A 57,671-nucleotide genomic window follows, 5' to 3' on the forward strand; every position below is an offset into this window, starting at 1 on the left:
TGACCATCTAGGAAAACCTTACACTAACTTCAAAACCTTTCATACTATTTAAACATTTCCATAATAGAACTAGTCAGATTATGAAAAACCATAGTCTGACTAGTTTTCTTCCTATAACATCTAATCTAATATATTAGCTTTGGATTCAACATCCTCCATACGAATCCAAGCATTTTTCCCAAAATCAGTCTTATTTTCAATTTCAATCCAAGTATTTCCAACTTCGTTTTTACGAATTGGATCACGTAGCTTCGCTTGCATTTTTGTTGAATAAGAATCTGCTAATTTGTAATTATAGTTTGAAATAAACTTTGCTTGTTTCGTTTCTGGAATAGCTGACCATAATTGAGTTCCATCTTTAATTGTTATCTTCTGTAAATCAGTTCTCTTTTCAGACACTTCATATTGTTCATCTCTTAGCACGTATTCAACCAACGTTTGTGTTGAATTGCCGTTCTCCCAAGAAGCAAATTTATCCAAGAATGCACTATAAGTTGATGTGTGGACGTATTTATCTGGGCTATTTAACATATCTTTTAACACTGGAATTAACTCTTCATTTGTTTTCACAATTGGGCCAGGAACCGTTTTTTGATAATCGATATAGAATCCACGAATGTCACCCGCATATTCGTCAAGATCATAAGCAAAAAACAAAATTGGTCGCTTAAGGTTGGCAAAGTCAAACATAACTGAGGAGTAATCGGTGATTAAGACATTCGAAATAAGATATAAGTCCGTAACATCCTCATAATCACTAACATTTAATACACGTTCTCCATAACTAGATAGGTCAAGTTGATTAGCAATTAAATAATGAGTCCGAATCAAAATAACTGTATTCTCAGGTAACTTCTCTAAAAGCTGATCTAAATCCAAATGTAATTTTGCACTATATTCATCTACGTGAACATACTCATTATCACGCCAGGTTGGGGCATATAAAACAACCTTTTTATCCTGACTAATTTCAAGGGCCTCTTTTATCTCACTTACCTGGCTATCTGTATAGTTATATAACATATCGTTTCTTGGATAACCGCTACTAATTAATTTAGTGAACGGTTTTCTAAACGCACGTTGCATAATATTATAAGAATATTCATTTGGAGCAACCAAATAATCCCAACGTGCAGAATCTCGAATAACTTGTTTATGGTAACTTCGTTGTGTCACTCCTGGCATTGTAACGTTCTGCACATCTGTTCCAATTGTCTTCAAAGGTGTCCCATGCCATGTTTGAATTAATTTAGCATCACGTGGCTTAGCCCAACGGAACGGACGCCGTGTGTTTGTAAACCAGTATTTGGCCTGCGCCTGTTTTAAAATGCCTTTATACCCAAAACGCACAACGTAAGGAATTCCATGAGTCTTGAAGTAATCGACATTTTTTCGATTAACATTCCAATAAAGTTTGTACTCTGGATGAGTTCGTTTTAGATATTCGTAAATTGCCTTTGGACTATCAGAAAACTGCGTTCCAAAAAAGCTCTCTAAAATAATGATATTTTTTTTCTTCAGTACTCGACTCAAAACATTCAAAAGGTCTGATTGAAAGTCATTTAGTTGCAACATTCGCAACACTTTATTTATAAACAAATGATGCACAATTGAATCCTGTGTTTCAGGTCGTAAACTCAGCATCTTTTCAGAAACAATTTTGCTTGCATCCCCATTACGCCCATACGTGCAGAACTTATCATAAAACCAGTCAATTTTAGATGCATAATTAGCCGTTAAATCATGGAAGTTTTGCAACCACTTTATAATTTCATCTGTAGTTTCCACGACTGGTCCTGGAACCGTTTGGTCATAATCAAGATAAACACCTCGATTATCGCCATTTAAGTACCAATCCTTATCATAAGAGAAGAAAATCATTGGCCGCTTAAGGTGTCCGTAATCAAACATTACCGAAGAATAGTCCGTGATCATTACGTCACTGATAAGATATAAATCAGCAATATCAGGATAATCGCTCACATCCCAAACAAACCCCTGGTGATCAACAAATGACATAGAATGAGCCACAAAATAATGCAACCGTACAAGAACAATGTACTCATCACCCAATTTTTCTTTGAGTTTATCTAAATCTAACTCAAAATCAAATCCACTATCATCGTTGTTCCTGAACGTTGGGGCATACAAAACTACCTTCTTATCCAACGGAATATGAAGATTCTTTTTTACATTTTCAATATAAGCCGAATTATTATGTTGATAAAGCGCATCATTTCGCGGAAAGCCACTTTCTACAATTTCGTGTTTAAAATCAAAAGCATGGGTAGCAGTATCAGCCATGTACTTTGAAGGTACCGTTAAAATATCCCATCGGTTATTCCGAATAGCAAAATTTCTTTGTACTCCAGCCGTCGCATTCTTAAAATGAGGTTCATCAAAGCCCATCGTTTTCATAAAGGTCCCATGCAATGTTTGAACTTCAATTTGTCCAGATCTCTTCGAATATTGATTTGGAAAATTCGTATTTTCAACAAAATACTTAGCCCTTGCCATGTAGTACCAATATTTAAATCCTAATCGTTTGACCCGTTTAGCCTTACCCTCAATTGGAATTTGATCATTAGTTAAAATCCATACAAATTTAAGCTCTGGATGATTTTTACGCAAATAGTCATAAATTGCCTTGGGACTACCATTAAAGTAATCACCCCAGTAGCTTTCAAATACAACCATTTTTTTATTGATTGGGAGCATCCGCATCATTGGATAAAGGATTGAATAATTGATTCCCCTCTGAAGTTTGGAGCGATCCATCCCAAAAGTGGTTTGTACTGTATGAAATTCCAAAAAACCATTGTTTGTGCACTGAAGATCAAACGTAAAGTGTTTATTCGTATAAGTATCAAGCTGATCACTAACTGCTTTTAAATCTATAACTCGAATGCGTTTCTGCGTCTCACCATATGCAACTACTAGGTAAACGCGATAATTACCAGATAAAACTTTTAAATTATTTGCCGCCACAAGTGGAATTTGAACATTAAAACAGCCATCCTCTACAAATTTCACTCTCCCAATTGACAGGTAGCGACTCTTCTTATTACTACTCAATAATTCAACGGATCCAGAATTTCCAAAATTTTCTTCATTCGAAGAAGCCGGAATATTCACTTTCATCTCAATAGCAAGATTGGTTCCCGTTTTAATCCAATTAGCACTTTTTAATTCTGCAAAAGGAACCTCTTGCATCAACCAAATTCCATCTGTACTGTTATAAGAAATAAAAACATCATAATCTTTGCCATGAATAATCTCTGTTTGGCGAGAATAATCCATTGCATAACTTTCTGGAACGTTTGTTTCTGCATCAATCAACACCAAATGTTGCATATTACCACGATATTTTTCTAATTCTTCACCGGATACAAGAAACTTTATCTGATGATCCGTATTCTTCTCAAGTTGACCAATATTTTCATCATTAATTTGTAAAGTTGGTTTTATGATGTTACTACAATCGGTAAAAGTAAGTAAAATTCCGTCATCACGACCAATTACATTCGTTAATGCAGTTATTTGGCTCTTACTTTGGTCCCGGGTTGAATTACTATTCAACATTTTTTGTACAACAAATGTCAAATCCCAATGACGATTATATCTTTGAATTAAATTAAGCCTTAATTTTGAATTAATAACTGAAGCTATTTTTTGGTTTCCATGAATAGGCTGTCCCGCAAAGGACTCAAACTTTTCTCCATGATACTGAAGAGTGATCTGAATTTTCCATGTCCCGTTTCCTAAAGTCGTCAGAGCGTCTTGAACATTAAAGGCAGCCTTATATGCGCTATATGGTGCATCCTCTTTTTTTAGATGGATATTACTAATGGATCGAACACGATTTATGCTAATCGCCATTTTTTTATTGGTATCAATATTAACTAAATTGGCAGTAATATGTTCGTTTAAGTTAGAAGGCGTTAACCAAATACGATGCAATTTTATAGACTTAGGATGAATATATCCTTCAATTTGAATTGTATCTTCAGTCGGCTGTGAGACTCTTTGAATCGTATTTTTAACATCAGCCCCTGAAGTAGCAGTGTGTGCCCGTTTCCCCCAGAAATGACGAACAAAACGCTTTGCAATGCTTCCTTTAAACCCTGAGTACGAATAACGTTTTAATTCATCAAAGTTTCCTTCTAAGAGAGCCCGATACTGTAACTGCATTTTAACGGAAAGTTGTTCATACAGATTACTCTTCAAAAGGCCCCAATTACGCAGAAAAATATAGGTTGCCCGTTGAAAATCAAAAACAAAATCATCATCCGCATCCGCAATATCATCCATAAACAGCGGAATATCAATCATCAATACTTTCACGTAAAAAGTATCGAGAATTCGCTGACTGACATGAGCTTTTAAAAAGTAATCACGAACCATATTGAGAATTTTGAGCCGATCACCGTATGGTTTCATTGCATTTTTAACTTGGGTAATAGACTTACTATCCCCATCTCGCCAACGCCAACGGTACACAACATTAGAAAGGATATCAATACTACTTTCATGACTGGCAATAACAAAAGCCCGCATAACAAACGGAATATCTTCATATAACATATTTGCTGGAAATGTCATGTTGTGCTCTCGTACCATAGGTAAACTATATAATTTATTCCAGCTTGTAGAGTCGTAAACTAATTCTGGATTTCTTTCAAGATCGGTTTGCTGAATCGTGTCCGAAATTGCTTTTTTATGTAAATAAGAAGGCTTATCCCTAAATTTATCAAAGCGTCTCACAAATCCAGTAGCAACTTGTGACCCGGTCATCGCTACCGAATTAATAAGATCTCGATAAGCGTTCTTTGGGACAATATCATCGCCATCAACAAATGCAATGTAGTCTCCCTTTGCAATTTTCACGCCTCGGTTACGGGTGTCGCTTAATCCTAAGTTTTGTGGGTTGTGATACGCATGAAAATTTTCATAACGTTCCCCATATTTATCCACAATATTTTTAGTTTTATCATTATCGGTCGAACAATCATCGATCATAATGATTTCGACTAACTTATATGTTTGATTTGCAAGTGAATCTAAGCATTCCTCCAAATAGTCTGCAACATTATAACAGGCCACAACAACGCTTAGCGCAATTGATTTAGACATTTTATTAACCTACCTATTCTTTCCCGTTCTATAAACATTAGTAATATTAGCATGCTGGCTAGTTCCATACAATGGAGAATACACTAAAACCATCGTCATATTATTTCGGTATCTTTTCTTCCATCTCACTCTCACTCATTACTTCAACCTCAAGTGTCTGCGCTTTCGTCAGCTTACTACCAGCATCGATCCCTGCAATTAATAAATCGGTTTTTTTAGATACCGAGCCGGTCACATTAGCACCTAAGTTTTCTAGCTTTTCTTTTAACTCTTCTCGAGTATAATTTTCGAGTTTACCAGTCAAAACAACCGTTTTATCATTAAAGTAATTATCTTCAACCTGAGCGGCAACCGGACCATTATACGTCATGTTTACACCCACGGACGCCAAATCCTCAATAGTCTTTTGGGCAGCCGTACTTTGGAAAAAGGTTACGATGTTGGCTGCTAAGATTCCACCAACCGCGTTAATTTCCGTAAGCTCTTCTTCTGAAGCCTGTTCCAATTTATCCATAGTTAAGAAATGTTCAGCCAAGATTCGGGCCATCTTCGTTCCAACCCCAGGAATTCCAATACCATTTACCAATCGCTCTAATGAGTTCTGGCGACTGTTGGCAATTGCTTCCAATAAACTATTAATTCGTTTTTCTTTAAAATTATCTAACTTAGCCAATTCATCAGGATCCAACGAATATAAATCAGCAAAGCTTCGTACTAATTTGTGATCAAAGAACACTTGGATCAAACGTGGTCCTAAACCATTAATATTCATCGCATTTCGTGATCCAAAATGCTCCAAACGGGCCACAATTTGAGCTGGGCAATCTGGATTAATGCAACGCAAGGCCACTTCGCCATCTAAATGAACCAAATCACGGCCACAGGAAGGACACTGAGTAGGAATCTCTAGCACCTGACTCTCAGCTGACCGTTTATCCAAAATCACTTCTGTAATTTCTGGAATTATATCGCCAGCTTTATGTAATTTCACTGTGTCACCAATTCGCACACCCTTGGCGGCAATCTGATCCACATTGTTCAGAGTTGCCCGCGCAACAGTTGATCCTGCCAATTGCACTGGATCCATAATTGCGGTGGGCGTTACCACGCCGGTTCGTCCAACGGTCCACTCAATCTGACGAATCACAGTTAAGGCTTCTTCTGGAGGAAATTTATAGGCGATTTCCCACCGCGGAACTTTAACGGTATGGCCAAGCTGATTTTGTAAATCCAACTCATTTACTTTAAGGACAATGCCATCAATCCCATAAGCTAACCGATCACGCTGGTCTTGATACTCATCAATAAATTGCCAAACTTCATCAAGATTTTGACAAACTCGCTGAGTTGGATTTGTATTAAATCCTAGTTCTGCTAAAACGTTGATGGCATCGTGTTGCGTGGTAACTTGTAAATCACCGAACGTGCTGATGGTATAAATGAATGTATCTAAATTACGAGCCTTAGTCACTTTTGTATCTAATTGTCTTAAACTCCCGGCGGCTGCATTTCGCGGATTGGCAAAGACAGCCTCTCCACGTTCTTCTTGTTGTTTATTTAAATCTGCGAAAGCCTGCTTTGGCATATAACACTCGCCACGAACCTCAATCGAGACTGGTTTGGTAAGCGTTTGGGGAATCGATGTAATGGTCTTTAAGTTCTTCGTGATATCCTCACCGATTGTACCATCGCCACGCGTTGAGCCTTGCACTAACTTACCATTCTCATAAACTAGCGAAATTGCCAACCCGTCAATTTTTAATTCCACATTATATGGAACCGGATAACCGACATTTTTTTGGATTCGATTATCAAATTCGACAAGCTCATCTTTCGAAAAAACATCCCCCATGGATAACATGGGAATGTCATGATGCACTTTTGTGAAGCCACTAAGCACCTCACCACCCACACGCTGGGTAATCGAATCTGGCGTCACGATCGATGGAAAGGCCGCTTCTAGATCCTGTAAATCACGATATTTTTCATCATAAACATGATCTTCCACTTCAGGATTATCTTTCGTGTAATAATCTGAACTCCATTGGTTTAAAGTTTCCCGCAACTGTTGTGCGGTGTCACTTGCCTCTTGCTCAGAATATTCAGTAATCAGTTTTGGTAAAGCCATCTTATTTCCTCCAACTATGGTAATGCAATGTCGAGTTCTACCGGACAGTGATCTGATCCAAAAATTTCATTATGGATTTTTGCACCTTGCAACTTTGTTTGTAAATCATTGGACGTAACAAAGTAATCAATTCGCCAACCCGCATTATTATCACGAGCATGGAATCGATAGCTCCACCACGAATAAATATCAGCCTTATCAGGATAGAAGTAACGAAATGTGTCGGTAAAACCACTATTTAGTAATTGCGTGAACTTTTCGCGTTCTTCATCCGTAAAGCCCGCATTGTGATGATTAGTTTTATCGTTTTTTATATCAATTGGTTCGTGGGCAACGTTTAAATCACCGCAGAAAATAACAGATTTCGTTTGCGCGAGCTTGTCAACATACTGCCGAAATGCATCATCCCACGTCATCCGGTAATCTAAACGTTTTAGTTTCGTTTGTGAATTTGGCGTGTAATTAGTGATCATGTAAAAATCTGGATACTCTAAGGTGATTAACCGTCCTTCGTGATCGTGGATATCAACATCCATGCCATATTTTACGCTGAGTGGCTTTGTTTTGGTGAAAATAGCCGTTCCTGAATAACCTTTGCGATCCGCATAATTCCAGTATTGATAATAACCGGGCAAATCCAGCTCAAGCTGACCTTCTTGCATTTTTGTTTCTTGAATACAAAAAATATCGGCATCAAGCGTTTTAAATGATGTCATAAAGTCGTGGGTCACGGCGGCCCGAATTCCATTGACGTTCCAAGAAATTAATTTCATGGTTTTAATTACCTCTTTAAATAGCTTTAACAACTCTATGCTTAGAATTATACCATTTTGCTTGGATTTTCTTAAAGTTATCCTTGTTCTTTTGTAAAACTTCAGGAATAAACAAAAAAAGTTCCGAAGAAAATATTTCAATTTTCTTCGGAACCAATTTTAAAAATTACATATCTTTCAAAATTTCAGACAAGGCTGGTTGACCAAAAATATTGTACGTTTTCTTAAATCGGTCAATCGTTGCCTGATCAAACTGATCTGGATCCAAAGGCATAAATGAGGTATCGACGGGATCCACATTTTTAATCTTGGCATCTACCACAATTGGACGCGTATTTCCAGACTTTTGTAATTCATCAATTTTATCAAAGGCTTCGCTCAGAGATTTCTGACCGGTGACCGTAAATCCAATGGCACCCATGTTTTCAGCAATGCCAGCCCAGTTAGCCCCCTGTAAATCAATCCCATAAGGAGCTTGCTTAGCTGCAATTTTTTCGTGCTGGATAAACCCAAAGACCTTATTTTCCAAAACTACATTAACAACTGGTAATTGATATTTCACTTCCGTTAACAGGTCCTGCATAACCATTGCATAGCCGCCATCACCCGAAATAGTAAAGACCTGGCGATCTGGAAAGCTCAATTTACCAGCCAATCCAGATGGCAAGCCATACCCCATCGTGGCAAACCATGAAGAAAGGGTAAATTTCTGGTTTTTATTTAAAGGTAACTGACGAACGGCCCACTCAGTATTATTGCCGACATCGGCCCCAAAGATGGCATCATCATTGGCATGTTGTTTGATAGTTTTCATAACCGCTTCAGCAGGTAAGCCCTCGGAATCGTCATCAGCTAATGTATCTAACCATTTGTCCCAATTCTGCTTGTCTAATCGGGCAGCCTTTAAGAAGTTGGTAGGAGCAATGGTTACATCCCGCTTAAGCAATTCTTCTAAGAATCCTTTGCCATCACCTAAAATGGCTAAATCAACATCGCGTTGTTTACCAATATCAGCAGCATTGTTGTTTACCTGAATGATCTTAACGCCTTCTGGCAAGAAACGTAGAAATGGGTAGTTTGTCCCCACAGAAACAACGAGATCTGCCATCTGGGAAACCTCAAAGCCAGGCTTAGTGCCTAATCGGCCACGAGATCCCATGAAGTTTGGATGATCAGTTGGCATCACTCCAGTCGCCGGTACCGTTGATAAGACTGGCAGGCTGTACTTTTCAGAAACTGCCACTAACTCTTTTGTTGCGCCCTTCAGGCCAACGCCAGCCCACAAAATTGGATGTTTCGCATTTTGAATAGCATTCACAACTTTATCAATCGTTGCTTCATTAAATTTAGTTTGCATTTGTTCTTTATAAATTGGCGCTGTTTTAAAATCAGTAAAGTCAATTTCTTGGCCAGACAAATCATCAGGAATTATCACAACTGCTGGTCCTTTATGCGCATAGGCTGCGCGAATGGCTTGATCAACCACGTACGGAATTTGTTGGGCACTAACAACTTGTTCATGGAAAACTGCTACGTCAACAAACATAGGATCTTGATTCATTTCTTGGAAAAATGAAGTGTTCATAACGCCTGTCGCGGATTGTCCCACAATGGCTAAAACAGGAACGTGATCCATTTTGGCATCATATAAGCCATTAAATAAGTGAGTTGCTCCAGGACCAGCTGATCCAAAACTGACCCCAATCTTACCGGTAAGTTTTGCATCTGCAGAAGCGGCTAAGGAACCAACTTCCTCGTGACGAACCTGAATATATTTGATTTTATCTTTTTCTTGGTACAAACCATCCACAGTATTGTTAATTGAATCGGCCGTAATTCCATAAATATGATCTACTTGCCAATCTTCCAGTACTTTTGCTAAGGCTTGTCCAGCTTTCATTTTTGTCATGTGTGTTCTCCTTATGAATATTAAATTTAGTTTTTTGCTTACTTTTCGTAAGTGAATAATTTCAGTTTACCTACTTTCTTATAAAGAAGCAAGTGTTTTTGCTCTAATTTTTAAAATTCATTTTTAATTTAGCGTAACTCCGTGATATGATTGACTCGCCAGCGTTTCTATGGTGTTTCTTAAACGATAATTTTGGAGATAATCAAAATGTCAGACTTACTAAACTATTTGGATAACTATAACCGACCTATTACACCTCATTTAAATGTGGCGGATCAAATGCTACTTTCGCGCTTGCCTTTTTTCCCATTTGAAAACATCGTCTCTGCAAATTCTGATAATCAAATTTACTTGCCAGAGGCTCTAAAACTGTTAACCAACAAATTAGCTGCTAATTCTGATCATCTGCTACTTCATAATGATCGAATCTTAATTGAAAAACTATCCAACTCTTTTCGATTCAAAAAAATAGCTCTTTCTGACTTTCAAGTACATCATTCTGATGATCTCCAAACCCAATATGCAGCCATTTCAATTACAATTGAACCCAGTCTTACAATTATTGCTTTTCGAGGAGCAGACGGGACCCAGTTAGGTTGGCAAGCAGACATGAGTCTTGTTTACACACCCGAAGATACAAGTTGGCAGACTTTCTCATTAAGTTATTTATCTCAAGTTGCTTCCACAATCTCTGGTCCCTTACAATTAATTGGCTTCTCTAAAGGTGGCAGCATGGCCACCGCCGCAGCGTTAAAAACAACGGCGAGCATTCAAGACCACCTTCAACAAGTCGTTAACTTCGATGGTCCGCAAGGTTCCAAATTGCCTAACTTATCTGCTCCTCTCCAATCGATATTTTATACATATTTACCACAATTGCCGTTTTTCGGACTTGGTTCAAATTATCCGCAATCCCCACAAATCATAAGCAGCCAGTCAACTGGCATTTGGCAACATGATCTGTACAGTTGGCAAATTCCAGACACTAGCCCCACCGTTTTAGGCATGGCTAGTTCAACAAATCCATTTTTAAACCAATCCCTTCGCAAATGGCTTTGCTCCTTGAAACAAAATGATGCACGCTTATTCATTAACACTTTCTGGGACATCTTGAACGACACCCAGGCCGTTACCGTTAACGACCTAATCAAGCACTGGCAACAGGTAACTAAGTTATTTCAAAACCAAAGTAAAGCTTGGGATCCAGTTGCACAAGAAATGGGTCAAAAAACCTTGCAAGCTGTGTTTCAAATTATCGTGACATTTACCCGCTTTTAACAAATGCCTGCAAACGTGGTACTCTTAGTGTATGAAAACTGAAAGAGATAAAATGACCGCTGGTGAATCTTACAAAGAGTTCGATTCAGAGCTGATTGCCCGTCGCAAGGTAATTCGGCAAGAACTTCAGGAAATTAACCAGATTACTGATAATGAAAACATAAACCAACGTTTTCAGAAACTTCTTGCAAACACAGGTGACCATTTCTTTGTAGAAAGTGATTTCAAGTTTGATTATGGATTTAATATCCATATTGGGGATCACTTCTATGGCAACTACGACATCACAATGCTGGACACTTGTCCCATTACGATTGGCAGTTATTGCTATTTTGGTCCGAACGTTGGTTTATACACGCCAGTTCATCCCTTAGATGCAAAGCGGCGCAATGCCGATGTTGAAATGGGAGCTCCGATCACAATTGGCGATAGCGTTTGGATGGGTGGTCGTGTGACTGTTCTACCCGGCGTCACCATTGGTAATCGGGTCGTTGTTGGTGCAGGTTCTGTCGTTACCAAATCTGTGCCAGATGATGTTGTGATTGTGGGCAATCCTGCTCATATCATTCATCATTTGGATCAGAATGGTGATGTGATGAAAAAATAGAGTGTCCCAAAAAGACGTTTAGCTTCTGAGCATACTGTCGTTGTCCATAGAACTAAAGTTGCTAAAGCAACAAGTTCTCATGGCAGCCTAGATAACCGAATGATTCGCACTTGGAATCGTTTGGTTATCGTAGCTAAGCGGAAGAAGCTGCCTTTTTTGGCACGTTTAATTCAATCAATGAAAAACGAGCGAATTCATTAATATTTGTAAAGCCCAAAACACTGTACAGATATCCTCAATGGATAATGTATGGTGTTTTTATTTGGTCCAAAATTTAGTTTCTTTCACACGTTTTATTTCGTTATTATTGTTAGCTCATTTTTTGGAAGCATGCCTGGCGAAATCAAACACGTCTAACGCAGGATATCCTTCCCGTTGCGCGATTATTTCACAGGATTCAATTGCTCCCCTACACTTACTTATATATTAGAAGGATTATTATTTTACACCACAGTAATATAGATAAAACTGTTTTTATTCCCACCGTTAGTCTCTTCGCCCTTGTTTCGCTTGGACTCATTCTTGGCGGTTCTCATCTTCGGATTGTCCTTAGCAACCTTATGAATGGCATCACTGCTCACATGAGTTGGGCTTACCTCGGCATTTACATCATTAACTTCATTTTCTTCATGTTTTTGGCCTTCAGCCACTTTGGCAAAATCAAACTTGGCCATGCAAACGACAAACCTGAATACAGTAGCTTCCAATGGGGCAGCATGGTTTTTGCCACTGCCATTGATGCCAGCATTCTCATGCTCAGTATGGTTGATCCATTACGTTATGTTCAACATCCTATTTTTGGTGATAAACCTTATTCTGCTGCCGCTTACGGCGATGCACACATGCTTGGTCAGTTTAACTGGGGTCCCATGGCTTGGATGATGTTTGCTTCGGCCACAGTCGCCATTGCTTACGTGATGTACGTACGTAATGCCCGGGTTATGCGAATCAGTTCTGCCATTTCATTTTTAAAGGGTCCTGAACGCTATAAGAAAGTCATTCGTCAAATTATCGATTTCTTAGTTGTCTTTGGTATTATGGGCGGGATTGGCTCTTCAGTCGGTATGGAAATTCCCGTACTTTCTAAAATCATCAATCAAATCACCGGAGTTCCCGACACCTTATTCTTAAAACTATTTATGTTTTTAATTTTATTTATTATCTTTGCCGTCACCGTTTTTCACGGTATCAAAGGCGGGATTGATAGATTGAGTGCTGCCCATATTTGGACAGCAATTGGTTTTCTCCTCATTGTCTTGTTTATTGGCCCAACGTTAACCATTTTTCGTGATGAAGGTAACAGTTTACGTTTAATGGTCACCAAGTTCATCACGATGAGTACTGGGACCACAACAACTGGTTCCCCAGATATCGTAAAAAATGAAACAATCTTTTATTGGGGCTGGTGGTTATCTTACATGCCTGTAATGGGATTATTCATTGCGCGCATTTCTCGTGGTCGCACAATTCGTCAGGTTGTCGTTGGCATGTTAGGTTATGGTGCCCTCGGTTGCATGAGTTTTTATGCCATTCTTGGTGGTTACTCGCTTTACCTGCAACAAACAGGGGTTATCAATTTAGTCCACATTTTAAACACGCAAGGACAAGCAGCTGCAATTGCGGCCGTTCTCAGTACGTTGCCGCTTAAAATGTTAATGTTAATTATTTATAGTATTTCTTGCTTTATCTTTTTGGCCACCACAATTTCATCGTCAGCATTTATTGTGTCGTCGTTTACAAGTCGTCACTTGGCGCCAGGAGAACAACCCAGTCAGTTTAATCGCTTGATTTGGGTAATTGTCTTCATCATCTTCTCCTTTGGAATTGTCTTTGTCGGTGGATTTAAGACCGTTCAGGCCATTAGCTCAATTGCGGGATTCCCGTTAATTGTGGTGTGTGGATTATTACTGATTTCTATCTGTCAGATGATTCATCAAGATCAAAAAGTCATCCAAGCCAAGAAAAAAACCGTTTTATTTATGCCACACGTTACGCCAGAAATTGTGCGTAAACAAAAGCGTGTCGAGATTGCTTTAGCGAGTTATCTACATGAACAACCTCGGAACCAAAGCGATCCAGAATTAAGCTAAATTAAAATTACAAAAGCTCATCAAGTTGACCACATATGATCAATTTGATGAGCTTTTACTTTTCGCCAAGAGATTACCAAAAATTGTTGTATAATCAAGGCATATTCACGGGGGAGATCTAATGATGGAAAATCAATTAATTAACTTTACACAGCGACTAACCAAAAAACATTTCTATCAAGCTATTATCAATGCGCTTCGAATTTTATTACCATTTGAATTCATTGGAATTTCCCTACATATTATTTATGAAACGACATTCCACAGAAATGGAATTTTCGAGGCTATTTTTGATCTTCATTCACATATCCCCGCGTTTAAACAAATCGGCATGACGCTAAAGGTATCAGAAAGCCTCATTTTCCTTTCGATTGCACTTTTGATAGCCTTTTTAGTGGCGGATCTGCTTGTTTCATCATCAACCAAGTATCAAAATAATCATTTAGCTGGTCTAATCAGCCTGATTCTTTACTTCACATTAATCTCTGAAACTTCACCTAGTCTTAATCTGCTTCAAATTTCTGAATCCTCTGGAAATATTCTGCTTCCAATTGTTATGGGCCTAATCATCGGCTTTAGTTTTCTTAAACTTCAGTCAAACTTCCACTCAACATTTGATACCAATCTTTCTATCCTGCTATTTTTCATTTTCATTCTGATTGTTGGTGCCATTGGCCTGACCGTTCATCAAACTCAGTACTACGCCACCTTATTTTATCAGCAGGTGACCAGTCTATTAAATATCGGCCAACATCCCTCTTTCTTTAAAATTTTACTAGCTGTTAGTTTACGAAACATTGCCCACTTTTTTGGTATGATTAGCGATTTCACAAACACAGTTGCAAATCACTTTCCTGATGAGAGCGCCAATCTGGCCTATGCCAGTGCTCATCATAATCTCTGGAAGATTCCCTATCCGATTACGTTTCACACCCTTTATAATTCATACGGGATGCTTGGTGGTAGTGGAATGCTACTAGCTTTAAACGGTACCCTCCTGTTCAAAGTTAAGGACAAACAAATGCAATTTGCTGCCCGGCTTTCCATGGGACAAACCCTGTTTGATCAAGGTGGCACTTTATTATTCGGCATCCCTGTTTTATTTAATCCGCTATTATTAATTCCATTTTTACTGTCACCTTTAGTCAGTATGATACTTGCCTTTCTTTTCATTAGCTGGAAACTTGTGCCCCCAGCAACCTATATGATTCCTAACGCCACTCCTAGTCTCTTACGTGCCTTTCTGGGCACAAATGGCGACTGGCGAGCCCTCATACTTAGCCTAATCTGTGTGGCCGTCTCTGGGATCATTTACTATCCTTTTGTAAAAATGTTAAATCGGGCAACCCTTGAGCAAGGAGATGAGATGCATGACTAAATGGTTACGAGGTCTAATTTTGGCAGGTTTAATTCTAATAATCGCTATTTTTGGACTAAAGTGGACGCGCCAGAATATGCGGAACGCGATGCCGGCCAACAATTCACGTATATCTCCCATCATTCTTGTTCCTGGGAGCAGTGCGACTCAGGAACGCTTCGATGCAATGGTTAATGAATTAAATCAAAACACACATACGACCAGCAGCTTATTAAAGGTGACCGTCCATCCTGATGATCATTTATCTTACAGCGGTCAATTTCGGCCTGGAATCGTCCACCCCTACATTGTAATTGCGTTCGCTAATAATAAAGATGGTTATTCAAATATCAAAAAACAAACTCAATGGTTCCAACATGCCATGCTCATCTTGACCGCACGCTATCATTTTAATAATTTCTCCGCAATTGGGCATTCCAACGGCGGCCTTGTCTTGACCCGCTACCTTGAAAAATATTTTAATCGTCAAAAACTACGAATGAATACTTTGATGACAATTGCGTCTCCTTTCAACTTCTCAGAAACAAATATCGATAAACGAACCCAAATGCTGAGTGACCTAGTCCGGGATAAATCAAAAATTCCTTCCAATTTAGTAATGTATTCGGTTGCAGGAACTGAAAATTATAATAATGATGGCACGGTTCCATTTGCGAGTGTTGAAGCCGGCAAATATATTTACCAAGATCAGGCCAAAAGTTACACGCAAATCACCGTCACGGGGGAAGACACGACCCATCATGACTTACCTCAAAATCGGGAAATTGTCAGTTTGATTCAACAATACATCCTTGGTAACCCTAATAAGAACCCCCAACCCGAAGTTAATGTGGCACCACAATAACAATCCCATTTAATTATGTCCGCCTAATATCACACATAGATAATCTTATTCGCAAATACTATACCCTTTCTAGTAATTCGAGTTATACTGTTACGTTGTAAGGGCAAGTAACCCTTTAAATTGAAGAAAAAGAGGCCAATATTTTGGATAAAGTAAATCAAAATAGTACAACGCGGTATGCTTCTATGCAGCTCAACGATGTCTATAAATATTTTGATACTAAAGAAACCGGGTTAACTTCAGAAAAGGCAGCCGGTTTATTAAAGAAATTTGGACCTAATACAATCCAACGAAGTCAAAAGCAATCGCAACTCAAAGCATTCCTGAAAAACTTTACGAGTTTAATGGCGATCTTACTTTGGGTCAGTGGCTTCATTGCTATTTTTGCCAACATGACAGAACTTGGAATTGCTATTTGGGCGGTTAATATAATCAACGGTGTTTTCAGCTATTGGCAGGAACATCAGGCCCAAAAAGCCACCAATTCATTACTAAAAATGCTGCCCACCTACGCCCAGGTTATACGGGATGGAAAACCACAGCAAATCAACTCTGAAGATCTTGTTCCTGGCGATGTCTTCATGATCCAAGCTGGGAATAGTATCTCAGCAGACGCTCGAATTATCGATTCGAACTCACTTCAAGTTGATGAATCGGCCTTAACTGGTGAATCTGTTCTTGTAAACAAACAACCTGGTTATTCACATGGCGTTGGTCGTTTTGCAGAATCTAATTTAGTTTTTGCTGGAACGGTTGCCGGAAGCGGAACAGCGACTGCAGTAGCCGTTGCAACAGGGATGCATTCTGAATTTGGTAAAATTGCAAAACTTACTCAAAGTCAAAAACATCATTCTAGTCCCCTTGAAATTGAACTTAATCATTTAACCAGGCAGTTATCATTAATTGCCATTTCAATCGGGGTACTCTTCTTCATATTGGCAATCTTTTTTGTCCACTATCCAATTGCCAAATCATTCATTTTTGCTTTAGGAATGATTGTTGCGTTTATTCCAGAAGGCTTGCTACCAACCGTTACCTTGTCATTAGCACAAGGCGTGACCCGAATGGCTAAAAAGCACGCCCTTGTAAAGGATTTGAATAGTGTTGAAACCCTGGGTGAAACAACCGTAATTTGTTCCGATAAAACAGGAACCCTAACGCAAAATCAAATGACCGTGGATCATCTTTGGTTAGCTAGCCATCAATATACGGTTAGTGGAGAAGGCTACGTCAATAACGGCCACATTCAATTAGATGATCAAGATGTTGATGTTTCTAAGGACCCTGGTTTACAAATATTATTACGGGTTTCCGCACTGAATAACGATACGAAAGTTAACCCACCAGAAAAATCTGGCGATAATCCTAAAATTATTGGAACCCCAACCGAAGCTGCATTAATTATTTTGGCTGAGAAGGCTGGCATTAACGTTGAAGAAGAAACTAAAAAAGTTCCTCGGATTGGAGCATTGCCATTTGATTCTGATCGAAAACGGATGTCCACTTTCCATAAAGTAGATGGTAAAAACACAATTTGTGTAAAAGGTTCATTAGATGGTATTTTACCAATTAGTGATACGATCTTGGATAACGGAAAAGCCCGTCCCATCACAGATGCAGATCGTAAACAAATCAACGAGGCCGATAAAAAATATGCAGCCGACGGTTTACGATCATTAGCAATTGCCTATCGGACTCCTACTGATGATTCCGACATGCCTGCTGATCCAAAAGACTGGACCATTAAAAATGCTGAACAACATCTTACTTTTGTGGGCTTAACAATTATGTCTGACCCACCACGTCCAGAAATTTTTGAAGCGGTTCGCAAATGCCGAGAAGCAAGTATTCGAATCATTATGGTTACCGGTGATAGTGCTTTAACAGCTAAAAGTATCGCTACTAAAATCGGAATTACCGGCGATAAAGCCCGGGTAATTACTGGTGATGAATTGGCTGCCATGCATAAAGGTGAACTCAAAGAGGCTTTAAAAGGTGAAGTTATCTTTGCTCGAGTTGCTCCTGAACAAAAGTATCGGATTGTTTCCACCTTGCAGAGCCTTGGCGAAATTGTAGCCTCAACTGGTGATGGTGTGAATGATGCACCTGCTCTTAAAAAGGCTGATATTGGGGTCGCAATGGGAGTTACCGGAACTGATGTCGCTAAAGATGCTGCAAATATGATTTTAACCGATGATAATTTTGCATCCATCGTTTCAGCTATCGAAGAAGGACGAACTGTTTATAGTAACTTGCAGAAATTCCTGTTATATATTCTTAACAGTAATATGCCAGAAGCTGCACCATCCATCATTTTCCTGTTTACACGAGGTTTAGTTCCTTTGCCTTTGACAGTTATGCAAATCTTAACGGTTGATTTAGGTACCGATATGTTGCCTGCCTTAGGTTTAGGTGCTGAAAAGAGTGAACCTGGTATCATGAAACAGCCACCACGCGCACGGACAGCTCATTTACTGAATCGTGGCATCATTATAAAGGCCTTTTGTTGGTACGGCATGATAGCGTCAGTCATTTCCACGTGTGCTTACTTCTTTGTAAACAAACTAAATGGTTGGCCAAATGTTGCCCTTGCTGCAAGTGGTCATGTCTATCAAGAAGCTACGACTATGACTTTAGCTGCAATTGTCTTCTGTCAAATTGCGGCTGCCATTAATTGCCGAACAAAACTTTCTTCAGTATTCAGTATCGGCCTCTTCAGTAACCATCGAATTTGGGGTGGCATTGTCTTTGAAGTGATTTTATTGGCTCTTCTCATTTATGTTCCGTTTTTACAAGGCTTGTTCAATACAGCTGCCATTGGCGGAAGAGAATGGTTATTATTAATTTGCATTCCAATTCCACTCGTTTTAATAGAAGAATTACGAAAGTACTTTTTCCGCAAGCGAGCGGCAAACTAAAGATTTTAAAAAGACTGGGAAAGTATTTTCCTAGTCTTTTTATTTTTATATTTCCGAACTTTATATCTAAAGGCTGAAAGTACAAAGTTTCACCTAATTACCTGACACAAAAAGATTAGTAACAATCAAATTAGTTTAGATTCCGTCTTCCAGCAATTCGGGCTGTAACGTAGTGCGAGTTCTTGTGGCAAAGATAGCCGCAAGAACTCGCACCCCGTTCCAGGCCAAGTGAGCCGAAGAACGGTAATTAACCTAATTTGGGTGAATTAAATCGTTTAATAACAGTAACTGAAGTCATTTTTTACTTTCAACCTTTAGATTTTATACCTAGAACATGGAAATAAGGCAATGGCTCGGAATCTAACCGCCCTATTTCCAACTCTCTTTTTAGGACAGCTTCACAAAGCAAACCACAAGATCTAAGTGCGCCTCTGGCGGGATTGCGATCCCACCGCCGTCACCCTTAGTTTTTGTAGTTTAACCGCTTTGTTCCACTCACTTGATCACTTTTAATTTCATTTTTTGTTATTCGTGGTATTGTTAAGCTAACTTAAAAATGAAATGGAGAGATGTTTGATGACTGCTTTAACTGATACATTTACGCTTCGCAACGGGGTTAGAATTCCTAAAGTTGGTTTTGGTACCTGGCAAGTTCCCGATGGCGACGTTGCCTATAATGCCGTCGCTAATGCTTTGAAAGCTGGCTATCGTCATATTGACACAGCTTGGCAATACCAAAATGAAAAGAGTGTGGGTAAGGCCATTCGTGATTCGGGCATCCCTCGTGATCAAATTTTTGTCACCACTAAATTACCTGCAAAAAGTAAAAGTTATGATGAAAGCCTAAAATTCTTTGAAGAAACCATGCAAAATCTTGGACTAGACTACGTAGATCTTTACTTGATTCACGCCCCATGGCCATGGGAAGAAATGGGTGCTGATTATTCCAAAGAAAACGTAGAAGTTTGGCGTGCAATGGAAAAAATTTATAAATCCGGGCGCGCAAAAGCCATCGGAATCTCCAATTTTAACGTACAGGACCAAAAAAACATTCTCGAAAATTGTGAAATTGAACCCATGGTTAATCAACTTCAATATTACATTGGCTACACAGAGCCTCAGAATGTGCAGTTTGCAAAAGAAAGCGGCATGCTGGTTGAGGCCTTTTCACCACTTGCCACTGGCTATTTATTGAAAAATGACACCGTCGCTGATATTGCTAAACAAAACAATGTTACCATTGCCCAATTAGCTATTAAATACTGTATCCAACATGACATTCTCCCATTACCTAAGGCTGTCAATCCAGCTCACATTAATGAAAACAAGGAATTAGATTTTGTGATTCCAGATGAAGACATGGAAACATTGGATAGTTTAGTAGATACAGCTCCTGGTGAAGACCATAACGAATAATTATTAATACCACAAAGGCTCACTTACATTTCAGTAAGCGGGCCTTTTAGATCCTCTTAAATAAAGTTTGGCGGTGATTAATTAGAATTCCTAATCCCGTCATAATTATTGACAGTAACATAACTAAAATAAGGATTGGTTCCCAACTATTTAACCGATTTTGCACAAACCCAAACAAGACCGGGCCAACCGCTCCGACAATATAGCCGAGTGATTGCGCCATTCCTGAAAGTGCGGTTGTTTCTTGGACAGTCGTTGCCTTTTTTTGAAAAAATACAATACAGACACTAAAGGCGGCTCCTGAAGCAGCTCCCATGATGATTGAAAAAAACGCATTTATCCAAAATCCATGCGTCACCACACTCAATCCAGCAGCACCACCGATAAACCCAATCCCCACAATGGCAACGATGATGCGCATGCCATGCTTCTTTTCAGCTAGTAACGGCACTGTAAGTGAAAGTGGCAACACACTTAACTGAAATAATGTCGCTAAGCTTCCAGCCTGAACTGTCGAAAATCCGCGTGATATCCAAATTGTCGGTAACCAGGTTAACAAAGAATAGTAAAGCAACGACTGGATGCCAAAAAATAAAGTAATTATCCACGCAAGCGAGGCCCGCCACACTGAACGTGAGGTTTGTGGGCGCTGATTGTATTTAATTCGCACCGGTTTCATCACCAAGAGACATAAAACCCACACGATCAATCCGGCAACCCCGACCAAGGAAAAAGTACCCATTGTTGTCTGGAGGTTGGTTTTGGTGGCCAGGAGTCCAGAAAAACCAGTCCCGATTGAGGCCACTAATCCCATAGATACAGTATATAAACTAGTTTTTATTGCAATTTGAGTTGGAAACCGTTCCTTGATAATTGCTGGTAACAAGACATTGCCGCCTGCAATCCCGGCACCAACCAAACAGGTCCCGATCATCAATGCCCAGATAGTAGGTATAATTCTTAAATAGCTTCCAATGGTTAGCAAAATTAATGCTGCTAACAAAGTCCGCTCACTCCCATATTTGTTTCCAGCTTTTGCAATGAGGGGTGAAATCAGCGCAAACATGACCAATGGAATGGTGGTCAGCAAACCTGCTAATGATGGAGCAAGGCCTACGCTCCGCTTCAGATCAGACAGTAACGGTGGTAACATGGTGATTGGGAGCCGGAGATTCGCTCCAACCAGAAAGATTCCAAACGTTAAAATTGCGGCCGAATCCTTTTTTCGTGACATAAAACAACTTCCTAAATTTATAATATTTTAAACACTCGCTTTTTAGCTTATCACAGTTTGTTTTGAATCGTTAAAAGGCAATCAAAAAATTAGACTGACAATCCTCTGTTTCTAAAACACATATCAAGGAGTCAAAAAATGTTTAAAAATGCTGATCTCTTATTTATCCAAAGTGTTCCCGATAACTTGTCAGACGCCATCTTGGAAAGCACCGCCACTTCAAAAACACCTAATTATGATCACGTCGCCTTACTTGAAGTAACCGCAAATAACGAATTTTTTGTTCTTCACACCCTTCCTTCAACCGGAAGTATTCGCGAAACTTTTAAAAAGTTCAAAACACGTCAGTGGGCAAAAATTGATTTATATCGCGCCACTCAAAAAATAGATGCTCCTTTAATTATTGAACAGGCCAAACAGCTTCTCGGACAAGTTTATAATGCCAGCTACGTTCCCAGTGCACCGGGCTATTACTGTGCTGACTTTATATATATAGCCTTTGAGCCCACACAAATATTCCATCTAATTCCGATGAACTTCATGGATCAAGAACATAAACAAATTTTACCTTTTTGGCGAAACCATTATGCAAAGTTAGGTTATTCTGTTCCAAACGGTGAGTTAGGTTTAAATCCAAATGACATGACTCAACAAGGCACAGTAACTAAAATTGAAAGCCTGACTCCATAAAAAAACACTGCCCAAAATTTCTGGACAATGCTTTTGATTTTTAATTTTGATCGTTAACTAATTTATGGTTCTTATTCCAAAATGGCGTTTTTACGACACCGTAAATTTTATTTTTAGGCACAAATCCATAGTACCGACTGTCATTAGAAACAATTCGGTTATCACCAAGCACGAAATAATAGCCCTTTGGAACCTGGGTTGCTCCGCGAAACTTCGGCCAATTTTCAAATTTACTTAAGCTAGCCAGTGTAAAACTCTTAACGCCAATAATATCTAGAGTTCCGGCCGTTTGCTGATTTTTACTAATATAACTCTGTGAAACTCTTTTTCCGTTCACAGTTAGTGTTCCATTAGCTCGATAGGTAATCCGGTCTCCCGAAACTGCAGTTACTCTTTTGACATATTCAAGCTTTTTATTTTTAACTCCGGGGTCAACTCCATAAGCGCCAAAAATCACGACTGAGTTTCGCTCAATCTTCGCCTGATGCACTAAAAGCCAACCCGTTCACTATTTTGTAAGTTAGGCTTCATTGAATCTCCCCTAACTACCGCTACTGAAAAAAAACTGGCCCGAATAATAATTGCTAAAACAAGTCCAATCGCAACAGGTAATAACCAACTTAACACTGATTTTAAATATTTCAATTTTCTCCTACCTTCTACAAATCAACGCCGCCATCAATTCGCATAATCTGCCCCGTCATAAATTCATTTTCCATACAGTATAAATAGGCCGACGCCACTTCTTCCACAGTTCCAACTCTTTTAAGCGGAACATTTTTGGCAAACGTTGCCGCCTGTTTCTCCAACTCAGTAGCTGGTATAGATCGCCACAATCCTGTTGGTGTCCACGTTGGTGAAACGGCGTTAACTCGATAATCTGGCGCCATTTCCACAGCCAAACCAGCCACCATTGTATTAATGGCTTGGTTTCCAACAATCGCGCCCGAAGCATCACTTGGATGACCACCTGATCCAGATGTGAAAATTAATGACCCGTGACGTTTCAAATGCTTGCTGGCAATTTTAGCAAGTTGCAAGTTCACGAAGAACTTTTCTTCAATGGTTTTACGAATTAACGCGAGTGAGCTATCCAAAAATCCACCACCCATCGCCCCACCGAGAGTCGAAATCACGTGATCAAATGGCTCCTGCGTTTCAAAAAAAGCCGTTAACGCTTGGGGGTCCCGTGCATCAATTGCCTGCCCCATTACGCCATTAGTTTGGTCCAGAAATTCACTCAACCGCTGTTCACTGTGGCCAATAACATGAATATCGGATTCTTTCTTTAGAGCTTGTCTAGCAACTTCTGCGCCAAATCCAGACGTTCCACCGATAATTAAAATTCGTTGATTTTTTAAATTCACAGTTTTCCTCCAACTGGTCTTTTAAAATATTTTGTACCATTGTAACGCCACACTAATGTTTGGATTGGCCGTATAAAATAAAGTATCTACCCCGCCTAGTTGTAAACCACGTTTTTGATAAAACTGACAGGCATTGAGGTTATCATCTTGAGCCTCTAGTTGAATTCCAACATAATCATTCTCTCGAGCCCATTTTTCTGCGGCTGCGAAGAGTTGTTGACCAATCCCCGCATGCCGATGGCCGGCTTTAATCGCAATGTTTTCAATATAACAAAACTTGTTCCAATTTCTAAACATCCGAATCTGGCCAACATTTTTTCCATCCAAATAAGCAAAATAAAGTTGCTTTTGAGGATCGGTTAAATAAGTTTCATCTGGTTTTTCGGAAGGAAATTTAGTTTTCTTAGCAACTGCAAAAGGTTCTTCAGTAACTGTCCATTTACCGCCCTTAAGCGTTGGAATGACACGTCCTGTTAATTCAAATGGCGTGTTTGACACATCCCAATCTGCCATATTTTCTTTGGTTAAGCCCACAATTTCAATCATTTTCAGTAACTTCCTTTTTTGCTAAGTATACCACTGACTAATTTACATTCTGGCCATAAATTGCCAAATACCCTCAATCTGTTTTACTATGAAAGTAACTTTTCCAGAGAGAAGGATTCCCATGTCTGAAGACCATACCAACGATGCTCGCTACAAACTATCTCCTTTTAAGCCGCTATCTGCTGATCAATTAAGCCTTAAAAACAAAATTCTAAAATTTATTAACCAGCATCTTAACCATTCGGACCACGCCATTTTCACAATTTACGGTGAAGCTGGGACCGGTAAAAGTGTTGTGCTAAGCCAAATTTTTAATGATATCCAAACTGCCGCTCGCAGTGATTCTACCAGCGATATCTATGCCACTAAAAACATTTTTTTAGTTAACCATCCTGAAATTTTGAAAGTTTATCAAGAAATTGCTGGTGACCAGCCTCACCTGTATAAAAAAGATTTTGATCGCCCAACCACGTTTATCAATCGTCGTCATAAAGATCATCTCATGTATGACATTGCCGTGATTGACGAGGCTCATCTCTTGTTATCACGCCCCGATCGCTATAATAATTTTGATCAACAAAATCAGCTGACAGAAATTATTCATAATAGCAGAATCGTCATTTTAGTTTTTGACGAAAATCAGGTACTCAAAACTAAAAGTTTTTGGAATCGAGAGCGTTTAGAAAAACTTGTCCAGCCTTATCCTCATGAAAGCTATGTCCTTCACAACCAATTCCGGATGCATGCAGATCCCAAATTGGTAGACTGGATTGATAGCTTTACACATGGCAAAATTGAACCCATCCCGCTTAAACGAAATGATCACTTTGATTTTCGTATCATGACTGACGCGGAAGAGATGTACCAATTAATAAAAAAACAAAATGACCGCGTCGGTTTATCGCGAATTGTGTCCACAACTGGTTATCCCTCAAAATTAGATGGTGGTAAACATTATATTGTGGAAGGAAACTTTAAACTTCCCTGGGATCAATACAACTATTCCAGCCAATCCTGGGCAGAAAAACCGACCACGATTAACGAAGTCGGCTCAATCTATACTGTTCAAGGATTTGACTTGAATTATGTGGGCGTTATCCTTGGCCCGCCAATTGAATATGTCCCTAAGACGGACGGCGTGACGGTTAACCTGGATAAAGTGACAGATAGTGAAATTTTTAAAAAAAGGGACGATTTAACCGATCCTAAGAAATTAAAAGCAATCAAAATTCGTTTGATTATGAACACCTTAAATGTCTTGTTAAAACGCGGTGTCCATGGACTATACATTTATGCAAGCCAACCTACGCTCAGAAAAAGACTCACCCAAAAGTAAAAATCATTCCTTAACAGTAATCTGTTAGGAGTGATTTTTTGCATTTATTCATTGGTAATATGAATGGCATCTTTAAATGGACCTTTCAAAAAGTCCCATAATGGTTCGGTAATGCCCAATTCATCCAAATCACTCGGCGATAGCTCATATCGAATAGATTTTTCATCATTGGCCATTACTTTTTGAACCCAATTTGGTTCACGAATTAATTCTTGACCCATTGCTGCAAATTCAAATCCGGCATCCATTACCTTTTCAACATCAGCTGGTTTGGTTAATTGCCCAACCACAATCATTGGAACTTGATGATCAACCACCTTTTGAATTTTTTCAATAATCGGTTGTGAATCCGTTGAATCGTTCAAAGAAGTTTGCCATGCCTTGTTTAAAGAAACATGAAGGTAATCAATCCCACTTTTAATCAAGCGGGGAATTAAGGTCAGTGTGTCATCAAGCCGAATTCCAGGTGTTTCAATTTCTTCTGGAGAAATGCGATATCCGACAATAAACGTCCGCGGTGCATACTGATCAGCTACTCGGCGAACTTCTTCAGCAACTGCCACTGGAAAGTTCATCCGCTGTTCCAACGAGCCACCCCACTGATCACGCCTCCGATTGGAATCTGGAGAGAAAAACTGTTGGATTAGATAGGTATTAGCACCGTGAATCTCGACACCATCAAAACCGGCTTGAATGGCCCGTTTGGTGGCTGCACCAAAATCTTTAATAATTTTTTCAACTTCATGCTCGCTTAATTTTCGTGGTGTTTCCGAATTTGCTCTTGTAGCTTTAACTGCACTCGCACTGACGGGTTGTTCACCACGTAAAATCGCAGTATTAGTCATGCGCCCAGCATCAAAAATTTGAAGAATCGCTTTTGCGCCTTGGCTCTTCATTGCAGCTGCCAATCGGGAAAGCTGTGGGATATCTCGATCTTCAGTGACTGAAAGCTCACCTTCAAATCCTTTGCCTAACTTAGAAACATTCGCACAACCAGTAATCTCCATCCCGACACCACCGGCCCGTTTACGATAGTACTCAATTTCGTCGTTCGACACAACGCCATTCTCAAAAGCACTTCGTTCAGTCATTGGTGGCATCACAATCCGGTTTTTAACGGTTGCCCCATTTGCAAAAGTATACGCATTTAAAAATTGATAATCTGACATACTTTCATCCCTTTTCGTGTATAATACTTATCCAGTATAGTTCACTACTTGGAAATCACCGCTCATTTTGACTTGATCGATTCACTAATTGCGAAGTTTTCGAACAGGGTACAAGGCAAAACTAGGCCGATATACGGTTCGTGAATCTACTAAACTATTCAGTTTCAAAATAAAAACAAGCTACCGTCTACTTCCGATAACTTGCTCACATGTTTTATTGTGCCCCTGCCAAGGAACTCAATTATACCACGCTACTTAATTTTGCCAGTAAATTTTATTTACCGAGATACCCGATGCCCATTCCGATTAGTAAAATAACCAGAACAAAGGTCGTGATCCAAACGTAAAGGTGATCTTTTTCCTTCGCAAATGCATAAATGGAAACAGCTACTCGTAAAACTGGTGTCAAAATCAGTAAGAAGAGTCCTAACATCATGATTGCAAAGGGTTTTAAGGCTAAAATTCCGGCCGTAATGGACTTCACCGTGATTGGATAAACATTTGGCGCGTAGCCTGTTTTTCCGGTAACTGCCAGTAATAAAATTCCAATCAGAATAACAGCGGCAGAAATAATAACTCCGATCCGTAAAACCTGGCCAATGATCAGTTCAATCTGATTCATTTCCTCCATTTTTTTCGTATCTTCTGCTAACTCTGTTTTTTTATTTTGTGCCATTAGATTGTCACCCCAAATCCTTTAAGGAACATTTGCAATCCAATATAAAACAAAATTGGAATGAAAATCATCCGTAAAACGCGGGCGCGCAAATGTTTCATAATCTTGGAACCGATTGCCGCGCCTACTAGGATTCCAATGGCCAAAGGTGCCGCAATTTCTGGTTGGATTGAGCCATTAAAGAAGTACACGGTTGCGCTGGCCGCCGCCGTAACCCCCATCATTAAATTACTAGTGGCACTTGATGGCTTCAAAGGCATTTTCATAATTGTGTCCATCGCAATCACTTTAAATGCACCACTACCGATCCCCAACAAACCACTAGCCAAGCCAGCGCCCAGCATCATTGTAAAACCGCCAGGCACATTTGCCACCTGGTAATCAATCCGTTTGTCGACCGCATTATCATAATAACTACCATTTAATTTTAGTTTAGTCGACAAAGAATCCGGTTGAATTTTATCAGTGGTTTCTTTGCCAGACCGCATTTTTCGATACATGTTCCATGCTGAAAATAAAAGTAACAATCCAAATAATATGTATAATACTGCGGATGGCAATAATCCCGTTAAGATCGCGCCAGCAATTGCACCAATGGTTGTCGCAATTTCCAGAAACATTGCTACTCGTAAATTCAACATATCATCTTTTAAGTAAGCAACGGTCGCTCCCGAACTAGTTGCAATAACCGAAATGATACTGGCACCAATTGCATATTTAATGTCCAGCCCCATCGCAAGTGTCAGGATTGGCGTCACAATCATCCCACCGCCAATGCCGAAAATCGCGCCAAAAATTCCAGCGGCCAATCCGACAACAATTAATAACATAATCGTATTTATCATGAGATCCTCCTCAGCTCCTATCGCCACTTTCCACTCGTAAAGCAGCTCACAACCTATGTTACTGGAAACCTCCCTAACAATCAATTAAACTCCAGCCTTTCAGCCAGAGTTTAATTGATTATTTATAATTTACGAAAATCGACTAAGCGCCCAAACTATGAATCCACCCAGGGCAAAAAGTAACCACCAGTAGCGGGCCAAAAAGTCCCATACTGACATTGGCTGCCCTGCCACAACTTCATTAAACTCTTGTTGACCTTTTCCGCGAACCAGTTGGTCCAAACTAATTTCAAATAAATTACTGAGATCGATCAAATTTTCTACACTTGGAGACTGACCACCTTGTTCCCACTGCTTAATATTCTCTTCTCCCACACCAACTCGTTTTGCCAATTCAGCTTGGGATAACTTCAAACGTTGTCGATTTTTGATAATTTCACTTTGCAGCTCCATTGTCATCACCTCTCTACTTTAATTATGATAACAATAAGCTTTTTAGTAAAGAAAGCTGCCTGTAAAAACAAAAAAAAGAATCTTGAATGCCCACAAACTAGCACACTCAAAATTCCAATTGGCTTTTAAAACTTTACAACACTAGGACTTGGTTGTTGAATCCCGCGTTCAAGGATTTCAATATCCAAGAGCGTTTCTTCATCACTGACCAACTTGGCCTTTCCATTAACGATACTGTCATACAAGGTGTCATAAATTCGGCCGTAATCTCCCTGAACAGTTGGAATTTGTTTTTCAATCCAATCACCATTTTTATTATGATACTTTACATGACCAAATTTATCAGGCGTGTCCTGACCAAAATCATCTGCATCAGGCATGATTCCCTGTTTTAAATCATTCTCTTGTTGATCAATATCATATTTCAAATAAGAACCCGTTGTTCCATGCAAAATAAATCTTGGATATGGATCAGCGACTAATGGATTAGTTTTCACCGTGACCTTCAGTTTTCCGTAGTGCAGGTCCATTTGATAATAATCATCCAACGTACTTTTTGAATTTTGAATTGCGCGAATATCATAGGCAACAGACTCTGGCTTGCCAAACAACGCCAGCATTTGATCCAACATATGAATTCCTAAACCATAAAAAGTCCCATTAATCTTGTCTCCGGTATGAACTTGGTCATCTGGACGATATTTATCCATATGAGATTCAATCTCAAGCGGTTCGCCAACATAGCCACGGTCCAGAACTTTTTTTAAGGTTAAATAATCACTATCAAAACGCCGATTCTGATAAGGCATCGCAATTAAATGCTTTTCCTTAGCCAAATCTAGTAACTGCTTGGTTTCTGCCACCGTTTTACAAAATGGTTTTTCAACAAGTACATTTTTACCACTTTCTAACACTTGTTTGGCAAAATCAAAATGCGTATCTGCTGGGGTACAAACAGTAATTAACTGAACTTCATCATCTTTTAAAACTTCATCCAAATCCGTCGTAAATTTGATTCCCATATTTTGATAAGCAGTCTCTCGTTCTGGATGACGGCGATGGTTATAGATATACTTAACCTCAATATTCTTCCGCTGTTTCAAATAAGGTAAATGATACCGATTTGCACTCTTACCAAAACCAATGATTGCCATTTTTAATGCCATGTTGTATGATCTCCTATTCATTATTAATGTATAATTTTGCTATCGCAAAATCTTATTTTCATTACGGATGTCCATCCTTCTAGGCCAAAAACCGGCCACGCGGACTGGCTCCTATTCAAATATTAATGTCTATTTTGCATCCGCAAAATCCTATTTTCATACGGATGTCCATCCTGCCATGCTTCTTGCGGTCTGAACTTCGGCCACAAGAATGGTCAACGTCCGCAACATCCAAGATCATTAGCGTACTTTGCTGATGATCCTCCTTACCGTGGAGTAGTTCGCTACACCGCTAAAGCGGCTAGTCGGACTGGCTCCTATTCATTATTAATGTATAATTTTGCTAGCGCAAAATCTTATCTTCACTACGGATGTCCATCCTTCTAGGCCGATAACCGGCCACGCGGACTGGCTCCTGTTCAAATATTTATCCGCTACACATCTAGCTGAATAAACAGATTAATCATCCTTTGCCCATTAACCTAATCATAAGCGAGGTAGAAACCGTTTTCAAGTGTTAAAAAAATGAATCACTTTTAAGCCTTTCTTCTATAAAAGTTGATTCAAAAAATTTGTCGTTTCATGAATCACACGACTGCTTTCTGTCCAATGCAAAAAATGAGAATCACCAAAACAACTAATTTTAGAAAATGGGTGATCATTTTTAAATTCAGAGGTTTGATACTCAGATTGTCGTTTTGTTCGTGAAAAAATCAAAACGGGAATTTTGTTTGGAATCGAAATTTTTTTTACGCTTTGAATACTGCTTTTTAAATTTTCAGCTTCATTAACTTGAGTTTCGTTATCTAGCAACTTTTGAAAAATTTCTAATTGTTTGTTCCAATCAACACTATTCAAATTTGGATTAATCAGACTTTTTAGTTCAGATTCAGGAATTTTACCTTGTGCCCGATCTCTGGCAACCTCCTGTGCTTCTTCCTTCGTTACTCTAACCATATCATCTACGTCCATTTCGGCAACTCCCGTAACTGGTTCCACCCCAATCACGGCTTGTACATAATCTGAAAATCGTTTTATATATCCTAAAGCGTACAGGCCACCAAGACTGTGCGCAAAAATAATCACTTTATGAATCTGCTCTTTATTCACAATTGATTGAGTTTCCGCAAGAATATTGTCAATGGTTCTTTCACTACGTGTCAGATCGCTCTCCCCATATCCCAATTGGTCAATCGCTAAAATACCATATTTATCAGGTAATGCCGTAATAATATTTTTAAAACCCAGGTAACAATTTGCACCACTTGAACCTTGAAAAAATAAAACTGTCGGATAAGTTTTGGCTGCAATTTTAAAATAATAATGAATATATCCATGCCCTGTATCAATAGTTTTCATAAAGTCATCCCCTATTACTTCGATAAAGTATAGTTTACATCCTAATCAAAAATTAATAAATGCTATTTTTGCTTTCAAATGGCTACCATAAATTAAATTTAGATTAGTTTATAATTGTGTTCATATGCTTTCCGTTGTAAAATAAATTATATACGTTTGTGAGGAGACTCTAAAATGCTACATAAAATAATGGTTTTGGCACATTTTTATTTAAAAATGAATTTAAGAGAAAAAACTGTCTTTATTTATACACTAGGTTTCCCAACGGCCTACTTTATGATAAGTCAGTCTAAACTTATTTTTGCTCAGACCCACCAGTCATCAACCGATATCATAAACCTTCTTTTTGAATTCTGGGCATACATATTAATTTGTTCTATTTTAAACGGTGTCACTGACGCCATGGTATCTGGTCGTGAAAACAACCTTTTAAAAACCTTTACCTATCTCACTGGTAATAAAAAGATTTTCTTTTTTGCGCATCTTATCACCCAACTAGTCTTAACTTTAGGTGAAATTCTTTTATTCACCCTAGCAGCTATGCTCTTAATGCACAGTTTTAACTTTATGATCTTGTTAATCAGTATTTTCTATACCTCAATTGGCGTTTTCACTTTAGGAATCTTTGCAAATCTTCTTTTGTTGTTCCACATCAAGGTTCAAACTTATAACGTTTTGGCGAATGGTACGATTTTTGCAGCTTTGTTGTTAAGTGCAGTTCATCCCGGTGCACATTTCTTACATTTTTTAATTGATTTTTTCCCTTTAAATTACGCAACTGACATTTTGAATGTTATTTTGATGAGCTTTCATCAGGAAAATGTCGATCCTTTTGTTCTTTTAACAGTCCTAATTGTTACCATCAGTTATTTAAGTATCGGTTTTTTATCATTAAATCACGCTTCTATTGCCACAAACACTTCTAAATATTAATAACCGCAGTATTCACTTGGAGAAGATATATGAAAATCAATCATTTGAATTTTAGTTACGTAAAAACAGTCGCTCCTATTTTTAAAGATCTCAGTTTAAAATTTAAAACAAATCAGCTAAATGTTATTCTCGGTCCTAATGGTACTGGAAAATCTACACTACTAGATTTAATCGCTAATGTAGATAATCAACGTAATTCTTGTTTTCAACAATTCCCAGAAATCTCTCAAATTGCGTATTTAACACAACACATGTCCTTCCCTGAAGAAGCAACTGGCCAAGAAATTATTGATCTTATTTGCTCCCTAGACCAAGTCCAAATCAATTTTCAAAATGAAGAAACAAAGTCCTACTTACAAAAAATAACTCCACTTCGCCTAGGAAATATGTCAGGCGGCGAGCGTCGCTTTATAATGGACTTTTGCGTAAGTTGTTTGAACCGAAATTTATTCTTATTTGATGAACCAGATAACGCTCTTGACCCTTACGCAACAAAGTTAATTATGTTTATTTTTGAGCATTTAATTCAGCAAGGAAAACAAGTTATTTTAACGACCCATCATATTGAAAATGTTCCAAATTATAATGCTTGGATTGTTCAAATTAATCATGGTACTTGCAAATTTCAAGGTGACTTAAAAACTTTTAAACTAAAAATAAACTCTTAAAATATTTATCCTAACAAAAAACAGTAGCTAATTTGATCACTCTCATGATTAAATCGGCTACTGCTTAATTATTTTTGCTGGTCCTGAATAGTTTTATTTATCCGTCCGAATCTTTCCAAATCCATAATAAGATAAAGCTCCAAATGGTGGCACTACAAATACCAGCACACTCCAGATCAACTTATTACCATGTTTAAATTCATGACTCTTCAAGATATCTACAAAGGCAAACAGTTGAATTAATCCTCCTAAAACAACGATTGGCCAATACTGTTGTTTAAACTCATGCTTCTTTCCCATAATAATCACGCTCCCTTAATTAAATATTCACTAATTTAAATTAAGTATGCGCCACGTTGAAAACGTTTGCAATTCAAATACATTATTTTGAATATTTTTGTTGAAATGCTGCAATTTTGGCGTACTCTGGTTCAACCAACTGACTAGTTTCCAGCCAAATCTTCATGAACTCATGGTATCTTTGTGCCCGTTTTTTATTTGGTTGCCACTGTTTAGAATCAGAAACCAGTCGATGAATTTCTGTCAGATCCGAAACTAATCCTAAACTGTGCATTCCCATCACAGCCGCACCCAATGCTGACCCCTCATGATTATCTGGAACCGTTACTGGCTGATCAAAACAGTCAGTTAGAATTTGAATCCATAAATCTGCTTCAGAAAAACCACCTGTTGCTTGAATACTCTTGATCGGTCCAGCAACTTGATCAATTCGTTGAGCCACTTCACAAAGATTCAATACAATTCCTTCAAGAACCGCCCGAACCATATCTGCCTGAGTATGTTGGCGTGTCAATCCGAAAAATATTCCCCGCGCATTAGCATCCCAAATTGGTGCACGTTCACCACCTAAGTACGGTAAGAAAACCAATCCATGCGCACCAGAAACTGATTTCGCCGCCATTTGCATTAATTCTGGATAGGTTGGTTTCTTATCTCCCGAAAACCATTGATCACGAACCCAACGTAAAATAATGCCGCCATTATTAACAGGACCGCCAACTAGCCAACGCCCTTTTCCTAACACATAGCAGAATAGTTTGCCTTGCGGATCAAAGACCGGATGATCAACTACCATACGCACGGCACCACTCGTTCCAATGCTGACGGCTAGTTTTCCAGGTGTAATTGCGTCGACCCCTAGATTAGCTAAAGCCCCATCGCTACTACCAATAATAAATGGCACATCTGATTTCAGACCCAATAATTTAGCATTTGATTCGCTCAACCCAGTTAGCTGCGTTTCAGTATCTACCAGCTCTGGTAGTTGCGCTTTGGTAATTCCTGCAATCTTTAACGCTTGCTGATCCCAATCTAATGTCTGTAAATTAAGTAGACCCGTCGCTGAGGCCAATCCATAATCCATGACATAACGCCCAAACAGTCGATATAAAACATAATCCTTAATTCCAATAAATTTCGTTGCTTGGGCAAACAAATCAGGCCGTTCCTGACGAAACCACATAATTTTGGTTAAGGGTGTCATCGGATGATTTGGTGTTCCTGTCTGTCTATACAGTTCTTGGGCCATTCCGTTTTGCTGTAGTGCAGCACTGACTTTTTCTGATCGATTATCCGCCCAAGTCACAACTCTCGTTAAAGGCTGATTATTCTGATCCATTAAAATCAAACTGTGCATCGCCGCTGATAACGAAACACCAACCAATTCAAAAAAGTTTCCTGTTTATTTTTTAAAACATTACGAATTCCTTGGGTCACTGCTGAAAAAATCTGTTCCGGATCTTCTTCAGCCATCCCTAATTGATTTTGATATAACGGATACCCAATATTTTGACTGGCTAAACTTTTACCGTTTAAATCAAATAAAATTGTTTTGGTACTTGTGGTCCCAATATCAACGCCAATAATTGCTTTCATGAACTTTCTCCAATATATTTCAATATAAACCCGATCAAAGCTTATAAAACTATTTACTAACATTCGGGTATGATTTGTTTTATAATTTTAATTATAGATGTTAAATAAACGTTTTACCAAAAATATTGAAAGGTCGTTTAAATATGAAAATTGGAATTATTGGTGCTACTGGAAATACTGGTTCAAGTCTTGTTAAAGAAGCTCTGGGACGCAATCATCAGGTTACTGCTCTCGTACGTAACGCCGACAAAGCTAAATCACTATTTGCAGATACAGTCACGATCATTGCAAAAGATGCTTTCGCTTTTAACAAACAAGATTTTGCGGGATTAGACGTCTTAATCGATGCTATTAGTTTTCCAACCCAAAAGCATCTTGCATACGATCAGTTAGATCTAGCAGCTCAACTCATTCATATGTTTCGGGAAACTGACTCACCTCGGTTAGTGTTCATTTTAGGTGCCGGCAGTCTTCGAACCGACGGTGGTTTGGAAATTGACCAATTAAGAAAAACCCCCGGTGCGGCAGCTTGGATTGATACCCCTGAAGCTCAGCATCAAGAACTCAACTTTTTACGTACCGTTTCCAACGTAAATTGGCTAGGTGTGTCACCTTTTGCAAATTACACAGTCGGCCCTAAAACAGCCTACGTCCGTGGTTCTGATGACTTATTATTTGATGATAATCATAAATCTGAAGTTTCTACTGGCACCTTTGCTGCAGCTATTTTAGATGAACTTGAGCAACCAAGCATCCATCAGGCCCGCTTTACCGTTCGCAACAAATAAGAAACCTAAAGGAGAATTCCATGCAACCCAAATCCGTTTACCTTGCTGGTCCATTTTTCAGTGAAGGTCAAAATCACCGTGTCACCACAATTAAAGGCTTACTTGAAAAGAACCAAACCGTTAATTCAGAAGCCATTTTTCTTCCTGGCAAAGATGAATACACTGCTGCAGAGGCAGGCTCCTTCGAATGGCAAATTGCTACGTTCAACGCTGACATTCGTCAAATCGACCAGGCCGACGTGGTGGTTGCCATCCTAGACTATGAATTAGAAAACGACAAACATGTTCCCGATTCTGGCACTATTTGGGAATGTGGATACGCCTATGGGCAACATAAATCAGTTATCCTCGTTCGTTTCGATAAAAACGAAAAACAGGCCATTAATTTAATGTTAGCTGGGAGTTATACTGCTATTTTCAATGGTGAAACTGATATTAAAAAATTAGCGGATTACGATTTCTACAATTTGCAAAGCAAGTACGTACCGTTAGATGTTGTTTAAAATTCTCCACGAAAAAAGATCGAGATAAGTAAATTATACTTATCTCGATCTTTTTTGTTTTCAAAACTTTTTAATCAGCATACAAAGCTTCAACTTGTTTTTGAATATCTTTATGATCCATAAACTCGTCATAACTGGTTTCTGAACGATCAACAACACCTTTATCAGAAATCTCGATAATGTGATCCGCAATCGTTTGAATAACCTGACGATCATGAGAAGTTAAAATAATCGAGCCCGTGAAGTTAATGAGCCCATCATTTAACGACGTAATTGATTCCAAATCCAAATGGTTCGTTGGGTCATCCATCAACAACACGTTAGCCTTACTCAACATCATCTTGGACAACATACAACGAACTTTTTCGCCACCAGATAGTTTCGTAATTGACTTGTTAACATCCTCACCAGAGAACAACATTTTGCCCAAGAATCCTCGTAAGAATGTATTGTCACTCTCTTCTTTAGAAGCATACTGACGTAACCACTCTAAGATATCTAAACTATCATCTTCAAAATAGGCATTGATATCTCTTGGCAAATAACTCTTTGTGGCCGTTTGTCCCCAGGTCACAGTTCCAGAATCAGGTTCCATTTCACCAGCAATAATCTGCAGCAAAGTCGTTGTTGCGACATCATTACGGCTCAACAAAGCAGCTTTTTCACCGGGCTTTACAGTGAACGTAATGTTATCTAAAATCTTCACACCATCGATTGACTTGGAAAGCTTGTCCACTCGTAGCAAATCATTTCCTAATTCACGTTCTGGTGTAAAACTAATAAATGGATATTTACGCGTAGATGGCCGAATATCATCTAACGTAATCTTCTCTAATTGCTTCTTTCGGGAAGTCGCTTGTTTTGATTTCGAAGCATTCGCACTAAAACGAGCCACAAATTCTTGCAGTTCCTGGATTTTTTCCTCTTTTTTGGCGTTCGCGTTTTCTTTTAACTTAGCAGCTAATTGACTAGATTCCATCCAAAAATCATAGTTTCCTACATATAATTGAATCTTACCAAAGTCCACGTCACACATCATGGTACAAACTTCATTCAAAAAATGACGGTCATGAGAAACCACGATTACGGTGTTTTGGAAGTCACCTAAGAAGTTTTCCAACCATGTAATTGTCTGAGCATCCAAACCATTAGTAGGCTCATCCAAAACTAAGATGTCGGGAGAACCAAATAAAGCCTGGCCCAAAAGGACTTTCACTTTTTGACTTTCGGTTAACTCACTCATTTTCTGAGCTTGCATGGTTTCATCAATTCCGAGTTGTTGCAACAGTTGAGCTGCATCAGATTCAGCACTCCAACCGTCCATTTCGGCAAACTCGCCTTCCAGCTCACCGGCTCTAATTCCGTCAGCATCCGTAAAGTCAGCCTTCGCATACAAAGCATCTTTTTCTTGCATAATTTCATACAGCTTTTTATGGCCCATAATGACCGTATCCAAAACTTTTTCCGTTTCAAACGCATAATGGTCCTGTTCCAGGCTTGACATTCGTTCGTTATCAGAAATGGAAATATGTCCTGACGTTGGCTGGAGTTTACCTTCCAATATCTTTAAGAAAGTTGACTTTCCGGCTCCGTTAGCACCAATAATGCCGTAGCAATTTCCAGGTGTAAACTTCAAATTAACATTTTCATAGAGCTTGCGATCTGAAAATTGCATACTCATATCGGTAACTGTTATCATTTAATTCCCTCACTTTATCTGTGTTCAAGTTAATTCACAATCTATAAAATGTATCATAAAATAGCCCATGAAAGCAAGCTATTCGGGCTATTAGAGCAATTAAGTGCCAAGTAACCGTTTCATTTCACTCAACTACACTTTCATGCTATTCTGTAGGTACTTAAATCTATGAACGAGGTCACGTTATGCAAAAATCTGAACACGATTGTATTAAGTTGGTTCCCCTCTTTGACCACTTACCAGATGAAGATGTTGATAAAATTGAGGCCATCATCACCCACAAACACTATGCGGCCGGTGAATCACTCTTTCTTGACGGTGATGATCTGGATACCTTAATGATTGTCGCAAACGGGCAAGTTAAAGTCTCAAAAATTGCTGCAAATGGACGCGAACAACTTCTCTACCTCTTACAAACTGGTGATTTCGATGGCGAAGGCGCCCTTTTCCAGGACAAAACGCACACTTCTTCTGCGGTGGCTTTAATTCCCACAGCAGTTTGCCAAATTAGTCGGAAAAATTTTCAAAAATTATTGTCACAATCTCCAAGTATCAGCATGAATCTGATTAATGAATTCGGTCAGCGTATCTCGTCCCTCGAGAAAAGAACGACCGAAGCCGCGACAGAAAGTGTCGAAGCACGGATTGGTAGCTATTTAGTTGAAACTGGAGCTAGTCTCGATAAAGATACTTTTAAACTGCCCATCAAAAAAAAGGACCTCGCAATTTATCTCGGCACTACTCCCGAAACAGTTAGTCGAAAACTAACCGATTTTGAAAGTAAGGGCTGGATCTCACAAGGTCCTCAAAAACAAATTAAATTATTGGATAAGGATGCATTGGTCTTACTAGACTAAACGTGCTTAAAAAGACAACTTCCTCCGCTTAGCTACAATGACCAAACGATTCCAAGTGCGAATCTTTCGGTCATTTAGGCTGCCATGAGAACTTGTTGCTTTAGCAACTTTAGTTCTTTGGACAACGGCAGTATGCTCGGAAGCTTACCGTCTTTTACGACACTCTCTAGTCATCGTCCTCATCATCTTCTTCTAGGCCATCGCCAGCAGCATTACCAACTAATCCTTGAAGAACACGAATTGCATGATTATCGTCCCCACGTAATTGTTCCATATAACTACGTAATGCGGGACGATTTTCTTTTTCTGCAAGTTTGATGGCCCGATCAACAAACAAGTTTTGGGTAACAAAATCTTGCACAGTTTCGCTTACCATTTCGTCAGCAGAAAAATATTTATTCTTGCCATTTTCACCAATCATGGAATATTCACTATATTCTGCGGTTGTTGAGGATGGTTTTTCATTTTCATCTAGTAATAATTCGCCAACTTCATCATAGTGACGGCGATTGTCTTCAATCAAAGCTTGGTATACCTGGCGAATAGCTGGCGCACTTAAGCCCTTCACATACCAAGTTGTTTGATGGAGTTTGGCGTCTAACACCGTAAAGTTTGAAACAATATGATTAACCATGGCACCAGCGGTTGGAACATGATGATCAATATCGGCCTGTTTTTGTTCTGCTGCAAATAATTCTTCTGGAGTTTTTGACATTTTTAATTCCTCCTAATTTCTTAATATACTTGTATTGTATCTAGTCTTTTTAAAAATTAAATTGACTGAGATCAAGTTTTGTAAATAGCGACGACCTACTAGATATCGTTTTTGGCGACATTCTTATGCTATAATCATTATGTTAGCGATTACAAAAAATAAATATAACAAGTTACATAGGAGGAGAATTTTTATGAAATTAGGTGCAATTGAAGCTGGTGGAACCAAATTTGTATGTGCGGTTAGCGATGGCGATTTTAATGTAGAGGACCGAACCCAGTTTCCTACCACAACCCCAGATGAAACCATGGCACAAGTTTTTGCTTATTTTGATCAACATCCTGTCGATGCCATTGGGATTGGCTCGTTTGGCCCCGTTTCTTTAAACGAAGACGCTGCTGATTTTGGTTTTATTACCAACACCCCAAAATTAGCTTGGAAGAACTATGATTTTCTTGGCGCAATGAAAACCCATTTTGATATTCCGTTTTACTTCACAACCGACGTCAATGTCGCAGCTTATGGCGAATATCAAGCTGGTGCTGGCCGCGGTAAAAAGAATATTTTGTACTGGACAGTTGGAACCGGTGTGGGTGCTAGTTACATTCAAAATGGTAAATTTCTCCAGGGATTTAGCCATCCAGAAATGGGCCATATTTTATTAAGACATGATCCACGTGATCACGATTTCGAAGGCGTTTGTCCTTATCATGGCGACTGTTTTGAAGGCTTAGCAGCTGGTCCGGCCATTGAAAAGCGCTTCGGCAAAAAAGGTTTCGAATTAGATCCTAGTGATGAGTTCTGGGAAATCGAGGCGAATTATATTGCCCAAGCTTGCGTCAACGCTACATTGATTTTACGCCCAGATGTCATCATCTTCGGGGGTGGCGTTATGAAACAAGCCCAGTTATTCCCACAAATTCAGGCTTCATTTGTGAAACAATTGGCAGATTACGTAGATACGCCAGAAATTTCGGATTACATTATTCACGTTGAGTTGGGTGATGATGCCGGAATTACGGGTGCCTTAATGCTGGCAAAGAAGGCACTTAAATAGGATCGCGTTCAAAGCTCTGACTTGTTCAGAGCTTTTTTGATTGCAGACTGTCTGCTTCCCCTTCTTTCGTAATTAGGATAAAATACATGTAACAACTAAAAATATGAGGAGTGATTTAATTGGCAAAATATGAAACATTATTACCTAGATTTTTAAAATATGTCAAAACTAATACGCGTTCAAATCCTGATTCAAAAACAATTCCAACTGATCCAAAGGAAGTCGCTTTTTTAAAAACTTTGGCTCAAGAATTAACTGATCTTGGTTTACAAGATGTCCACACCCAACCTCAAAGCGGCTATGTTGTGGCCACTTTACCAGCTAATGATGACGGTAAGACCCCGATTTTAGGTTACATTGCCCATATTGATACGGCCGATTTTAACGCTGAAAATATTGACCCCCAGATTCACGAAAACTATGACGGCGAATCCGACATTCCGTTGAGTAAGGATGGCAAATGGGTTTTAAAGACTTCAGACTTTCCAGCATTACACGACTATAAGGGACAAACTTTAATTACCACCGATGGCACTACCCTCTTAGGGGCTGATGATAAATCTGGGGCAGCCGAAATCATGACTGCCATGGAATATTACATGGCTCACCCAGAAGTTAAACACGGTGAAATTCGGGTTGGGTTTGCCCCCGATGAAGAAACTGGTACCGGTGCTGACCACTTTGATGCCAAAGACTTTAACACAAAATATGCTTATACCGTTGATGGCGGTCCCCTAGGTGAGCTTGAATACGAAACCTTTAACGCCGCTCAAACAACTGTAGAGATTCAGGGTAATGAAGTGCATACGGCAACCGCAAAGGGCGTTATGGTAAATGCGCTCCAAGTTGGGATTGACTATCACAATCTTATTCCAGCTGGTGACCGTCCTGAACTTACTGATGGCCGGCAAGGTTTCTTCCACCTCTTCAAAATGTCTGGCACCCCAGATCATGCCAAACTTGTGTACATTATTCGTGACCATGATCGCAAAGTATTTGAACAACGCAAACAAGAACTCCAAAACATTGCTGATAAACTCAACACTGAGTTTGGAGAAGAACGCGTGAAAATCGAAACGCATGATCAGTATTACAACATGCGGGAAATTCTCGAAAAAGATATGACACCCGTTAAATTGGCACAAGCGGCAATGGAAAACTTAGATATCAAACCTAACATTTATCCCGTTCGTGGTGGGACAGATGGTTCGAAGATTTCTTTCATGGGGATTCCAACCCCTAACCTCTTTGCCGGTGGCGAAAACATGCATAGTCGTTATGAATTTGTTTCGGCCCAAACAATGGAAAAAGCCGTTGATTTGATTCTCGAAATTAATAAACTGAATAGTGACCAAAGTAAATAATTTTTCCAATATTAAAAGCGTTAGTGCTTGAATCTGTTCAATAACAGAATCAGGAACTAACGCTTTTTATTGTTTATAAAGTTTTTACGACCAATCCGATTCACTAACCGTTTCGCTGTTATTACCACGAACCCGCTGAACGATATAGATTGTGATACCAATGATAAATCCAATGATTGATGGCACCAACCAGGCAAATCCTTGGGAGAAGAATGGTACATATTTGCTTTCAAAACCGGTTAAGCTTTGCACAAATGCAGATTTAGCAACAACTGCCGGAGCTGCATTTAAGCCATCCACAACGGCTGGGACGAGGGTAAAGATCGTTGTCCAAATATAGACGACTCGTGCGCGATGGAATAATGGAGACGCAAGTGAAAGCAAAATCAACGTAATGCAAAGTGGATAAATAAACATTAGGAATGGAACCGCCGCATTAATAATTGTTTCAAATCCAAAATTAGATACTCCGAACGAAAGAACAGCGACAATTACCACATAAGTTTTGTAACCAAAACGTGGAAACATACTGCTAAAAGCTGTAGCAAATGAAGTTGTCACCCCAACCGCCGTCGTCATACAAGTGATGGTAGCCATGATTGCTAGAATATAAACACCGGCATTGCCAAAGAAATACTGGGTAATTTGGCCAAGCGCAATTCCGCCATCACCGGCAATTTTAAAATGGCCCAAGCTGGTTGCACCAACATATGCCAAGCCAGCGTAGATGACCGCCATTGCACTGGCAGCAATAACCCCGGCCTTTACTGTTAATTTAGCAACTGTTCCTTCTTTTTTAACGCCAAATGCTTTAATTGCGGTAATCACAACAATTCCAAATTCAACGGAAGCTAATGCATCCATCGTTTGATACCCTTGAATAATTCCATTTTGAACTGAGCCATGACGCCAAGCACCTGTGACTGCGCGGCCAGCAGTAGTTCCCATTGGCTTAAAAATGGCAACTGCAATCAAAATGACAACCATGATGATAAAGGCTGGATTCAAATAGCGACCTACATAATCAACAACCTTATGGCGATTAAGCGAAAAAAGAATAACTGCTGCAAAGAAACAAGCCGAGTAAATGAACAACCACATGGGCGCACTTGCTGCGCTCACATGAGTAGCAATTCCGAATTCAAAGGGAACCGTTGCCGTCCGTGGCGTTGCAAATGCGGGACCAATGAAGATATACAACATGACGGTAAAGATTAATGCATACGTTTTACCGATTGGTTGTGCCAATTCATAAACACCATGCGTTCGCGTAACCGCAATGGCCGTAACCCCTAATAATGGCAAAATCGTTCCGGTAATGATAAATCCAATAATTGAACTAAAAAATGCTGATCCTGACTGCTGACCAATTTGGACAGGGAACGTTAAATTACTGGCACCAAAGTACATGCCAAACAACATTGAAGCCACGACAATTAATTCTTTCCAAGTAAACTTATGTGTTTCTTCCATTTATAAAACTTCCTCTCTATTTTGCATCTCAAAGCTTAATATACAAAAAAAGCGCCCTTCAGATATAAATATCCAAAGGACGCTTTCACGTGTTACCACCTCAATTTACGAGTCTTTCACAAAACTCGCCTTACCATGTACGTCCTATTTTTCGCCAAAAATAGTTAATACATTGGCACGATATTGGGTGCACCCATAATCATCTGAACAATGATTCCGCTCATAACCGTCTTTTTAAACCAGGAACTGTGTTTTTTCAGCACCAAACACTTTCTAGAAATTCGCTAGTTTATCTTCCACGGAAATATCAACACGTGTTTCTCATTCGTATTTAATGTTTTTCATTATAGGGCCGTTAAAAAAAGATGTCAACCCTAAATTTTAGACTAAAAATGAAAAATTATAGCACTTATAAAAATACTAATCATTATTATTACCCCAGCTAAAAGTACCAGCAGAACTTGTATAAATTTATTATTCGTCTTATTTCTAGCAAAATCACCCACACTAAGAAGAACAAACAAGTCCACAAAAATTAAAAAGACATCACTTATCGAGAAACTATGTTCAAAAAGAGTTATTAACGCGCAGACTACCGCTACGCTCAATCCCAAAATGAAATTTCTTAATAAAATATTCCTATTGCTATTAGTACTAAACAATTTTTTCATAAAAAATCTCCCCCATAGCGTGCTTCAACTTATTTAGTGATATAACAAAACCCTACAAAAGTAAAGACTTATTACAATGAAAAAAATAACATTGCCTTTTTAGTTCTTATTGACAGTTCAACCTTCAGGCGCTAAACTAGATCTAAATTAGATAACAATTAAAAAGCAGTGAAGAGATGAGTAAGATCCCCCACTTTTAAAGAGAACCTCGGTTGGTGTGAATGAGGTAAAGCAGTGAGTCTGAACATGGTCTTGGAGAACAATCTATAGTAAACCGTTTGGCAAGATATAGATGGGAGCGCCCATTACAGCGCCGGAGCATCGTTTTTCTAAGGTGCTCTTTTGAGGAAACAAGTAATTTTTGTTTCAAACCAAGGTGGTACCGTGATCATTTCTTAATGAATGCTCGCCCTTGACGTTAATACGTTGAGGACGAGTTTTTTTGTGTCTAAATTTAAACTAAAAAAGGAAGTACAACAATATGACAGCAAATTTAAAAGCACCCTATCGTTTTGATCAAGTTGGTAGTTTACTTAGAAGTCCCGAACTAAAGACCGCTCACAAAGATTTTGCCGAAGAAAAAATTACTGCAGCACAATTACAGACTGTGCAACAACAAGAAATCAAAAAAATCGTTGATAAACAGGTTTCCCTCGGCCTCCACGCCGTAACCGATGGTGAATTTAGTCGTTCATGGTGGCATTTAGATTTTCTCTGGGGCTTAAATGGTGTTGGTAAATATGACTATGAAAAAAGTTACAAATTTCATGGTAAAAAAACACGTACCGATAATGCCTATTTAACGGGAAAAATTAGTTACAATCCCGACCATCCCTTCTTCAAAGCTTTTACCTATTTAAAATCGATCGTGCCTGATGGTGTGCAACCCAAGCAAACGATTCCGTCACCAAGCTTGTTATTCCGGGACAATCGGAGTGATAAGGCCTCAGAGTTTTATGCGAACCATACGGATTATTTAGATGATCTCGCCAAGGCCTACCACGAAACCATTCAGCATTTCTATGATTTGGGTTGTCGTTATATTCAGTTAGACGACACTACTTGGGCCTTCTTAATTAACCAATTAGACAATACTAAAGATGATCCAGAGACCCAAAAGCCATTCCGTAAACTCGCTGAAGATTCCGTTTATGTCATTAATAAATTATTGGAGAACTTGCCAACCGATTTAACCGTAACCACGCATATCTGTCGCGGTAACTTTCGTTCGACTTTCCTATTTTCTGGTGGTTACGATGTGGTCGCAGATTACCTTGGTCAACTCAACTATGATGGGTTTTTCCTTGAATATGACAATGATCGCGCTGGCGACTTCAAGCCCCTTGCAAAAATTTGGAATCACGATGCTCACAAACGGATTGTATTAGGCTTAGTTACCTCCAAGTTCCCAGAATTAGAGGACCAATCCCAGGTCATTGCCCGCATTCACGAAGCTACGCAAGAAGTACCACTTGAAAACCTAGCTCTTTCTACCCAGTGTGGTTTTGCATCAACTGAAGAAGGTAATAATTTAACGGCTGATCAACAATGGGCAAAACTAAGCCTAGTTATTGATACTGCTAAAAAGGTCTGGAAAGATGCTGAATAGCATCCTCTGACAAAAATATAGCCAGAGATTAAAACCGTATTGCGGTTAGTCTCTGGTTTTTATTTATAGGTGTAGTCTTCTATCTAAAGGTTGAAAGTACAAAATCACATCCAATTGCTTGATATAAAAACGCTCATGATAACAAAATTAGATTAAAATGCCGTCTTCCAGCAACTCCGGGCTGGAACGTAGTGGGCACGACTTAGAGCCGAAATACACGTCTCTAAGATCGGCCTTTATCTAAGCGAGAATCGCTAAGATAAATAACACTACTGAGCCCATTTGCTTCCAGCCTGATTAAAGTTTTCAAACTAATTATATCTAACGTAATGGTTATTATGGTGTCGTTCATGTGAACTATCTAAAGACAACGACTTTCCCAGTTTGGAGGCGTTTTGGCCTCAGGGGTGAAATTATCTTAGTGGCTTGCCGCTTAGATAAAGGTCGAGTTTGAAGACAAGTGACCTGCTTGGCTTCAAATCGTGCCCACCCCGTTCCAGGCCAAGGAAGCCGGAGAACGATAATTAACCTAATTTTGGTGAACTAAACCGTTTAATAGCAATAACTGAAGTCATTTTTGTACTTTCAACCTTTAGCTTCTATACAAAAAGGTTTCAAAAAGTGGTAATAACCCGCCTTTTGAAACCATTTCAGCTTGATAGTTACATTCACACAGGGAATAAACATAAGTACAAAATTTTGTTACTTATTAAAAACTAACTTGGTAAATAATCCCTTGTTTAATACGTGGTGTATAAGTATCTTGGCTAGTTTTAAGCTTGTTCATTTTGGCATTCAAACGTAAATGAGCCGTTTTATTCTTTAAGTTCTTAATCTGTAAAGTTTGTGTTTTTCCATTACCTTTTACAGTACCAACCTTTTTTGAACCATTGTAAACATGAACGACGCTGTTCTTTTGAGCCCGAACGCTCAAGGCCACATTGCCATTTTTGTTTCCGTGATTCAGTTTAAGAATAACGGGTGCTTGTGAAGCGTACTTGTTAGAACCTAATTTGTAAACCTTAGTAACCCGCTTGTTGCGTTTATTTGTCCCATAAAGTGTGAAAGTTTTATAACCTTGAAACTTCTCTGAAATCTTAAACGTTCCCTTATGGACATTCACATAAACTTTTTTACCATTGTTATAAGTCAAAGCCACCCGGTTAATAGCGAATTTGGATGAAGTCCTACCACTAAACGTTGCAACTTTCTTTGATGCATTGTAGCTGGTCCGAACCCCATTCAGTGCAGAAACTGTTTTGGCAGAAACACTGTTTTCGGCACCAAATAATAATCCAAATACCATGATCCCAACAATCGGTAAAAACTTACTTAACTTGCTAAATTTACTCAAAAGAAATTCCCCCTAAATTTTTGTTGCCCTGTATCACAAACTAATTGTAGTACTATTTTTTTTTGGGGGGGGCAAATCAAGTAGCCTTTAGGATTGTTCTTATTTCATTTATGGAGTTTGCTACCCTTAATTAGAACTACCTGGTTTTGAACTCGAATATTTATTACTTAACTCTCGAATTAAATAAAACAAAAACACAAGCGGACCCAATAAAACATAACCAATTCGGATAAATAAATTGGCCATTGAATCAAAGTTACTGTCTTGCAGGGCATACCTTTGGATAGTCATATTATTGTGCTGATTGACAAAACTACTATCTCCCCACTTATCCTTTTTATGTTTTTTTAAATGCTCAATTTGAGTAGCTTTAGCTCCCTTTTGCAGAAATGAAATATTTTTTAATGACCATAATTTCTTTTTACAAAGATAAAACTGACTTAACCAGGAGATTCCTAACCAAACGTTTGGAAAATTCAGCGTCATTCTAAAATGATTATTCTTATCAAGGTTAAAGAAGACTAGCAAAATTGCGAAAAAGACAGTTTGCTCAAAGATTTTATAAAAATAATGTTTGTTTTCCATAAAAATCACCCTTTTAGTTTAAAACAACGAGAGTCACAAAATTAAAATATGGTTAGCTATTTAATCCTTATGTAATTATTATAAATAAAAATAGGTTTCTGTAAAGAGCCGTGTCTATTTAGAAAAAATATTTCAAAAAGGACGACAACGGTCAAACATGATATTATTAAGGAGCAATAAACTTCAGACCGACTTGGGGGAATAAACAGATGGGTAAAATCCGAATTAACAATATGAGTTTTCATACATTCAATGGTGTGTTTGCTGAAGAAAAGAAGCTCGGTCAACGCCTACAGATTGACGTTGAGCTCACTTATCCAATTGAAGAAAAAGTTCAACACGATGATTTAAAAGAAACGGTCAGTTACGCTGATGTGTATCAAACAATTGCTGATTTCGTGCTCAACAATAACTACAATTTAATTGAAAGTGTGGCTAATCACCTTCTGAAAAAGATTTTGGCTGATTACCCGACAATTCAAGCTGTAAAACTGAAAGTTCGCAAATATAGCGTGCCGATCGCAGGTATTTTCGACAACATTGAAATCGAGGTTTCTGGAGATCGCAAACATGAATAATCAAGTCTATTTAAGTGTGGGGTCTAATCTTGGTGATCGCCAGGATAATTTATCGCAGGCGGTACACCTCCTGAATCAAAATAAGCAAGTTACTGTTGAAAAGGTTTCGCCAGTTTATCAAACGCAGCCAGTTGGTGGGGTTCCCCAAGATAATTTTTTAAACCTTGCCATCCATCTCACCACAACTCTGACAGCTTACAAGCTTTTGGACTATCTTCACGAGATTGAACAAATGCTCCGACGGAAACGCCTCATTCATTGGGGTCCGCGCACCATTGATTTGGACATTTTATATTTCAATCATGAAACTTATCATGATGAAACACTTGTAATTCCGCATCCTGAAATCGGTAATCGTCGGTTTGTGCTCATCCCTTTATTGGACGTGTTGACTGACCCAGAGTTGATTGCCCAAACTAAACAAGCATTAAAAACCACCACGGATAAAAACTGGGTGGAAATTTTACATTAACACGAGGTTAATTAATATGAACGAAAAAAATAAAACGAAAATTAAAAATGCTGTCACTGATATTATTCAAGCCATTGGTGATGATCCAGAACGGGCCAGCATTCAAGAAACACCTGCACGCGTCGCAACTGCTTATGAAGAAATCTTTTCTGCAACAGGAAAAAAGCATTTCGAAGACTATAAAATTTTTAACGTCGACGAAAATGCCGATATGGTGGTCGTTCAAGACATTCCTTTCTATTCAATGTGTGAACACCATCTGCTTCCATTTTTTGGAACCGTTAATGTCGCTTATATTCCACAAAACGGCAAGATTATTGGTTTAAGCAAAATTCCCCGTTTGGTAAACTTTGTAGCCCGCCGACCTAGTGTTCAAGAAAATATTACCGTCATGATCGCCGATGAATTACAACGCATTCTAAATCCAAAGGGTGTCGCCGTTTCGATTTCGGCACGGCATTTATGCATGGAAATGCGTGGTATTAACAAATCCGGCTTATCTACGTACACCAATAAGTTTTCCGGTGTTTTTTCAGATGATCACGAATTAAAAAATGAATTTCTCCAACAAACTCGTCAGAAGTAGGCCTTCAACATGAGTAATGAACAGCAAGTTTATCAAAAATTAATTACGGATATGAATCAACACATGTTAGTCGCTGATGATAATCGGGTTCCCTTTCTTCGCCAGATTTTGGCCAAACTAGGCCACCCAGACCAAGCCTACAAAATTATCCATATTGCGGGAACCAATGGCAAAGGATCGACAGGTGCCATGTTGGCGGCCATCCTGCAGGAAAATGACTATCATGTTGGTCATTTTTCCAGTCCGGCAATGCTTGATGACCGGAAACAAATTAGAATTGATGGGCAGATGATTAGCTACACTGCATTTGTGCAAGCCTATCAACTAATTAACGATCACTTATCTGCAGATTTTGCAGCCACTTCCCTTTCAATTTTTGAATGGTTTACATTAATTGCTTTGGTAGCTTTCCAGCAAGCTAAAGTCGATTTTGTGATTTTAGAGGTCGGTTTAGGTGGCATGAATGATGCGACCAACGCGATTTCAGCGCCCTTATTGGCACTAATCACCCATATTGATTATGATCATACGCGCATTTTAGGCCATACGATTCGTAAAATAGCGACCCAAAAAGCTGGGATCATCAAAACTGGTTCTACTGTCATTGTGGCTCCTCACCAAAAACAAATGACTCGAAATGTTTTACGAACTGCTGCTAATCAACAACAAGTTCCCATCCATTTTGTGACTAATATTCATTTAAAGCTATTAGCACATAATTTTGAGGGCACAAAACTTCAAATCAGTGGCCCTATGATTCCGAATCATACTTATCAATTAGGCTTAATTGGCAGATTTCAGCTGGACAACTTGGCCACCGTTTTAAGTGCTGTAACTTGGTTAAGCCAGCATGACGTACAGCTTAATGAACAGCGGACGCAGCGTGCCTTAGCAAATCTAAAAATTGCAGGCAGGATGCAGATTATTCAGCGACATCCCACCGTTATCCTTGATGGGGCCCATAATTCAGACGGTGCCAAACAATTGGTTCAATCTTTACAACAACTTGCGCCTAATCAGAAAATAACTTTCTTATTAGGTTTTTTAGCAGATAAAAACTATCTAGAAATGCTGCAAAGCTATCTACCTTTGGCAAAAACAGTTTATGTAAACACACCTAGTCAACATCAACGTGCTTTGGATAAAGACGAATTAGCTAAGGTTATTCAAAAACATTTCAGCTTTTCTAAGGATCATCTTTTTAATGAAGCCGATGCCCATACGAGTTTACAAGTAGCATTAGCACATGCCGAGGTTGATGATGTCATTGTAATTACCGGATCATTCTATTTTATTAAACAATTTGAAGGTGACCAGCATGTTTAACCGCCCACTCATTATTGCGTCTAACAATCTCGACAAAACAGCTGAACTAGTTGCCTGCCTGCAAGAATTTCAAGTAGCTGCTAGGTCCTACCAAGATCTAATTTCCCGGGTTACTTTTCCTAATGAAGGGACCACAGATTACGTCGCAAATGCGCTAACTAAAACCCGTTTCATCTCAGGAAAGTTACCCCAAGAATCTGTTTTGGGTGATGATTCTGGCATGATTATTTCCGCATTTCCTAATAAATTTGGTGTGCAAACTTCACGACAATTAGTTGATTACCCTACAGATACTGATAAGAACCAATATTTACTTCAGCTTGTAGCGGGTAAATTACGTGATGTCGAATTACGGACTGATTTAATTTTACAGACACCTCACCATATTTATCATGGTTTTGGCGTCTTTGAAGGCACATTTAGTCTTGAAGAACGCGGTCAGAATGGCTATGGGTTTGACAGAATACTGATTCCAAAAGGTGAAACTCACACCTTGGCTGAATTGGAAAGCTCCAAAAAGTTTCCTTATCTTCATCGCACTAAAGCCGTAAAAAATCTTCTTAAAAAGGTGGCAAATAACGACTATGAAAATTATTGATATAACTGATCGATTTGCCCACTCCCAATCATTTTCGGATCAAATTACTCATGACATGTTGATTACCCAACGTAAAGTGGTTTTGAAATTTGAAGACCTCAACGAGATTGAGCTATCTACTATGCAAACCTTGCTGGCCGCTTTTGATACACCTATCCAAACTACTGAAAACTGGATACAAGTTGTTTTACCCTTGGCCGCTTTTCAATTTTTTATAGCTAAGGTTGAACAACAAATTACAACCGACTCAGCTACTCAGCAGCTTCACGAAATATACGAACAGCACGCCGTTTACTGGAATTATGGTAATACACATCGTGATTTGATTCAGTCACCGCTAATTTATGGGATTCTAAACATTACCCCTGACTCTTTCTACGATGGCGGCGCATATGTAAAACCACAAATCATTAAATCTCACGTAGCTCATATGGTGGCCACTGGTGTGGATGTCATTGAACTCGGTGGTCAAACCACCCGGCCCGGCTACACTGAAATTTCTGCCAAAGAAGAATTGAAACGCATTTTACCAGCTATCGATTGGATTCATAAAAACTATCCGAAAATTTCTTTGGCAGTGGATACATATAAATATGAGGTAATGGCAGATTTGGTCAAAAATGGCCACGTTGCAATTATCAATGATGTACACGGATTTACGGATGACCCCCGAAAATTGACTTTACTCGCACCGACCAATATCGGATTGCTCACCATGCACAGCAGCCGTGAGGTCGAATATGACAACCTTACACAAGAAATGCAGAACTTTTTCACCCAAAACTTATCGCAATTAACTGCAGCGGGTATTGGTCGAGAAAGAATCGCATTAGATCCGGGGATTGGCTACGCAAAAGTAGCGGATGGTTATCAGGACTATGCGATGATGCGCAATATTGATCAATTTAATCAATTTAACCGACCAACTATGATCGCCATTTCACGAAAAGGATTTGGCGCAAAATTGTTCGGACTAAAAAAAGAGAACCGGCTGGCAGTCACTCTTATCGCGGAAACTTATATGTATTTGCACGGTGGCAACATTTTGCGTGTGCATGATATCACCGAAACAAAGCAACTCGTTAAAATGATTAATACCATCAATAATGGATATTGGTTTAAGTGAGTGGAGCAAAGCGAATAAGGCTCAAGATATAAGGGTCCTGGAGGCGGGATCGCAATCCCGCGGGAAGGATTCTTATATCTTGGGCCTTGCTTTGTGGAACTGTCCTCAAATAGTGAGTGGAACAAAGCGAATAAGGCTCAAGATATAAGGGTCCTGGAGGCGGGATCGCAATCCCGCGGGAAGGATTCTTATATCTTGAGCCTTGCTTTGTGGAGCTGTCCTAAAGCAGTGAGTGGAACAAAACGTTAAAGCCCAATGAAATAAGAGGACCGGAAGCGGGATTGTATCCCGCTCAGAGGTACACTTATTTCATTGGGCTTGTTTTGTGGAACTGTCCTCAAAGCGAGTGGCGGATAGTTATCGCCCTATTGCCTAAATTTTAGATATAAAATTCGAAAACAGATAAAAAGAGCCATGGAAAATTTTTTCCAGGACTCTTCTTTATTTGAATTAAATTAGCTTAGCAAAGGTGCCATCCCAAACACTTTCGTGATGCTTCACAATTGTGGCTGCATCTAAAAGCTTAGAATCAAATGTGGTCACCAGATCCCGTTTGACCTCAACTTGATAGTCTAAATGGCGCGCCACTCGAATAGTAGTGTCCACACAATATTCAGCCTGACCACCACAAACCTCTAAGCTTTTTGTATTATAGTTCTTCAAATAAGCTTCTAAATTCGTGTGATAAAAAGCATCCGGCGTCGTTTTTACAATAAACTCATCTCTTTGTTCATTAAAATCTAAATCTGCGGCCAACTGAAATTTTTTCGTGTCACTTGGAATCTCGTCATCGGCAGTTTGCACAAAAAAGATTGCCTTTCTTGCTTGCCGATACAGCGCGATTCGTTCATTAATTCCAGCAACAACTTTATCAAAATTAGCCATTCTCTTTAATGCGTTTTGCATGTCAATTACAATTAATACATCTGCCATAATTTTTCCTCTTTCATAAAACAGGTCGTTTTCGAATATCTCTTGTGCCGGGAAGTGTTGAACTTTCCTTACTCTCCAACTAATTCAGTACTGGCGAAAACTAATTGCCAAATTGTTCCCACAATATACATCTTGCTAATTATCATACAACTTTCTAATGATAAGGTAAGTATTGTGTGTCTTACTTAAGGGATTCTTAACCCCGTTAAAAAAGATCAAATATAAGCACCCCATAGCTCGCTGGATAGATACCGATATTTGACCTTTTTATAATTCATTTCACAAACCTTAGCCGATAATTATTTACTATTCGCATCACTCTTATGGATTGCCGCCATCGCCAATTCATTCACATAATTCAGTGGATTATCAAAATTTGGCTGGAAGAACATGTCTACCATTGAAAGCTCGTCAATCGTCATTTTTTGTTGAATTGCAAGCGAGATAACATTAGCTGATTGGGCACAATCATACGAACTATAAAAAGCGCCACCTAAAACAACCCGACTTTTTGGATCCCAGACCAGACGCATCAAAATGGGCGTTGTGCTCAGCATGAATTCAGGACGATAATTTTCTTCAAGGGTCACTGTTGATACTGTCACTCCGCGCGCCTTCGCACCACTTTCTGTTAATCCAGAAGAAGCAAGGGTTTTGCCAAACAAAGCAACGGCTGAAGATGCCTGAGTTCCCATATATTTCATGGTTGGTTTTTCAATGTTATGCCCAATTAAAATTCCTTGGCGGATGGCATTAGTCGCTAATGGAATATAGTCCACTTTTCCCGTTGGATTGTAGTGAACAACTGCCGAATCACCAGCTGCCAAAATGTCAGGATCAGAAGAACGCATATACTCATCTATGACAATGGCCCCGTTTTTCAACATTTTCACTTTACCCTTCAACAAATCGGTTGCCGGTCGAAAACCTGCACACAAAACGGCAAAATCTGCTGTATAGCTATTTTTACTGGTCGTCACTGTGACCTGGTCATTACCGGTAAAGGATTGTACCATCTCATTCATTGCGAGTTTGACACCATGATCTTCATAATCTTTTTCAACCCGTGACCCGATCTCAAGATCAAAGTTCTTGGCCAACACATGTGGCAGCCCGTCAATCAACGTTACTTTTTTACCAGCGACAGCCAATTGTTCAGCAAGTTCAGCACCAATATAGCCAGCCCCAACAATCACGGCAGACTTAGCATCTGGCGTTGTTTCCTTTAGGATTTTGGCATCGTTCCAATCCTTGCATAGTTTAACTTTTGAATTGTCCACACCTTTAATTGGCGGAATCACAGGGGCGGATCCCGTTGTCATCACTAATTTGTCATAGTGATCTTGAAATAATTCTCCGGAAACTAAGTCCTTCACCCGAATTACTTTTTTATCAGGATCCACACTTAACACATCATGCCGCATTTTCATGGTTGCGCCCAACTTGGTAAGCTCTCCCGGTGAGGAATAAAACATTTTATTAGGATCAGAAACATGATCTCCTACCCACAAGGCAATGCCGCACGATAGAAAAGACAAGTTGTCATTACGCTCATAGACGGTCACATCGTAGTCAGGGTGTTCAGTCAAAATTTGTTTCGTGGCAAAAGTTCCTGCATGGGTTGCACCAATTACAATTATTTTCATCATATAGCCTCCATAAAAACTTCTAATTACTAAAATAAATAACTTATCATTACGCTAAGTCTATTTAGAAAATTACTGAATGTCAACGGTTTCATCTTCTGACATAAAGCTACACCTACCAACAAAAAAACTGTTAACCACAAATTAATAACAGGTTAACAGTTCATAATTCAGTCCAGTTATTCAACTTCAAACTCATTCAAATAAACACTAAATGGTTGCAATATATCTGCGTCATAGCGTTTTTTAAATGCGGCAATTTCTGCAGCTGAATTAGTGGCTGGATCCAACTGTAGTTTTTCAGCCGGTAGCGGGCGGTTGTTATGAATTTTCACATCAATCACAACCGGACCTTCCACCTGTTTAGCAGTATCAAATGCTGCGACCATTTCATCATAAGTGTGAACGGAAATGCCTAGGGCACCCATTCCGTGTGCGATCATCGCAAAATCAGCACCTTGTAAATCCACACCAAAATACTTTTGCTTTTCATCTTCTTGCTCATCCTTGATAAAGTCAAAACTCTCATTAGAAAAGACCACGTTGATGATATGCAATTTTTCTTTAACTTGCGTCAGTAAATCCTGCATCACCATCGCAAACGCGCCATCACCAGTCAAATTAAACACTTGGCGATCCGGGTAAGTTAATTTACCTGCAATAGCCGCCCCCATTCCATAACCCATGGTGGCAAACAATGCTGAAGTTGTGAATTTTTGTTTTTCGTTCATGTTTAAGAAACGGAGACTATTCATCGTCACATCGCCAACATCGATGGCAAATACATCGTTGCCAGTAGAAATTCGATTAATTTGTTTGAAAACAGATCCCACTCCCAACGGACTGGTGGTTTTGTCGGCTAATTGCTGTAAATAAGCGCGCCAGTTCTTCCTGTTTGCCACACAAGCGTCATAAAAGCGCCGGTGGGCCACTTCATCACTCAATGCGACTAATTGTTTCATTGCCTGTTTGGCATCACTTAGAATCGGTACATCAACGTTGTGGCGCTTGCCAATTTTGGAAGAATCAATATCAACTTGAATAAATTTTGCATCCGGATTGAACATGCCTTTTGTACGGGCAAACGGAAAATCAGCGCCAATCATCATGATTAAATCGGCCTGCTCCAAGGTCTCATTCCCAGGTTTAGTTGAAACCCGATAGGCTGATCCCATGTTACCTTCAAAATCATCAGGAATCATTCCCTTTGAAATGGCGGACATCACAACTGGTAACTTTAGATGCTTCGACAAGGTCACGAGTTCTTCTGTAGCCCCGTTAACACCAATTCCAGCAAAAATAACCGGATGTTTTGCCTCACTAATTAGTTTTAAAGCTGCTTTAATCTTTTCTTCATCAGGCTGAGGTAGTAATGGTTTCACATAACTATGACCTGATGACCAAAAATCGGCCGGAATATCTTTGGTCCCAAAATCATTTGGAATCGTGACAACTGCCACGCCATTTTCTTTGTACGCCCGGCGAATGGCTTCATCGATCACGTGAGGTAAACTATCGGCAGTCATCACTGTACGGTTATATACCGAAACATCGGCAAACATGGGATTCTCATTCATTTCTTGGAAAGAATCCCAATTCATGTCAGACGTGCCGACTTGACCAATAATTGCCAACACGGGAGCATGATCCATCTGAGCATCATACAAGCCATTAAATAAGTGCGTTGCGCCAGGACCAGCCGATCCAAAACAAACGCCAATTTTTCCTGTCAGTTTTGCGTGGGCAGCTGCAGCAAATGCTCCCACTTCTTCATGACGAACCTGAACATAATCAATTTTATCTTGTTCGACTCGCAGGGCCTCCATCGTACTATTAATCGAGCCACCTGGAATTCCATAAACTTGCTTAACATCCCAGTCTTCTATAACCTTCATCATCGCGATACCAGCATTAATTGTCTTACTCATTGTTATCCCTCTTTCCAAGAAATGTTTATCGTTAACTACTACTGCGATAGTATCTCACGAAAGGGTCGAAAGTAAAAGAAAACGCTCTCACTAAAAAAACACTCCTAATTGATTAAGCTTTAAGGCGCAAAATTAATGTTTATAACTAAAGGGTGAAAGTACAAAAATGACCTCAGTTACTGCTATTAAACGGCTTAATCCATAAAAATTAGGTTAATTATCGTTCTACGGCTCACTTGGCCTGGAACGGGGGTGCGAGTTCTTGCGGCTGTCTTTGCCACAAGAATCGACAGCGTATGAAGCATTGCGGGTTTTCGGTACGAAAACCGACCTTTATGCGTAATAGCGGGTACGATTTGAAGCCAAGCAGATCACTTGTCTTCAAATTCGACCTTTATCTAAGCAAAAATCGCTAAGATAAATTTCACCCCTGAGGCCAAAACGCCTCCGAACTGGGGAAGTTTTTGTATCAAGCAATTGAATGTGGTTTTGTACTTCCAACCTTTAGTTTATAAAATAAAAAAACTGAATCCTTTCACTTTTATGAAAGAATCCAGATTTATTTTTAAATTGTTTTTATAGTGCAGAAACTGTTGTAATAATTAACCAGACATTCAAGATAACCAAGACAACTGCGGCAATCCAGGCACAAACCTTAACCCATGGACGGTTCGCAAATTCACCCATGATTTTCTTACTACTGGTAAACAAAATCAGTGGAATCATCGCGAATGGTAACGCAATACTTAAGAATACCTGTGAAAATGTCAGTAAGTTTTCAATTTTAGCTTCATTGCCATGATAATAAATGGCAAACGCTAGAACTGGTAAAACGGAAACGAGCCGAGTAACTAAACGCTGAGCCCACATTGGCATCTTCAAACGTATGAAACCTTCCATAACGATTTGTCCAGAAAGTGTTCCTGTAATTGTTGAACTTTGACCTGATGATAACAAGGCAACCGCAAATAATGTACTTAGCACTGGGCTG

The 57,671-nt window shown here is 39.2% G+C and carries 48 protein-coding genes and 1 pseudogene (1 of these 49 running past the window's edge); 23 read left to right on the plus strand and 26 right to left on the minus strand.

Annotation, left to right across the window (positions count from 1 at the left end):
• Positions 1-120: 120 nt before the first annotated feature.
• From IV84_RS00005 to spxB (IV84_RS00020), 4 genes are all read right to left on the minus strand, one after another.
• On the minus strand, positions 121-5,133 hold the full coding sequence (locus tag IV84_RS00005) for a bifunctional glycosyltransferase/CDP-glycerol:glycerophosphate glycerophosphotransferase (protein ID WP_052694476.1): 5,013 nt from the start codon (positions 5,131-5,133) through the stop codon (positions 121-123).
• A 100-nt stretch (positions 5,134-5,233) separates the two neighbouring features.
• Complete coding sequence (gene ligA, locus IV84_RS00010) at positions 5,234-7,261, minus strand: NAD-dependent DNA ligase LigA (protein WP_056985940.1); 2,028 nt, start codon at positions 7,259-7,261, stop codon at positions 5,234-5,236.
• Between the two features lie 14 nt (positions 7,262-7,275).
• A complete protein-coding gene (locus tag IV84_RS00015) occupies positions 7,276-8,034 on the minus strand; it encodes an exodeoxyribonuclease III (RefSeq protein ID WP_046871149.1) in 759 nt (252 codons plus the stop codon).
• Positions 8,035-8,200: 166 nt separating this feature from the next.
• Positions 8,201-9,943, minus strand: coding sequence for a pyruvate oxidase (spxB, locus tag IV84_RS00020; RefSeq protein WP_056985941.1), 1,743 nt, complete (start codon positions 9,941-9,943; stop codon positions 8,201-8,203).
• 207 nt (positions 9,944-10,150) lie between these two features.
• On the opposite strand from spxB (IV84_RS00020), the gene IV84_RS00025 reads away from it, so the two are divergent.
• The 7 genes from IV84_RS00025 (at position 10,151) to IV84_RS00055 (ending at position 20,474) form a co-directional block, all read left to right on the plus strand.
• Positions 10,151-11,221 carry an Mbeg1-like protein gene (locus IV84_RS00025; protein ID WP_046871151.1) on the plus strand — a complete coding sequence of 357 codons (1,071 nt, stop codon included), beginning with the start codon at positions 10,151-10,153 and terminating at the stop codon, positions 11,219-11,221.
• A gap of 31 nt (positions 11,222-11,252) precedes the next feature.
• Complete coding sequence (locus IV84_RS00030) at positions 11,253-11,828, plus strand: sugar O-acetyltransferase (RefSeq protein ID WP_056985942.1); 576 nt, start codon at positions 11,253-11,255, stop codon at positions 11,826-11,828.
• A gap of 476 nt (positions 11,829-12,304) precedes the next feature.
• Entirely contained in the window at positions 12,305-13,918 is a 1,614-nt protein-coding gene (locus tag IV84_RS00035) for a BCCT family transporter (protein WP_081036054.1), read from the plus strand.
• 124 nt (positions 13,919-14,042) lie between these two features.
• Positions 14,043-15,296 (plus strand): PTS transporter subunit EIIC, encoded by a 1,254-nt coding sequence (locus tag IV84_RS00040; protein ID WP_056985943.1) that lies wholly within the window; start codon positions 14,043-14,045, stop codon positions 15,294-15,296.
• Positions 15,289-16,140, plus strand: a complete 852-nt coding sequence (locus tag IV84_RS00045) for an alpha/beta hydrolase (RefSeq protein WP_081036053.1) — start codon at positions 15,289-15,291, stop codon at positions 16,138-16,140. The genes IV84_RS00040 and IV84_RS00045 overlap by 8 nt, the downstream gene beginning before the upstream one ends.
• A 185-nt stretch (positions 16,141-16,325) precedes the next feature.
• Positions 16,326-19,058 carry a cation-translocating P-type ATPase gene (locus tag IV84_RS00050; protein ID WP_046871179.1) on the plus strand — a complete coding sequence of 911 codons (2,733 nt, stop codon included), beginning with the start codon at positions 16,326-16,328 and terminating at the stop codon, positions 19,056-19,058.
• Between the two features lie 576 nt (positions 19,059-19,634).
• On the plus strand, positions 19,635-20,474 hold the full coding sequence (locus tag IV84_RS00055) for an aldo/keto reductase (RefSeq protein WP_046871155.1): 840 nt from the start codon (positions 19,635-19,637) through the stop codon (positions 20,472-20,474).
• A 46-nt stretch (positions 20,475-20,520) separates the two neighbouring features.
• On the opposite strand, the gene IV84_RS00060 is transcribed toward IV84_RS00055, so the two are convergent.
• Complete coding sequence (locus IV84_RS00060; RefSeq protein ID WP_056985945.1) at positions 20,521-21,708, minus strand: MFS transporter; 1,188 nt, start codon at positions 21,706-21,708, stop codon at positions 20,521-20,523.
• A 138-nt stretch (positions 21,709-21,846) separates the two neighbouring features.
• On the opposite strand from IV84_RS00060, the gene IV84_RS00065 reads away from it, so the two are divergent.
• Positions 21,847-22,398 carry a YiiX/YebB-like N1pC/P60 family cysteine hydrolase gene (locus tag IV84_RS00065; RefSeq protein ID WP_046871157.1) on the plus strand — a complete coding sequence of 184 codons (552 nt, stop codon included), beginning with the start codon at positions 21,847-21,849 and terminating at the stop codon, positions 22,396-22,398.
• Positions 22,399-22,438: 40 nt separating this feature from the next.
• Here the strand turns inward: IV84_RS00065 and lepB are convergent, their stop codons facing one another.
• From lepB to IV84_RS00080, 4 genes are read right to left on the minus strand one after another with little or no spacing between them, the layout of a single operon-like run.
• A complete protein-coding gene (gene lepB / locus IV84_RS00070; RefSeq protein ID WP_371861581.1) occupies positions 22,439-22,888 on the minus strand; it encodes a signal peptidase I in 450 nt (149 codons plus the stop codon).
• Positions 22,888-23,043, minus strand: coding sequence for a S26 family signal peptidase (locus IV84_RS11395; protein WP_414477485.1), 156 nt, complete (start codon positions 23,041-23,043; stop codon positions 22,888-22,890). Before IV84_RS11395 ends, lepB begins: the two co-directional genes overlap by 1 nt.
• Positions 23,044-23,057: 14 nt before the next feature.
• Positions 23,058-23,765 carry an SDR family oxidoreductase gene (locus tag IV84_RS00075; protein ID WP_046871158.1) on the minus strand — a complete coding sequence of 236 codons (708 nt, stop codon included), beginning with the start codon at positions 23,763-23,765 and terminating at the stop codon, positions 23,058-23,060.
• A gap of 21 nt (positions 23,766-23,786) precedes the next feature.
• Positions 23,787-24,311, minus strand: coding sequence for a GNAT family N-acetyltransferase (locus tag IV84_RS00080; RefSeq protein WP_046871159.1), 525 nt, complete (start codon positions 24,309-24,311; stop codon positions 23,787-23,789).
• Positions 24,312-24,432: 121 nt separating this feature from the next.
• Here IV84_RS00080 and IV84_RS00085 point away from each other — a divergent pair, with 121 nt between their 5' ends.
• Complete coding sequence (locus IV84_RS00085; RefSeq protein WP_046871160.1) at positions 24,433-25,647, plus strand: DUF2075 domain-containing protein; 1,215 nt, start codon at positions 24,433-24,435, stop codon at positions 25,645-25,647.
• Between the two features lie 44 nt (positions 25,648-25,691).
• Here IV84_RS00085 and IV84_RS00090 read toward each other — a convergent pair whose 3' ends face one another.
• From IV84_RS00090 to IV84_RS00115, 6 genes are all read right to left on the minus strand, one after another.
• Entirely contained in the window at positions 25,692-26,816 is a 1,125-nt protein-coding gene (locus IV84_RS00090) for an NADH-dependent flavin oxidoreductase (protein ID WP_046871161.1), read from the minus strand.
• 274 nt (positions 26,817-27,090) lie between these two features.
• A complete protein-coding gene (locus IV84_RS00095) occupies positions 27,091-27,492 on the minus strand; it encodes a DUF1634 domain-containing protein (RefSeq protein WP_062903910.1) in 402 nt (133 codons plus the stop codon).
• Positions 27,492-28,337, minus strand: coding sequence for a sulfite exporter TauE/SafE family protein (locus tag IV84_RS00100; RefSeq protein WP_046871162.1), 846 nt, complete (start codon positions 28,335-28,337; stop codon positions 27,492-27,494). Before IV84_RS00100 ends, IV84_RS00095 begins: the two co-directional genes overlap by 1 nt.
• Positions 28,338-28,466: 129 nt before the next feature.
• Positions 28,467-28,790: a helix-turn-helix domain-containing protein gene (locus IV84_RS00105; protein ID WP_052694478.1), complete on the minus strand. Its 324-nt coding sequence runs from the start codon at positions 28,788-28,790 to the stop codon at positions 28,467-28,469.
• A gap of 125 nt (positions 28,791-28,915) precedes the next feature.
• Positions 28,916-29,956: an oxidoreductase gene (locus tag IV84_RS00110; protein WP_046871164.1), complete on the minus strand. Its 1,041-nt coding sequence runs from the start codon at positions 29,954-29,956 to the stop codon at positions 28,916-28,918.
• 549 nt (positions 29,957-30,505) lie between these two features.
• Positions 30,506-31,315 carry an alpha/beta fold hydrolase gene (locus IV84_RS00115; RefSeq protein WP_046871165.1) on the minus strand — a complete coding sequence of 270 codons (810 nt, stop codon included), beginning with the start codon at positions 31,313-31,315 and terminating at the stop codon, positions 30,506-30,508.
• Positions 31,316-31,489: 174 nt separating this feature from the next.
• On the opposite strand from IV84_RS00115, the gene IV84_RS00120 reads away from it, so the two are divergent.
• Entirely contained in the window at positions 31,490-32,248 is a 759-nt protein-coding gene (locus IV84_RS00120) for a hypothetical protein (protein ID WP_046871166.1), read from the plus strand.
• 29 nt (positions 32,249-32,277) lie between these two features.
• Entirely contained in the window at positions 32,278-32,916 is a 639-nt protein-coding gene (locus IV84_RS00125) for an AAA family ATPase (RefSeq protein WP_046871167.1), read from the plus strand.
• A 93-nt stretch (positions 32,917-33,009) separates the two neighbouring features.
• Here IV84_RS00125 and IV84_RS00130 read toward each other — a convergent pair whose 3' ends face one another.
• Together IV84_RS00130 and IV84_RS00135 are read right to left on the minus strand one after the other, a co-directional pair.
• Positions 33,010-33,216, minus strand: coding sequence for a PLD nuclease N-terminal domain-containing protein (locus IV84_RS00130; RefSeq protein WP_046871168.1), 207 nt, complete (start codon positions 33,214-33,216; stop codon positions 33,010-33,012).
• 82 nt (positions 33,217-33,298) lie between these two features.
• A pseudogene (locus IV84_RS00135) lies at positions 33,299-34,812 on the minus strand (gluconokinase).
• 143 nt (positions 34,813-34,955) lie between these two features.
• Between IV84_RS00135 and IV84_RS00140 the strand changes: the two are divergent.
• Positions 34,956-35,600: an NAD(P)-dependent oxidoreductase gene (locus IV84_RS00140; RefSeq protein WP_056985946.1), complete on the plus strand. Its 645-nt coding sequence runs from the start codon at positions 34,956-34,958 to the stop codon at positions 35,598-35,600.
• 20 nt (positions 35,601-35,620) lie between these two features.
• Complete coding sequence (locus tag IV84_RS00145; protein WP_046871170.1) at positions 35,621-36,103, plus strand: nucleoside 2-deoxyribosyltransferase; 483 nt, start codon at positions 35,621-35,623, stop codon at positions 36,101-36,103.
• A 70-nt stretch (positions 36,104-36,173) separates the two neighbouring features.
• On the opposite strand, the gene IV84_RS00150 is transcribed toward IV84_RS00145, so the two are convergent.
• A complete protein-coding gene (locus IV84_RS00150) occupies positions 36,174-37,802 on the minus strand; it encodes an ABC-F family ATP-binding cassette domain-containing protein (protein ID WP_046871171.1) in 1,629 nt (542 codons plus the stop codon).
• Between the two features lie 185 nt (positions 37,803-37,987).
• Here IV84_RS00150 and IV84_RS00155 point away from each other — a divergent pair, with 185 nt between their 5' ends.
• Entirely contained in the window at positions 37,988-38,659 is a 672-nt protein-coding gene (locus tag IV84_RS00155; protein WP_046871172.1) for a Crp/Fnr family transcriptional regulator, read from the plus strand.
• A gap of 166 nt (positions 38,660-38,825) precedes the next feature.
• Here IV84_RS00155 and IV84_RS00160 read toward each other — a convergent pair whose 3' ends face one another.
• Entirely contained in the window at positions 38,826-39,374 is a 549-nt protein-coding gene (locus tag IV84_RS00160; RefSeq protein WP_046871173.1) for a ferritin-like domain-containing protein, read from the minus strand.
• Between the two features lie 193 nt (positions 39,375-39,567).
• On the opposite strand from IV84_RS00160, the gene IV84_RS00165 reads away from it, so the two are divergent.
• Together IV84_RS00165 and pepT are read left to right on the plus strand one after the other, a co-directional pair.
• Positions 39,568-40,431 carry an ROK family protein gene (locus IV84_RS00165; protein WP_046871174.1) on the plus strand — a complete coding sequence of 288 codons (864 nt, stop codon included), beginning with the start codon at positions 39,568-39,570 and terminating at the stop codon, positions 40,429-40,431.
• 119 nt (positions 40,432-40,550) lie between these two features.
• A complete protein-coding gene (gene pepT, locus IV84_RS00170) occupies positions 40,551-41,795 on the plus strand; it encodes a peptidase T (RefSeq protein WP_056985947.1) in 1,245 nt (414 codons plus the stop codon).
• Between the two features lie 84 nt (positions 41,796-41,879).
• Here the strand turns inward: pepT and brnQ are convergent, their stop codons facing one another.
• On the minus strand, positions 41,880-43,268 hold the full coding sequence (brnQ, locus tag IV84_RS00175; RefSeq protein ID WP_056985948.1) for a branched-chain amino acid transport system II carrier protein: 1,389 nt from the start codon (positions 43,266-43,268) through the stop codon (positions 41,880-41,882).
• 1,152 nt (positions 43,269-44,420) lie between these two features.
• On the opposite strand from brnQ, the gene IV84_RS00185 reads away from it, so the two are divergent.
• Positions 44,421-45,548 (plus strand): vitamin B12 independent methionine synthase, encoded by a 1,128-nt coding sequence (locus IV84_RS00185; RefSeq protein WP_046870617.1) that lies wholly within the window; start codon positions 44,421-44,423, stop codon positions 45,546-45,548.
• 709 nt (positions 45,549-46,257) lie between these two features.
• On the opposite strand, the gene IV84_RS00190 is transcribed toward IV84_RS00185, so the two are convergent.
• The gene (locus tag IV84_RS00190; RefSeq protein ID WP_056985949.1) at positions 46,258-46,902 is read right to left on the minus strand and encodes a hypothetical protein; all 645 of its coding nucleotides are present in this window, start codon (positions 46,900-46,902) and stop codon (positions 46,258-46,260) included.
• A 126-nt stretch (positions 46,903-47,028) separates the two neighbouring features.
• Positions 47,029-47,487, minus strand: coding sequence for a hypothetical protein (locus IV84_RS00195; RefSeq protein WP_046870615.1), 459 nt, complete (start codon positions 47,485-47,487; stop codon positions 47,029-47,031).
• Positions 47,488-47,696: 209 nt separating this feature from the next.
• On the opposite strand from IV84_RS00195, the gene folB reads away from it, so the two are divergent.
• The 6 genes from folB to folP are packed head-to-tail and all read left to right on the plus strand — an operon-like array spanning position 47,697 to position 52,173.
• A complete protein-coding gene (gene folB / locus IV84_RS00200) occupies positions 47,697-48,065 on the plus strand; it encodes a dihydroneopterin aldolase (RefSeq protein ID WP_080945465.1) in 369 nt (122 codons plus the stop codon).
• A complete protein-coding gene (gene folK, locus IV84_RS00205; RefSeq protein ID WP_046870614.1) occupies positions 48,058-48,537 on the plus strand; it encodes a 2-amino-4-hydroxy-6-hydroxymethyldihydropteridine diphosphokinase in 480 nt (159 codons plus the stop codon). The genes folB and folK overlap by 8 nt, the downstream gene beginning before the upstream one ends.
• 16 nt (positions 48,538-48,553) lie before the next feature.
• Entirely contained in the window at positions 48,554-49,123 is a 570-nt protein-coding gene (gene folE, locus IV84_RS00210) for a GTP cyclohydrolase I FolE (RefSeq protein ID WP_046870613.1), read from the plus strand.
• A 9-nt stretch (positions 49,124-49,132) separates the two neighbouring features.
• On the plus strand, positions 49,133-50,449 hold the full coding sequence (locus IV84_RS00215; RefSeq protein ID WP_056985950.1) for a bifunctional folylpolyglutamate synthase/dihydrofolate synthase: 1,317 nt from the start codon (positions 49,133-49,135) through the stop codon (positions 50,447-50,449).
• Positions 50,442-51,047, plus strand: a complete 606-nt coding sequence (locus IV84_RS00220) for a non-canonical purine NTP pyrophosphatase (protein WP_046870611.1) — start codon at positions 50,442-50,444, stop codon at positions 51,045-51,047. Before IV84_RS00215 ends, IV84_RS00220 begins: the two co-directional genes overlap by 8 nt.
• Positions 51,034-52,173: a dihydropteroate synthase gene (gene folP / locus IV84_RS00225; protein WP_046870610.1), complete on the plus strand. Its 1,140-nt coding sequence runs from the start codon at positions 51,034-51,036 to the stop codon at positions 52,171-52,173. Before IV84_RS00220 ends, folP begins: the two co-directional genes overlap by 14 nt.
• Positions 52,174-52,623: 450 nt before the next feature.
• Here folP and IV84_RS00230 read toward each other — a convergent pair whose 3' ends face one another.
• From IV84_RS00230 to IV84_RS00245, 4 genes are all read right to left on the minus strand, one after another.
• A complete protein-coding gene (locus tag IV84_RS00230) occupies positions 52,624-53,106 on the minus strand; it encodes an isochorismatase family protein (protein WP_046870609.1) in 483 nt (160 codons plus the stop codon).
• 299 nt (positions 53,107-53,405) lie between these two features.
• The gene (locus IV84_RS00235) at positions 53,406-54,752 is read right to left on the minus strand and encodes an FAD-dependent oxidoreductase (protein ID WP_046870608.1); all 1,347 of its coding nucleotides are present in this window, start codon (positions 54,750-54,752) and stop codon (positions 53,406-53,408) included.
• A gap of 179 nt (positions 54,753-54,931) precedes the next feature.
• Positions 54,932-56,680, minus strand: a complete 1,749-nt coding sequence (spxB, locus tag IV84_RS00240; protein WP_046870607.1) for a pyruvate oxidase — start codon at positions 56,678-56,680, stop codon at positions 54,932-54,934.
• A 576-nt stretch (positions 56,681-57,256) separates the two neighbouring features.
• Positions 57,257-57,671, minus strand: partial view of an Nramp family divalent metal transporter gene (locus IV84_RS00245; RefSeq protein ID WP_056985951.1) — the 3' end only. The gene runs 956 nt beyond the window's last position; only the last 415 of its 1,371 coding nucleotides appear in the window; its start codon lies off the right edge, out of view; its stop codon occupies positions 57,257-57,259.

It is taken from the genome of Pediococcus damnosus (assembly GCF_001437255.1).
GTDB lineage: Bacteria > Bacillota > Bacilli > Lactobacillales > Lactobacillaceae > Pediococcus > Pediococcus damnosus.

Excerpts from the sequence above, each read along its gene's own strand:
- IV84_RS00120 (WP_046871166.1), top strand. The coding sequence starts at position 31,490 with ATGCTACATAAAATAATGGTTTTGGCACATTTTTATTTAAAAATGAAT.
- folP (WP_046870610.1), top strand. The coding sequence starts at position 51,034 with ATGAAAATTATTGATATAACTGATCGATTTGCCCACTCCCAATCATTT.
- IV84_RS00195 (WP_046870615.1), bottom strand. The coding sequence starts at position 47,487 with ATGGAAAACAAACATTATTTTTATAAAATCTTTGAGCAAACTGTCTTT.
- IV84_RS00115 (WP_046871165.1), bottom strand. The coding sequence starts at position 31,315 with ATGAAAACTATTGATACAGGGCATGGATATATTCATTATTATTTTAAA.
- IV84_RS00040 (WP_056985943.1), top strand. The coding sequence starts at position 14,043 with ATGGAAAATCAATTAATTAACTTTACACAGCGACTAACCAAAAAACAT.
- IV84_RS00005 (WP_052694476.1), bottom strand. The coding sequence starts at position 5,133 with ATGTCTAAATCAATTGCGCTAAGCGTTGTTGTGGCCTGTTATAATGTT.
- IV84_RS00125 (WP_046871167.1), top strand. The coding sequence starts at position 32,278 with ATGAAAATCAATCATTTGAATTTTAGTTACGTAAAAACAGTCGCTCCT.
- folB (WP_080945465.1), top strand. The coding sequence starts at position 47,697 with ATGGGTAAAATCCGAATTAACAATATGAGTTTTCATACATTCAATGGT.
- IV84_RS00065 (WP_046871157.1), top strand. The coding sequence starts at position 21,847 with ATGTTTAAAAATGCTGATCTCTTATTTATCCAAAGTGTTCCCGATAAC.
- IV84_RS00140 (WP_056985946.1), top strand. The coding sequence starts at position 34,956 with ATGAAAATTGGAATTATTGGTGCTACTGGAAATACTGGTTCAAGTCTT.
- IV84_RS00105 (WP_052694478.1), bottom strand. The coding sequence starts at position 28,790 with ATGGAGCTGCAAAGTGAAATTATCAAAAATCGACAACGTTTGAAGTTA.
- IV84_RS00220 (WP_046870611.1), top strand. The coding sequence starts at position 50,442 with ATGTTTAACCGCCCACTCATTATTGCGTCTAACAATCTCGACAAAACA.
- IV84_RS00145 (WP_046871170.1), top strand. The coding sequence starts at position 35,621 with ATGCAACCCAAATCCGTTTACCTTGCTGGTCCATTTTTCAGTGAAGGT.
- IV84_RS00015 (WP_046871149.1), bottom strand. The coding sequence starts at position 8,034 with ATGAAATTAATTTCTTGGAACGTCAATGGAATTCGGGCCGCCGTGACC.
- IV84_RS00230 (WP_046870609.1), bottom strand. The coding sequence starts at position 53,106 with ATGGCAGATGTATTAATTGTAATTGACATGCAAAACGCATTAAAGAGA.
- spxB (WP_046870607.1), bottom strand. The coding sequence starts at position 56,680 with ATGAGTAAGACAATTAATGCTGGTATCGCGATGATGAAGGTTATAGAA.
- IV84_RS00090 (WP_046871161.1), bottom strand. The coding sequence starts at position 26,816 with ATGTCAGATTATCAATTTTTAAATGCGTATACTTTTGCAAATGGGGCA.
- spxB (WP_056985941.1), bottom strand. The coding sequence starts at position 9,943 with ATGACAAAAATGAAAGCTGGACAAGCCTTAGCAAAAGTACTGGAAGAT.
- IV84_RS00160 (WP_046871173.1), bottom strand. The coding sequence starts at position 39,374 with ATGTCAAAAACTCCAGAAGAATTATTTGCAGCAGAACAAAAACAGGCC.
- IV84_RS00080 (WP_046871159.1), bottom strand. The coding sequence starts at position 24,311 with ATGATTGAAATTGTGGGCTTAACCAAAGAAAATATGGCAGATTGGGAT.
- IV84_RS00155 (WP_046871172.1), top strand. The coding sequence starts at position 37,988 with ATGCAAAAATCTGAACACGATTGTATTAAGTTGGTTCCCCTCTTTGAC.
- brnQ (WP_056985948.1), bottom strand. The coding sequence starts at position 43,268 with ATGGAAGAAACACATAAGTTTACTTGGAAAGAATTAATTGTCGTGGCT.
- IV84_RS00030 (WP_056985942.1), top strand. The coding sequence starts at position 11,253 with ATGAAAACTGAAAGAGATAAAATGACCGCTGGTGAATCTTACAAAGAG.
- IV84_RS00025 (WP_046871151.1), top strand. The coding sequence starts at position 10,151 with ATGTCAGACTTACTAAACTATTTGGATAACTATAACCGACCTATTACA.
- IV84_RS00060 (WP_056985945.1), bottom strand. The coding sequence starts at position 21,708 with ATGTCACGAAAAAAGGATTCGGCCGCAATTTTAACGTTTGGAATCTTT.
- ligA (WP_056985940.1), bottom strand. The coding sequence starts at position 7,261 with ATGGCTTTACCAAAACTGATTACTGAATATTCTGAGCAAGAGGCAAGT.
- folK (WP_046870614.1), top strand. The coding sequence starts at position 48,058 with ATGAATAATCAAGTCTATTTAAGTGTGGGGTCTAATCTTGGTGATCGC.
- IV84_RS00235 (WP_046870608.1), bottom strand. The coding sequence starts at position 54,752 with ATGAAAATAATTGTAATTGGTGCAACCCATGCAGGAACTTTTGCCACG.
- folE (WP_046870613.1), top strand. The coding sequence starts at position 48,554 with ATGAACGAAAAAAATAAAACGAAAATTAAAAATGCTGTCACTGATATT.
- IV84_RS00110 (WP_046871164.1), bottom strand. The coding sequence starts at position 29,956 with ATGGCATTAAAAATGGCAATCATTGGTTTTGGTAAGAGTGCAAATCGG.
- IV84_RS00165 (WP_046871174.1), top strand. The coding sequence starts at position 39,568 with ATGAAATTAGGTGCAATTGAAGCTGGTGGAACCAAATTTGTATGTGCG.
- IV84_RS00215 (WP_056985950.1), top strand. The coding sequence starts at position 49,133 with ATGAGTAATGAACAGCAAGTTTATCAAAAATTAATTACGGATATGAAT.
- IV84_RS00050 (WP_046871179.1), top strand. The coding sequence starts at position 16,326 with ATGCAGCTCAACGATGTCTATAAATATTTTGATACTAAAGAAACCGGG.
- IV84_RS00045 (WP_081036053.1), top strand. The coding sequence starts at position 15,289 with ATGACTAAATGGTTACGAGGTCTAATTTTGGCAGGTTTAATTCTAATA.
- IV84_RS00095 (WP_062903910.1), bottom strand. The coding sequence starts at position 27,492 with ATGGCACAAAATAAAAAAACAGAGTTAGCAGAAGATACGAAAAAAATG.
- IV84_RS00185 (WP_046870617.1), top strand. The coding sequence starts at position 44,421 with ATGACAGCAAATTTAAAAGCACCCTATCGTTTTGATCAAGTTGGTAGT.
- IV84_RS00100 (WP_046871162.1), bottom strand. The coding sequence starts at position 28,337 with ATGATAAATACGATTATGTTATTAATTGTTGTCGGATTGGCCGCTGGA.
- IV84_RS00085 (WP_046871160.1), top strand. The coding sequence starts at position 24,433 with ATGTCTGAAGACCATACCAACGATGCTCGCTACAAACTATCTCCTTTT.
- IV84_RS00130 (WP_046871168.1), bottom strand. The coding sequence starts at position 33,216 with ATGGGAAAGAAGCATGAGTTTAAACAACAGTATTGGCCAATCGTTGTT.
- IV84_RS00055 (WP_046871155.1), top strand. The coding sequence starts at position 19,635 with ATGACTGCTTTAACTGATACATTTACGCTTCGCAACGGGGTTAGAATT.
- IV84_RS00150 (WP_046871171.1), bottom strand. The coding sequence starts at position 37,802 with ATGATAACAGTTACCGATATGAGTATGCAATTTTCAGATCGCAAGCTC.